Below are 56,922 nucleotides of genomic sequence, written 5' to 3'. Positions count from 1 at the left end.
TTTCCTCTCGATCGAACAGGCGGCGGCGATCTGGATGCAGTATTTGACCGCCTATGCCCTCTACGAAGTGGCTGAGATTGGCCCGGCGGATGCGGTCATCATTCCCGCGGCATCGTCCAGCGTCGGCCTTGCCGCCATTCAGCTGTGCAATTGGGCCGGTGCCATTCCGATTGCCGCCACACGAACCGGTGAAAAGTCAGCCGCGCTCAAGGATTTGGGGGCGGCCCATGTCATCGCGACTGAGGAAGAGGATCTGGTCGCACGGGTCATGCAGATCACCCGCGGCAAGGGCGCGGCCTGCGCCTTCGATCCGGTCGGCGGCCCCTATGTCGACACGCTGGCGCGCGCGCTGGCGGAACGCGGCATCCTGTTCGTCTATGGCGGGCTGAGCGGAGAACCGACGCCCTATCCGCACTGGCCGATGGCGTTCAAGGGCGCGTCAATGCGTGGCTGGGTGGCGAGTGAAATCTGGAACCATCCGCACCGTTTCGCTGCCGCACGCGATACGATCCTCGCGGGCCTTGAAACCGGCAAGCTGCAACCCGTTATAGCCAGAACCTTCAACGGACTGGAATCGCTGGTGGAGGCCAACAGCTTTCTCGAATCCAACCAGCAGATCGGCAAAGTCGTGGTGCGCTTGTGAGCGTATCACCTGCCCGGTTTCGAAAGGTTGCCAGCCACCCGGCGCTTTCCTAAAGGAATGGCGGCGCGCCCGTAGCTCAGCAGGATAGAGCATCGGATTCCTAATCCGGGGGCCACAGGTTCGAATCCTGTCGGGCGCACCAGCCTTTGGCTCAGCCAGTGCTGAACCGCGCGCGCGTGGCATTGGCAAAGGCCACCAGCGACAGCATGACCGGCACCTCCACCAGCACGCCCACCACCGTAGCCAGCGCCGCGCCGCTCGACAGGCCGAACAGGCCAATGGCGACCGCCACCGCCAGCTCAAAGAAGTTTGAAGTGCCAATCATCGCGCAAGGGGCGGCGATATTGTGCGGCACCTTCCACGCCCATGCCCAGGCATAAGCGGCGGCAAAGATGCCGTAGGATTGGATGATGATAGGTATCGCGATCAGCGCAATAAGCAGCGGATTGGCCACGATCGTGCCGGCCTGAAAGGCAAACAGCAGCGCCACGGTTGCCAAAAGGCCGATCACCGACCAGGGCTTCAGCCGGGCGGTAAAGGCGTCAACCGCCTTTGCATCGCCGCCATCAGCCGCAATGATGCGGCGGCGCGTCATTGCCCCGGCCAGCAGCGGAATCACCACATAAAGGACGACCGAGAGCAGCAGGGTCTCCCACGGGACAACAATGTCGGTAACGCCAAGCAACAGCGCGACAATGGGGGCAAAGGCCACGATCATCACCAGATCGTTCACCGACACCTGCACCAGCGTATAGGCGGGATCACCCCGGGTCATCTGCGACCACACGAACACCATCGCCGTGCAGGGCGCCGCACCCAGCAGGATCATGCCCGCGATATATTGCTGCGCGTCCTCTCGCGGCAGAAGTCCGGAATAGAGGTAGTCAAAGAACAGAACCGCAATGGCTGCCATGCTGAAGGGCTTGACCAGCCAGTTGATCACCAGCGTGATGATCAGGCCTTTCGGCTTGCGGCCGATATCGCGGATGCTGGCGAAATCCACGCCGACCATCATCGGGAAGATCATCGCCCATATCAGCACCGCCACGACCAGATTGACCGAAGCGAACTCCAGCGAGGCGAGCGCCCCCACGGCATCGGGGGCAATATTGCCAAGGACGATGCCTGCAGCAATCGCCAGCGCTACCCACAATGACAGCCAGCGTTCAAACAACCCCATGGGTGATAGGGCGGCCCTGTCCCGTGCCATCTGTCAGCCGTTCTTCTTTACACGGCGGCCATCAGCATCGATCACCTGCTCGCCATCTTCCTTGGCAAAGGCGCCCATCTGTCCGGTCGGAAGAAGGTCGAGCACTTCCTCGGATGGCCGGCACAGCTTGACCCCCTTTGGCGAGACAACCAGCGGGCGGTTGATGAGCACCGGATGCGCCATCATCGCATCGATGATTTGCGCATCGGTCAGGGTCGGATCGCTGAGCCCCAGCTCGGCGAACGGCGTGCCCTTTTCGCGCAGCAGATCGCGCGGGGACAGGCCGGCGCGCACGATCAGGCTTTCCAGCAAGGCGCGCGAAGGCGGGGATTTCAGGTATTCCACCACGTGCGGCTCGATCCCCGCATGGCGGATCAGCGCCAGCGTGTTGCGCGACGTGCCGCAGGCGGGGTTGTGATAGATGATGATGTCAGTCACGAGCGAATCCTTCAACCAAGAGGGGTGCAGTTCGCCCCTGCCAACAGGTCGGGGCACATTTCGGGCACGCCTTGGCAGCAATCCTGCATCAGGAACGTCAACAGGCGGCGCATTCCGGCGTAATCGGCGCGATATCGGATCAGGCGGCTTTGCCGCTCGGACAGGATCAGGCCGGCACGTTCAAGCGCGGCAAGATGGTGCGACAGGGTGGAAGGCGGCACGCCCTGTCGTTCCGCGATAGCGCCCGCAATCAGCCCGTCCGGCCCGGCCGTCACAAGGAGGCGAAACACCGACAGGCGGGTGCCATGGGCCAAGGCGCCCAGCGCCTCCACCGCCCAGAGCGACACTGTGGCTTCGGCATATTCCTTTTCGGCCATCGAAACTACCTTTCGAGAAATATCGAAAGATTAGTCTGGCGCCTGCGTCAAGCCTTTTTGCGCCATCCGGGCGGTGAAATCAGTTGATCGCCTTTGGCGGCGCAACAGGAAACGGCAGGGGCACAATTTCCACCCCTTCATCAAGCAGGCGCTTGGCCTCCTCCAAACTCGCCTCGCCATGGATCGGAGCGGGGTCAATCTCGCCGTAATGCATGGCGCGGGCATCGTCCGCGAAGCGTGAGCCGACCCACTTGCTGTTCTTCAGCGCCCTTGCCTGCGCCTCGGCCAGCCTGGCGAGCGCCTGCTGTACCTCAGGCGGAACCGGGGCATTGCTCATCTGCTGCATGGCAGGTGTGGCGTGGCCCCGCATTGGCCCCTCTGCGCGCTGGTTGCCCTTGCGCGGCACGGCGGGGGCCATGGGCGCCTTTTCCACCGCACCATCGCCGCATTGCGGGCACGACAATAAACCACGCTGCTTCTGCGCGACAAAATCGCCTGATGAGCCAAACCAGCCTTCGAACCGGTGGCCCTGGCCGCAGGAAAGATCGAACACAATCATGACGCATCCGATCTAGGGATCGCGCGACGATTGGCAAGGCTGGGCAATTGCCGCCGCACTTCCCCAATGCGGCCCAGATCGAGGTCAGCAAAGCCAAGCCCGGCCTTGTCTCCCCCCAGGTCGAGCAGAACTTCCCCCCACGGATCGACCGCGAGCGAATGGCCATAGGTCTCGCGCCCGTCCTCGTGCCGGCCCACTTGCGCGGCGGACAGGACAAAGGCACTTGCCTCGATTGCTCGCGCCCTTTGCAGCACGTGCCAATGCGCCGCGCCCGTTGGCCGGGTGAAGGCGGCGGGAATGGCGATGATATCGCAGGCGCGCCGGCCCAGTTCGTCGAACAATGCGGGAAAGCGGATGTCATAGCAGATGGCCAGACCCAGCCGCACCAGATCACCGCCTTCGCCCAGCGGCAAATCGACATGGACAACGCTATTGCCGGGGGCATAGGCCGCACTTTCGCGCCAGCTCTCGCCGCTGGCCAAGGCGACATCGAACATATGCATCTTGTCGTAAGTGGCCAAAATTGCACCGTTTCCAGCAATGACGAAGGCGCGATTGGCGTAGCGGCCATCACCCCGCGCCACCGCCAGCGAGCCGAGCGCTACGCACAGTCCGCTTCGCGCCGCTGCTTCGCGCACCGCAGCCAGCACCGGGTCCGCTTCGGCGGCCACGATCTTGCTTGCCGCCCTTGCCCGGTTGCGGTCGACAAGGCCGCTCATTTCCGGCGTGAACAGGATGCGTGCACCACCTGCCGCAGCCTCTTCCACCGCTGCGACCAGCGTGGCCGCGTTGGCGGCAGGATCAATGCCGCTGGTCATCTGAAGCAGGCCGATACGCATGGCGTTACAGGCCCAGCATCGCGTCCAGCCTGCCCGCCCGGTCCAGCGCGGCCAGATCGTCCGAACCGCCGATTGCCACATCGTCAATGAAGATTTGCGGCACGGTCACCGCATCGGGCTTGCGCTCCAGCATGGCGCGCTTTTCGGGCCCACCCATCGTGACATCATATTCGATGTAATCCACCCCCTTGGCATCCAGCAGCGCCTTGGCACGCACGCAATATCCGCAAAACATCTTGGTATAGATTTCAACCTTTGGCTGCGCCACGAAACTACCCTTCTGTTTAAGACCTTTGGCCGCACTTGAAAGCGCAGGTCTTTACCCTATCTCAAAAGCGTCGCCAGCGCGAGGTGCTGGCGCAGCCTGCCGGGTGCCATGACGGGCCCGGTTCGCAAACACAAATTGCTCAAAACAGAGGATTTGCTGAAGATGAATCGTATCGACCTTACACCTTATCGCCGTTCCACCGTGGGCTTTGATCGGCTGTTCGACCTGCTGGAGAAGCAGGCGCAGCGCAATGCCGGGGACAATTACCCGCCCTTCAATATCGAACGGCGCGGGCCGGATTCCTACCGGATCACGATCGCCGTGGCCGGCTTCCGCTTGCAGGATCTGGAAATCACAGCCCAAGCCAATATGCTCGTCGTGCAAGGGCGCAAGCGGGAAGAAGAGTCCGAGGGCGAATTGCTTCATGTCGGCATCGCCAACCGCGGTTTCGAGCGCCGCTTCGAGCTTGCGGACTATGTCCGCGTGCAAGGCGCTGATCTTGCGGATGGCCTGCTCGTCATCGACCTCGTGCGCGAGGTTCCCGAAGCCATGAAGCCGCGCAGGATCGCCATCGGTGGACAGGCCAAGCTGGAAGTGGTGAGCAAGGACGACGACGACGCGGCTTCGCACGTCGCCTGACCCCTCCCCGATTACCCCAATGGGGGCGGTGCCGTTGAACAGCACCGCCCCTCGGCGCAAAGCGCCGACCTGTCGACTTGACACTCACCGGGTCGCAGAAGGGAGTGCCGGGCCAACAAGATTGTGCCGGCAGCGCGCGAACGCTGCCGCCTCGCCGCGAATGCAAGGCCATCGCCCTGCCCGCGCCTGAATGTCATGTTCCACCCCGTCTCCCGCGGCCGATTCTGGCCCCCGGAACGCCCCAAGGCAAGGGAAATATCCTATGAAATTATCGCCAGCTTAACCATCACACCAGGCGGGACTGCTTCACCGCCGCGGCGATGAAACCAGCGAACAGCGGATGCGGATCGAACGGCTTGCTTTTCAATTCCGGATGGAATTGCACACCCACGAACCACGGGTGATCGGGCCGCTCAACAATTTCGGGCAAAAGCCCGTCGGGTGACATTCCCGAGAACACCAGCCCGCCCTTTTCCAGCGGCTCCTTATAGGCGGAGTTCACTTCGTAGCGGTGGCGATGGCGTTCGGAAATCTGCCTTGCGCCGCCATAAATCTGCGAGACATGGCTGTTGCCGGTCAGCACGGCATCATAGGCACCAAGGCGCATTGTGCCGCCCAGATCGGTGTTCGCAGAGCGCTGCTGGAGGCCTTCCTTGCTCATCCATTCGGTGATGATGCCCACCACCGGCTCCTTGGTTTCACCAAATTCGGTAGAAGAGGCATCGGCAATTCCGGCGGTGTTGCGCGCCCCTTCGATACAGGCCATCTGCATCCCCAGACAAATTCCGAAGAACGGCACGCCGCGTTCGCGCGCGAAGCGGACCGCGGCAATCTTGCCCTCCGACCCGCGCTCGCCAAAGCCGCCGGGCACGAGGATGCCGTGCATGGGTTCGAGGTGGGCGGCGATATCGCTGTCGGGCAGTTCGAAAATCTCGGCATCGATCCAGCGTATGCGCACCTTCACCCGGTTTGCCATTCCGCCATGGATCAGCGCTTCGTTGAGCGATTTATAGGCGTCGAGCAGGCCGACATATTTGCCCACAACGCCAATCGTCACTTCGCCTTCGGGGTTTTCGTAGCGATCAACGATGTCGGCCCAGACCGACATATCGGGTTCGCGCGATGCTTCCAGCATCCCGAAATGGCGCAGCACCTCGGCATCCAGCCCTTCGCGGTGATATTGCAGCGGCACGGCGTAGATGCTGGAGGCATCAAGCGCCTGAATCACCGCCTCCTTGCGAACATTGCAGAACAGCGCGATTTTCGCGCGCTCGTTCTCCGGCAGCGGATGTTCGCAGCGGCACAGCAGCAGATTGGGCTGCACGCCCAGGCTGGTCAGTTCGCGCACCGAATGCTGGGTGGGCTTGGTCTTCAGTTCGCCCGCCGCGCTGATATAGGGAACCAGCGTCACATGAACGAGACAGGTCTGGTCAATCGGCAATTCGTTGCGCAGCTGGCGGATAGCCTCGATAAAGGGCAGGCTTTCGATGTCACCCACCGTGCCGCCGATTTCGCACAGTATGAAATCGTGATCTTCCTGATCGGCCAGCGCGAACTGCTTGATCGCATCGGTCACATGGGGAATCACCTGCACCGTTGCGCCAAGATAATCCCCGCGCCGTTCGCGCGTGATGATGTCCCGGTAGACGCGGCCCGACGTTATGTTGTCGCTTTGACGCGCGGAAACGCCCGTAAAACGCTCGTAATGCCCCAGATCAAGGTCGGTCTCTGCCCCGTCATCGGTGACATAGACCTCGCCATGCTGATACGGGCTCATCGTGCCCGGATCGACATTGAGATAGGGATCGAATTTCCGGATGCGGACCTTGTAGCCACGCGCCTGCAAGAGAGCGGCAAGGCTTGCCGCCATCAGTCCCTTGCCAAGCGATGAGACCACGCCGCCGGTGATGAATATGTACCGCGCCATGGGAATGAAGCCGTAGGGTTCAAATCGGATTCGTGGCAAGCCGCGAATTGCCGATATTCACGATTGTTATTTCCGCCCGCCCGGCAAGCGGGACAAAACGGGGCCGAATTGCGATGCCGAGGTGCGCGCGGGCTTATTCCGCCACGCCGGAAAGCGGATCGGTATTGGCCGGCGCGGCTTCGCCTGCCGGGGTTGCATCGCCTGCTGGCTCCAGCCCTTCGATCGGTGCCGCCGCAGGGGCAACGGTGCGCTGCAGACTGTCGTCAATCTCGCGGCCGGAGGTTGCGTTGATGGCGACCGCAGCCAGCGCAATGGAGAGGCCGACAAACAGCACCGCCAGCCACTTGGTCGTGCGGGTGAGGAAATCCGCCGCACCGCGCGCCGACATCAGGCCGCCGGGGCTGCCGCCGCCGCCAATGCCAAGCCCTCCCCCTTCCGAGCGCTGCATCAGCACCACCACGACCAGCGCAAAGGCCACAATGGCCTGCACCACAGTGAGGAAAAGAAAAAGGCTCATGAAAAGGGTTCCGGCAAAATGATGCGTCTATCTAGGGGCGGCAGGCCGCCAGAGCAAGATGGGGCTTTGCAAGCTGGCGTGCGCCGCTTCAGCCTTCCTGCATTTCGGCGGCCACGGCGATGATGCCGAGGAAGCTTTCCGCCGTCAGGCTGGCACCGCCAACCAGCGCCCCGCCCACATCATCAGCGGCCAGCAATTCAGCGGCGTTTTCGGCCTTGACCGATCCGCCATAAAGGATGCGGACCTTGGCGCCAGCTTCGTCGCCATAGAAATCCTTGAGCACCTTGCGAATGGCGCGGTGCATGGCGCTCACATCGTCCGTCGTGGGCGTGCGGCCGGTGCCAATGGCCCAAACGGGTTCGTAGGCGACAGTCACCTTGTCAGCGGCACCATCGGCGGTGGGAAGCGAGCCCTTGAGTTGGCGGGCCACCACGCTTTCGGCCTTGCCGGCGTCGCGCTGCTCTTCGGTTTCGCCCACGCAGACGATCACGGAAAGGCCAACGGCCAGCGCCGATTCGGCCTTGGCCTTTACATCGGCGTCCTTTTCACCGTGATCGGCGCGCCGTTCGGAATGGCCCACGATGACAAAGCCCGCGCCCGCATCTTTCAGCATGGCGGCCGAAATATCGCCCGTATGCGCGCCGCCTTCGGCCGCATGGCAATCCTGCGCGCCAACGCCGATCAGGCCGGCTTCCTTGCGCGTGGCGTGGATCAGCGTGAAAGGCGGCGCCAGCGCCACTTCCACCTTGATCAGGCGTTCTGCCGCGCGATCGATTGCGCGGGCTTCCGACAGCATGGAACGGGTTCCATGCATTTTCCAGTTTCCAACGATATAGGGGCGCACGGCCATCTTGTTACCTTGCAATATCCAACACAGGACTATTCCGTGATCCGCCAGCAGGGACGGCAATGGCCTGCGCGCTAGAGCGCGCTGCCGCGCTTGTCAAAGCCGGTTTTCTGCGCAGGCGGTATGTGCGCATGGCTGTTGCGGGCGCGCCGCAGGGGCGATAAAGCGCGGGGCGCACGGCCCGCCCGCTGTTGTGCCGCAAGCGTTCACAATGCCCCTTTTGCCATACTGCCAGACGAGACCCGCCCCATCATGCTCCAGTTCTTCCGCCGCTTCTTCCAATCGAAGGTAGGCATTGCCGTTACCCTGGGCTTTCTGGCGCTGATCGCGTTTGCCTTTGCCAGTTCGGACGTGGCGAACACCGGCACGTTCGGCGGTGTTGCCGGGGGAGACCGGGTAGCCGTGGTTGGCGACACGCGGATTGATTCCAGCGATCTGGCACAGCGCACCAGCAATGTGCTTGCCCGCATCCGGCAGCAGAACCCCACGCTGTCCATGGAAGCCTTCATCGCCGAAAACGGTCTGCGCGACACGCTGGACGACCTGATCAACCGCACCGCGATTGCCGAATTTGCGCAGCAGATGGGTTTTCGCGCCGGATCGCGGCTGGTTGACAGCGAAATCGTGGGCATGGCGAATATGCGCGCGCTGGACGGCAGTTTCGATACCGAGGCGTTCCGCACCGCGCTGCGCCAGCAGGGCATCAGCGAAGACACGTTCCGCCGCGACCTCGCCATGGGCCTGCTCGCCCGCCAGATGGTCGGCCCGGCCGAACTGGTGCCGCAGATGCCGCTGAAAATGGCGCAGCGTTATGCCCAGCTTCGGCTGGAGACGCGCAGCGGCCTGATCGCGGCCCTGTCGGCCGAAGCCTTTGCGCCCGCCGGTGACCCCACCGACGCCCAATTGCAGACGTTCTATCGGGCCAACAGCACCGATTACATTCGCCCCGAACGACGCGTCATTCGTTATGCGGTTTTCGGTGAAGAAGCCTTTGGCGCCGCCGCCACCCCGACCGAGGCCCAGATTGCGGAGCGTTTCGAACGGGACAGCGCGCTCTATGCGGCAAGCGAAACGCGCAGCTTCACGCAGCTGATTGCCCCCACACAGGCCGCCGCACAGGCGATTGTGGATGAAGTGCGCGGCGGAACCAGTCTGGAAGCATCGGCGCGCAGCAAGGGCCTGGGCACGACCCGCGTGGGCCCGGTTTCCCGCGCCGATTTTGCCGCGCAAACCAGCAATGCCGTGGCAGACGCGGCCTTTGCCGCCGCCAATCGCACCATCACCGCGCCGGCGCAGGGCGGTCTGGGCTGGTATGTGCTGCGCGTCGACAGCATCGAACGGCGTGCCGCCCGCACACTCCCCCAGGTGCGCGGCGAAATTGCCGAGCAGCTTGCCTCCGAATTGCGCCAGATCGCACTCGGCGATGGAACCGCGCGGATCGAGCAGGAGTTTTCCGAAGGCCGCAGCCTTGCCGAAGTGGCGCAGGAACTGGGCGTGGAACTTTCCACCACGCGCCCGGTGACGGCCGCAGGACAAGTCTATGGCACGATGGAATCGGCACCTGCCGCGCTTGCCCCCGTCCTGTCCACCGCTTTCGAGATGGAGCGCGGCAATCCGCAACTTGCCGAGGCCGTGCCGGGCACAAGCTTCATCATTTTCGATGTGGCGGACATCACGCCCTCTGCCGTAGCCCCGCTTGCCGAAATCCGCCCGCGCGTCATCGCCGACTGGAAGCGCAGTGAAGGTATGCGGCTCGCAGGTGGCGCGGTGCAGCGCATCCTGACGCGGGTGGAGGGCGGCACTACGCTCGCTGCCGCGCTTCAGGCCGAACGCGTCAACATCCCCGCGCCGCAGACGCTGCGTTTCAGCCGTCAGGAGGTGGAACGTTCCGGCCAGGTCGGCCGCCCGGTTGCGCTGTTCTTCTCGATGGCGGAAGGCACCACCAAGGGTCTGGAAGCACCCGAAGCCGGTGCCTGGTTCATCGTGCAGCTGAACGACATCAGCGCGCCCGACGTGGAAACCGACAACCCGATCGTGCGCGAAACGGCGCTGCAATTGCTGCCCTTCCAGCCCCGCGAACTGGCCGATCAGTTCATCGCCGCCATTCGCGCAGTGGTGAAGGTGGAAATCAACGAACCGGCGGTCGAAGCCGTCGCGTCGCAATTGACCGGCCGCGGAAACTGAGGAGCGGTCCGCTGAACGCACCTCAAACCCTGTCCGCCGCGCGCCCCGAAAATGCCGCCAATGCCCGTGCCGCGCTGGCCGCTGGCCGCCACGCGCTGATCTGGCGCAAGCTGGTGGCCGACACCGAAACACCGGTGGGCGCAGCGCTCAAGCTGATCGAGCCGGGGCGCGGCGATTTCCTGCTGGAATCGGTGGAAGGCGGCGAAGTGCGCGGGCGTTATTCGCTGCTGGGCCTTGATCCCGATCTGATGTTTCGTGCCACAGGCGCACAATGCGAACTGAACCGGCAATGGCAGCACGAGCGGGATGCCTTTACCCCCCTGCCGGGTGACAGCCTGTCCGAACTTCGCGCGCTGGTGCAATCGTGCCGCATCGAAGTCCCGGCAGAGCTGCCCTCGGCGCTCGCCTGCATCGTGGGCTATTTCGGGTACGAGACCATCGGCCTTGTCGAAAAGCTTCCGCGTGCGCCGCAAAGCGCGCTTGCCTTGCCCGATATGCTGTTTGCCCGGCCAACCCTGGTGCTGGTGTTCGACCGGCTCACCGACAGCCTGTTCTGTATTGCTCCGCTGTGGGCAGATGGCAACGACCCTGATCGCGCGATCGATCTGGCGGGCGAGCGGATTGACGAGGCGCTGCGCAAGCTGGGCCGTGCCGCACCGCATACGCCCCGCGTGCAGGATCTGCCGGAAATGGCGCTGAACGCGGTGCTCGACCCGGCCGATTACGAAACCATGGTGCTGAAAGCCAAGGATTACATCACCGCGGGCGATATCTTCCAGGTGGTGCTGGCGCAGCGTTTTACCTGCCCCTTCCCGCTTCCGCCCTTTGCGCTTTACCGGGCCTTGAGGCGGGTGAACCCCTCGCCTTTCCTCTATTTTCTCGATCTGCCAGGCTTTGCCGTGGTCGGCTCCAGCCCCGAAATTCTGGTGCGCGTACGCCCTGATGCACATGGCGAAGCCGAAGTGACCATTCGGCCCATCGCCGGCACGCGCCCGCGCGGCAAGACACCTGAGGAAGATGCGGCGAACGAGGCAAGCCTGCTGGCCGATCCCAAGGAATGTGCCGAACATCTGATGCTGCTCGATCTGGGCCGCAATGATGTGGGCCGCGTGGCATCGGCGGGCAGCGTCAAAGTGACCGCCAGCTACACCATCGAACGTTACAGCCATGTCATGCACATCGTCAGCAATGTCGTGGGCAAGCTGGCGCCGGGAAAGGACGCGCTGGACGCGCTGTTCGCAGGCTTTCCGGCAGGCACGGTTTCGGGCGCGCCCAAGGTGCGCGCCTGCCAGATCATTGCCGAACTGGAGCCCGAGACGCGCGGGCCTTACGCAGGCGGCGTGGGCTATTTCGCGCCCGATGGTTCGGTGGACAGCTGCATCGTTTTGCGTACCGCCGTGGTGAAGGACGGGGTTATGCACGTGCAGGCAGGCGGCGGGATCGTGGCGGACAGCGATCCTGCCTATGAAGCGGCCGAATGCCGTCACAAGGCCAGCGCCCTGGTAGCGGCCGCGCGCGAAGCGGCGCGCGTGGCAGCCGAGCCGGAGTTCGGGCAGTGACCACGAATACCGCCATCAATACCCTTGCGGCTCACCCCGCTTCGGGCCGATAGGGCGCAGCCATGATCCTCGTCATCGACAATTACGACAGCTTCACCTTCAACCTGGTCCATTACGTGATGGAATTGGGGGCAGAGGTGCAGGTGGTGCGCAACGATGCGCTGAGTGTGGCCGAAGCCCTGGCGCTGAAGCCTGCGGGCGTGCTGCTCTCACCTGGTCCCTGCACCCCGAATGAGGCGGGGATCAGCCTGCCGTTGGTAGGTGCCTGTGCCGATGCCGGTCTGCCGCTGCTTGGCGTGTGCCTTGGGCACCAGTCGATCGGCCAGCATTTTGGCGGCAAAGTGGTGCGCGGCGGGCTGATGCACGGCAAAACCTCTCTCGTCACCCACGACGGCACCGGAGTATTTGCCGGCCTGCCCAGCCCTTACACCGCCACGCGCTATCACTCGCTGATCGTGGAGGACATTCCCGATTGCCTTCTGGTCAACGCGACCAGCGAAACGCCGGGGATTGATGGCACGGCAGTGATGGGCTTCCGTCACCGGGATCTGCCGATTCACGGCGTGCAATTCCACCCTGAAAGCATTGCGACCGAACACGGCCATGCCCTGCTTGCCAATTTCTTGGCGTTGTGCGGGATCGAACCGAAAGCCATCGCGGCATGAGCCTGTCCTTTGCCGAGGCAGAGGCGCTGTTCGGGCGGATGCTCGACGGTAAGATGGCCGATGCCGATATCCGCGAATTGCTGACAGATATGGCTGAACGGGGCGAAACGGCGGAAGAAATTGCCGGCGCGGCCAGCGCCATGCGCGCCCGGATGAAGCGCATCGTCGCCCCGGCCAACGCCATAGACGTCTGCGGCACCGGCGGCGACGGGCAGCACAGCCTCAACATCTCCACCGCTGTCGCGCTGGTGGTGGCGGCTTGCGGCGTGCCCGTGGCCAAGCACGGCAACCGCGCGGCCAGTTCCAAGGCGGGCGCAGCGGATACGCTGGAGGCGCTGGGACTCAACCTGTCGCGTGTGGGCGAAGTGGCGGAACAGACGCTGCCTGATATTGGCATCGCCTTCCTGTTTGCGCAGGCGTATCATCCCGCGCTGAAATGGGTGATGCCCATCCGGCGGGTGATTGGTCGGCGCACGATTTTCAACCTGCTTGGGCCCATTGCCAATCCGGCAGGCGTATCGCGCCAGCTGATCGGCATCGCCAACCCTGCCTATGTACCGATCTACCGCGATGCCATGCAATTGCTTGGCATGGACAAGGTCATGATTGTCGCCGGTATGGAAGGGCTGGATGAGCTTTCCATTGCCGGGCCAAGCCGGGTTGCGACCCTTGGCATTGATGGGATTTCCGACACCGTTTCGCCGGAGGATGCCGGCCTTGCCCGCCACAAGCTCGACGCCATTCGCGGCGGCGATGCAGCCTTTAACGCGGCCGCCTTGCGCCGTCTGCTGGATGGCGAGGAAGGCGCATACCGCGATGCCGTGCTGCTGAACGCGGCGGGCGCGCTGATTGTGGCGGGCGAGGCAGCGGGCTGGCGCGAAGGCGTGGAAGAAGCCGCGGAAGCCATCGACAAGGGGCTTGCCAAGGCGCTGCTCGATTGCTGGATCGCCGCGTGCAGGTGACCGGAACCATGACCAACAAGCTCATCGAAATCTGCGACACCAAGCGCGGCGAGGTGGCGCAGCGCAAGGCGCTCGCCTCGCTTGCCGATCTGGATGCCGCCGCCGCCAGCCAATCCGCACCACGTGGGTTCGAGGCGGCGCTGCGCGCCAAGGCGGTAGAAGAATTCGCGCTGATTGCTGAGATCAAGAAGGCGAGTCCTTCCAAGGGCCTGATCCGGGCGGATTTCGCGCCCGCCGACCATGCCCGCGCCTATCAGGCGGGAGGTGCAGCCTGCCTCTCGGTGCTCACCGACGCGCCCTATTTCCAGGGCCATGAGGATTATCTGATTGCCGCCCGCGCGGCGTGCGACCTGCCGGTGCTGCGCAAGGATTTCATGGTTGATCCCTGGCAGGTTGCCGAAGCCCGCGCGATCGGGGCCGATGCCATCCTGATCATCGTTGCCGCGCTGGACGAAGGCGTCATGGCCGAGATCGAGGCCGCCGCGATCGAGCGCGGTATGGATGTGCTGGTGGAAGTGCATGACGAGGCTGAGATGGAACGCGCCGCGCGCCTGCGCTCACGCCTGATCGGGGTCAACAACCGCGATCTGCGTTCCTTTGTGACCGATCTGGGCACCACTGAACGGCTGGCCCCGCTCGCGCCAGAAGGGACACTCCTGGTGGGAGAAAGCGGGATCAACAGCCATGCGGATTGCCTGCGCCTTGCCGCCGCCGGGGTGCGCACCTTCCTGGTGGGGGAAAGCCTGATGCGCCAGGGCGATGTCGCCGCCGCCACTCGGGCGCTGCTCAACGGCTGACGCTGAAACCAGCAGGCATCTGTGCAAGGCCCGCTCAATCTGGCATGGCCCCGCCATGACGAAACTCACCCATCTCGACGATAGCGGCGCCGCGCGCATGGTGGATGTCGGCGGAAAATCCGCAACCGTCCGCAGCGCCACCGCTGCCGGCTTCATCCGCATGGCGCCGGCAACGCTCGCCGCGGTGCGCGAGGGTTCCGGCCCCAAGGGCGATGTGCTGGCCGCCGCGCGTATCGCCGGGATCATGGCTGCCAAAAGAACGGGCGAACTCATTCCACTCTGCCATCCGCTTGCGCTGGATTCGGTCGCGGTTGATTTCACTTTCGAGGCCGAGGGGATCGCCGTATCCGCCCGCGCCTCCCTCACCGGGAAGACCGGCGTTGAGATGGAGGCGCTTACTGCCGCAGCGATGGCTTTGCTGACGATCTATGACATGGCCAAGGCGTTGGAAAAGGGCATGGTGATCGAGAATGTGCGCCTGATCGAAAAGACGGGCGGCAAAAGCGGGGACTGGCGCGCAGCATGAGCAAGGCGGGCAGCTTGCTAGACTGGCAATTGGCGCAAGACCGGCTGCTTGCCGCGATCGCTCCCGCCGGCACCGAGCAGGTGCCGACCCAAAGCGCAAGCGGGCGTATTCTGGCCCAGGCCGTTATTGCCCGGCGCAACCAGCCTGCGGCCGATCTGTCCGCAATGGATGGCTATGCCGTCGGCGCCGGCGATCCAACAGGCCCCTGGCAACTCGTGGGCGAAAGCGCGGCGGGGCATCCATTTGCCGGCGATCTGACGGCCGGCCGGGCCGTGCGCATCTCCACTGGCGCGCTCGTTCCCGTCGGGGCGAATGCGATACTGCTGCAAGAGAATGCGCGCATTGATGGAAGTCAGCTCAGCACAATCACCGGCAGCAAGGCCGAGGCAAAGCATATCCGCCGCGCTGGTTTCGATTTCGCTGCGGGCGATACGCTGCTGGATGCAGGCACCCCGCTTTCCCCGGCTGCTCTCGCGCTCGCCCTGATGGGCGGGCATGGCGCTGTCGAGGTGTTCCGCCGCCCCTCGCTTGCCATAATCGACAGCGGGGACGAACTGGCGAGCGATCCGGCAGCCGCGCTGCCGCACCAGATCCCCTCCAGCAACGGCCCGATGCTCGCCGCGATGGCTGTTCCCTATGTCTGCGCGGTGGAGCGGATCGGCCCGGTCGCCGACAACAAGGCTGCCCTGCTCGCCGCCCTGGAAACTGCCTCCGCCGCTGACGTCATCGTGACCAGCGGCGGTGCATCGGTGGGCGAACACGATCTTGTTCGGCCGGCGCTGGAGGAATGGGGCGCAACAATCGATTTCTGGCGCATTGCGCTGAAACCCGGAAAGCCGCTGATGGTGGCCCGGCGCGGAAAAACGGTCGTCCTGGGACTTCCCGGCAATCCGGTATCGAGCTTCGTTACCGCATGGCTCTTTCTCCTGCCCTTGCTGCGCCGGATCGGCGGCCATCCAGCACCTGCGCCGCAAACCGTCACGCGGCTCGTTGAAGCCGATCTTCCGGCAACCGGCGACAGGGCTGAATTTTTGCGCGGCGTTGCGAAGGCTGACACGGTTCGGACGTTCGATGAACAGGACAGCAGCGCCTTGCGGGTGCTCAGCCAGGCCAATGCGCTCATCTACCGCCCACCCGGCTCGCCCGCCCTGCAAGCGGGATCACCCGTGCAGGTCTTTCTGCTCCAAAATGGCGGTATCGCTTGACTTGAGTTGGACTGTTTCATAATTGTTCCTCGTTCGTTCCCGTATTGGAACGGAAATTCAGGGAACCAGCCCATGCTTACAGCCAAGCAGCGTGAATTGCTCGTTTTCATCCAGAGGAAGCTGGAGGAGACCGGCATTTCTCCCTCGTTTGAGGAAATGAAGGAAGCGCTCGATCTCAAGTCCAAGTCGGGCGTGCACCGGCTGATTTCTGCGCTGGAAGAACGCGGCTTCATCCGCCGACTGGCCAATCGCGCCCGGGCGCTGGAAGTGCTCAAGCAGCCCGACGATGTATCGGCCTCGCGCGCACCGCAGTTGCGGGCTTCTGCCAATGATGCGGTGGGGGGCAATATTGCCGCGCCGCGCGCGGTTCCGTCCGCAGCGTACGATGTGATCGATGTGCCGCTCCACGGCCGGATCGCGGCTGGCGTTCCGATCGAGGCATTGGAGGGGCAGCAATCACTTCCCGTTCCCGCCGCTTTGCTGGGATCGGGCGAACATTACGCGCTGGAAGTGTCTGGCGATTCCATGATCGAGGCGGGCATTCTCGATGGTGATTACGCACTGGTGAAAAAGACGAATACCGCCCGTGATGGCGAAATCGTCGTGGCACTTATCCGCAACGAGGAGGCAACGCTCAAATATCTGCGGCATGAAGGCGGCAAGATCCGGCTTGATCCGGCCAATGGCGCCTATGATCCGCAGATCTATGACGATCACGACGTGCAGGTTCAGGGCAAACTTGCCGGCTTGCTGCGACGCTACCACTGAGGATTTGCGCAGGGGAATGGCTCCAGAGGCAGCTTAACCCCCGCGCCACCAGCCATGTTCGCCCTGCTCTTGGGCCACGCTGCGCAGTGCGGGGCCGGACAGATTGATCGCAAGGCCGCCCGTTTCGGAAAGGCTCCGCCGGTCTGCCTTGATCCAGCGCGGGCGGCAACTTGCCGGCAGCCAGCGATCAGACACAACGATATCCGCCCTCTCGCACGCCGCCGCCAGTGCCCTTTCGGCTACCTGGTTGCGGCTGCGGCTCATCAGAATATGCCAATCGCGGCCTGCGCGCTTCAGCGTCACAACGCAGAAGTCGCCGTTGCATTCAGCGCCCGGCCATTCCGACAGGGGAACCGGTGTGCCCTTTACCCCCGCAAGCTCCATGAAATTTTCGGTGACGTAGGAACTCCGGCTTGGCCGCAGCACCAGCAGCCCGTCATTCTCTCCGGTGATGCCGACATGGCGCCCATCCCCCGAAATCAGGATATCGGGCACGGGGGTCAGCGCCATTAAGGCACTTGCGATCCCCACAGGCAGCAGTCCCGCAAGCCGGGCCTTCCCTTTCCACAGCGCCAGCCACAGGCCACCGATGACAAACAGCGCAAATGTCGCGCGTTCCATTTGTGGCATCAGCTTGACAGCCCCCGGCTGATCGGCGGTGAACCGGGCTATGGCGAGCAGCAGATCCAGCGTCTTGCCCGCAAGCCACCAGACCGGCGCGCCCAGACCGGCAAGATCGAGGAACAGGGCCAGCGCGATCAGCGGCATCGAAACGAAGGTGACCAGCGGAATCGCAACCACATTCGCCAGCGCGCCATACGTGCCGGCCCGATGAAAATGAAACATCACGATCGGCATCAGCGCGATCTCGATCACGATTCCGGTCAGCAGCAGCACCCATGCGCGGCGCGCATATTTGCGCAGCAGGTTTTCCTCGCGCGGGGCAAGAAAGCGGCGCACAGGTGCTGCGCCGTGGAACGCGACGATAGCGATAACTGCGGCGAAGCTCATCTGGAAGCTCGGCCCCACCAGTGATTCCGGCCAGAGCAGGAGGACCATCGCGGCGGCGGCTGCCACAATCCGCAATGACAGGGCCTCGCGCCCCATGGCCAGCGCGCCCAGCACCAACAACGCGGCGATGCAACTGCGCACGGTGGGAACCTCTGCTCCGGTCAGCAGGGTGTAGAATATGCCTGCCCCCGCGCCCACTCCCGCTGCCAGAAGCGGCAAGCGTACACGCAGCACCAGCCACGGCCACAAGGCAAGCAGCCGCAAAGCGAGCAGATAGGCTCCGCCGATCAACGCCGTGACATGGAGGCCGCTGATGGAAAGCAGATGCGTGAGGCCCGAATCGCGCATGGCTTCCTCGTCCGCCTGGCTGATGGCCCCGCGATCCCCGCTGGCAAAGGCGGCGGCGATAGACCCCGCCGGCCCGGCAATCTGCGCCCGCACATGAGCGGCAAGGCGTCGTTTGGCGGCCGCCAGCAGCGGCTCGTTCCGGCTGGCCTCCAACAGCACTGGCGGCGCGGTCACCGAACCTGTCGCCGCCAGCCCGTCAAACCAGGCGGCGCGGGCAAAATTGTATCCGCCGGGGAGCATGGGCGGTGCAGGCGGCATGAGCCGCGCCTGTAGGCGGATAACCGCGCCGGGGAGGAAGGAGGGATCATCCAGCGCAAGTGGAAGGTTCACGCGCACCTTCATTGGTTCGGTCGTCTCGGGATCGCGGATGGCCAACACCAGCCGGGTGCGCCCTTCTGCCGGCTGCTCGATCCGCTGGAGAATCCGGGCATCGAAGCGGCCAAACATGGCCCGCTCGATGGCGGGCGCGCCAACCAGCGCGGATCGCGCCCAGATCGTGCCCACACCCGCGGCAAAGGTCAGCCCCGCCGCCACACAAGCCATTACCAGGCGCCCCCTGTCCTCCCGCCCGCGCCACGCGGCCCATGCGCCAAGACTGAGGATGATCCCCCCGGCCATGGCAGCCAGCCAGCTGGCCGGTCCGGGCAGAACCAGCCACGCAGCTATTCCCCCCGCAAGGATCGCGGCAAGCCATGGCCCGCGGTCAAATCCGGCGTGTTCGAGAAATCCTTCGGCAACGTCGGCCATGCTGGACAAATTGACGCGCGTGAGCCAAGGCGATTGCCGCATTGCAGCATCGCCGGTCTCCTCCCCCATAGGGACCAGTGGCGTCAGGCGTGTTGCCATCAGCGGATAGGACAGGAAACAACAGCTTATGGCAAGTGGCGGCGCGGCGACACAAGGCACGGACATTCAGGCCGCGCGCCCGGTCGTGACTCGCTTTGCGCCCTCGCCCACCGGATATCTGCACATCGGCGGTGCGCGCACGGCACTGTTCAACTGGCTTTTTGCTCGCCATCACGGGGGCAAGTATCTCCTGCGGATTGAAGATACCGACCGCGCCCGATCGACCGAGCCGGCGATTGCGGCGATTTTCGACGGGCTGGATTGGCTGGGCCTTGGCGGGGATGAGGAACCGGTGTTCCAGTTCGCCCGTTCCGCGCGCCATGCCGAGGTCGCGCACCAGCTGCTCGATGCCGGTCATGCCTATCGCTGCTATCTGACGCAGGAGCAGCTGGCCGAGCGGCGGGAGAAGGCGCAGGCCGAACGCCGACCTTTCCGCATCGACAGCGAATGGCGCGATGCCACGCCCGAAAGCTGGCCCGCCGATGCCCCCTATGTCGTGCGCATCAAGGCCCCAAAGTCTGGCGAGACGACGATTACCGATGCCGTGCAGGGCGATGTGACCGTGCAGAATGCCGAGCTGGACGATTTCATCCTGCTGCGTTCCGATGGCACGCCCACCTATATGCTTGCCGTGGTGGTCGACGACCACGACATGGGCGTGACCCATGTGATCCGGGGCGACGATCACCTCAACAACGCCTTCCGGCAGTTGACCATCATCCGCGCAATGGATTGGCCGGAGCCGGTCTATGCCCATATCCCGCTGATCCACGGCAATGACGGGGCCAAGCTGTCCAAGCGGCATGGTGCCTTGGGTGTGGACGCCTATCGCGACGAGCTGGGCATCCTGCCCGAAGCGCTGTTCAATTACCTGCTGCGGCTTGGCTGGGGCCATGGCGACAAGGAAGAGTTCACCCGCGAAGAAGCTGTTGCGCTGTTCGATCTGGCGGGTGTGGGAAAAAGCCCCTCACGTTTTGACATCAAGAAACTGCTCAACATGAACGGCCACTACATCCGCGCTGCGGATAACGCGCGGCTGGCTGAATTGGCCGCCGCCCGCATTGGCCCACAGGCGGATCTGGAATTGCTGGTTCAGGCCATGCCTGTGCTGAAGCTGCGCGCCAAGGACATGAACGAGCTGGCCGACGGTGCCAAGTTCCTGTTCGTGCGCCATCCCATCCCCATCGATCCTGCCGCCGAGGCACTAATGGATGGGGACGCAAGGGCCCGGCTGACCGTGATTGCAAACCGGTTTCAGGCGGAATCGGACTGGACAATCGAGGCGCTGGAGGCCAATCTCAAATCCTATGCCGAGGAGCTGGGGGTCGGACTTGGCAAGCTCGCGCAGCCTTTGCGCGCGGCGCTGACGGGGCAAACGACTTCGCCGGGTATTTTCGACGTATTGGTTCTGCTTGGCCGGGAAGAAAGCCTGGCGCGGATCACCGCGCAGGCGCAAGCGTAATGGGCAGCAAGCCTGACACAAACATATTTCGTGCAGCTTAGGAGACGTGAATTGACGGACAAGAAAGCGCAGCTGACCGTCGGCGGCCAGACCCATGATTTTCCGGTCATGGCAGGCACAACCGGCCCGGATGTGGTGGATATCCGCAAGCTCTATGCCCAGACAGGGCTGTTCACCTATGATCCGGGCTTCACCTCAACGGCGAGCTGCGAAAGCGCGCTGACCTTTATCGATGGCGAGGAAGGCGTGCTGCTGCACCGGGGCTATCCCATCGGACAACTGGCCGAACATTCCAGCTTCATGGAAGTGGCCTATCTGCTGCTTAACGGCGAATTGCCGGACAAGGACACGCTCGCCACATTCGAGACCACGATCACCCGCCACACGATGCTGCACGAGCAGCTGATGACGTTCTACCGCGGTTTCCGACGTGACGCGCACCCGATGGCGATCATGTGCGGCGTGGTGGGCGCATTGTCAGCCTTCTATCACGACAGCACCGACATTTCCGATCCGATGCAGCGCCGGATTGCCAGCCATCGCCTGATCGCCAAGATGCCCACGATCGCGGCCATGGCTTACAAATATTCAGTGGGTCAGCCGTTCCAGTATCCGGACAACAGCCTGTCCTATACCGGCAATTTCCTGAAGATGACCTTTGGCGTGCCGGCCGAACCCTATGAAGTGATCCCGGCCGTGGAACGGGCCATGGACCGGATTTTCATCCTCCATGCCGATCACGAACAGAACGCCTCGACATCCACCGTGCGTCTGGCCGGTTCATCGGGCGCCAATCCGTTTGCCTGCATCGCGGCGGGTATTGCCTGCCTGTGGGGTCCGGCCCATGGCGGCGCGAACGAAGCGGCGCTCAATATGCTGAAGGAAATCGGCACGCCCGACAAGATTCCGCATTACATCGAGCGGGCGAAGGACAAGAACGACCCGTTCCGCCTGATGGGCTTTGGCCACCGCGTCTACAAGAACTATGACCCGCGCGCCACGGTGATGCAGAAGACCGTGCGCGAGGTGTTCGACGCGCTGAAAGTGACCGATCCGCTGTTCGAAACCGCCTTGCGGCTGGAGGAACTGGCGCTGTCGGATGACTACTTCATCGAAAAGAAGCTGTTCCCCAATGTGGACTTCTATTCGGGCATCATCCTGTCGGCCATCGGCTTCCCCACCACCATGTTCACCGCGCTGTTCGCGCTGGCGCGCACCGTGGGCTGGGTGGCGCAGTGGAACGAGATGATTTCCGATCCCGGCCAGAAGATCGGCCGCCCCCGCCAGCTCTACACCGGGCCGACTCAGCGCGATTACATTCCGCTGGACAAGCGCTGAGCCAAAAGGTTCAGCCGGCGGATGCTTCGGTGTCCGCCGGCAAATCCAGAATGAAGCGCGCGCCCTGGCCGGGTGCGCTTTCCACCGTCAAGCTGCCCTGCATCGCATGGGCCAGACGGCGCGAAATATACAGGCCCAGCCCCGATCCGCCGTCGCCGCTGCGGCCCAGACGTTCGAACTTGCGGAACACGCGTTCCTGCTGTTCAGCATCCAGCCCCTCGCCCTGATCGGCCACGATCACCCGTGCGCGGCCGCCCTCGCTTTCCACACGCAGCCACACGCGGGAACCTTCGGGCGCATAGCGGATCGCATTGCCGAGCAGGTTGAGCAGGATTTGCAGGACACGGCGAAACTCGCCAATGGCCGGCGCGCTTTCGTCCTTCTTGGGCGCGTCCACATTTATGCCGCGGTCCCGCGCGCGGACACCAAGGATGCCCGCTGCGCGCCTCGCCACATCGGCAAGATCGATATGGTCGGGTGCGGGGCTGAAATCCTCGTCCTCCACCATGTCGAGCGTGGTCAGGTCGTCGATCAGTGCCAGCAAATGTTCGCCGGCATTGGCGATATCGGCGGCATAGTTTGCATATTCATCCGCCAACGGCCCCGCCATGCGCGTGCGGATCGTCTCCGCATTGGCGATGATGCGCGAGACAGGCTGGCGCAGGACAGGGGCAATATCGCGCCCGATGCCGGGGCCGCGACTGCGCGGCGCTGTGGCCGGAAGTTTAGGCGGCGCAGGGCCACTTTCAGCCAATGGCTGTTCGGGGCACAGCAGCAGATCGAACCCGCCCAATTCTCCGCTCGCCTCGCCAAGGGGCACCAAGGTTGCGCGCCAATCACGTTGTGACCCCGCAAAACGCAAGCGCGCCCCATCCAGCAGGCGCCAATGTACGGGCTGATGGTGGATCGTCCCTTCCAGCTCGACAAAATCGGTCCAGGCCCGCCCCACGCCGGCGGAAAATGCGTGCTCCAATTCCGCTGTATCTGCTGCCATGCCTTGCCCGGCCAAAACCTGCTGGCGCGGCCCAAGACGGGCGGTGAATTCGGCGATCTGTCGGGCTACGGCGAGGTGATGCGTGCGCTCGGTATGCAGTTCGGGCGTGTCAACCGGGCGCGCCTGCCAGCCTGACAGAACGATGCGGCACCCTTGCCCTTGCGCATCAGGCTCCACTTCGGCCCAGGCGCTGATCTGTTCATCGCCATCCCGGGCCACAATCGGCCGGGCAAGACGAAGGCCAAAGCTGCGCGCCTTGCGCACCAGTTCGAGCAGTGCAGGCGTGATGATCGGGCCGGGAATGGTGCCGCCGCTGCGCCGGTGAAGGCTTGCCAGCGGCTCATCCGCTGCGGTCAGGTAATCCTGCGCATCGGTGCGGGCCTCGGCCTTGGGAAGCGTGTTCTGGCTCATGCCGAGTCGGTCTTCGCAAGGCTGGACGATGCCAACAGAGTCGAGGCGTGGTCAGGCGTAATCCAGTCGAGACCTTCGGGCGGTGTCGCATCGGGGTGAAAATACAGGAAATGCTGCTGCACCTTGTCCTGCCCCAGCCCCGCCGCCCGCAGGGACAGGGCAAACCGCGCCATCTGCCCTTCGCCAAAGGTCTGGACAATCAGGCCCCTGTCCTGCGCGGTTGCCATGGCGAGGGCAGTGGTAAACAGCGCCAGCCCCGCGTGATCCACCGCGAGCGCGCGCGGAGCCTTGCGACCAAGACCCATAACCAGGCGCGTCATCAGGCCAAGCCGGCTCTGCGCCTCGTCAAACTGGCGGCGCAAGGCAGCTTCGGCCAGCGCGCCGCTGGGATCGTCTCCCGCCTGGCTGCGCATCGCCAGCACGGCGCAATGGAACAGATCGCCCGGCAGTTCGCCCAGCGGCAATTCCATGCGGCGATGCGCCTGCATGAACCGCGCCTGCGCCGCTACCATGCGCATTGCCAGCGCAGGCACCCCGTCTTCGGGAGAAGCAGCCAGTTCCTGCAGCAAAGGGGACAGCACCGTGTCGAAATTGCTGCGCTGGTGGAGCAATTCGGTCAGCATTGCCTCCAGCGTGAGGCCGTGAAGATGCGCTAGAAGGCGCGTATCATCCATCAGCCGCGCCGCCAGATCGGCTTCCCACGAATCGGGCATTTCGGACGGATCAGAGGCTGCGCCAGCGGTGGCACGGGCATACAGCAACTGCCGCGCCAGATGAAGCACCGCCCCGCGCACGCGGGCCAGCACCTCATCGCTGAACATCGCGGCATCCCGGCAGGTCAAGAGATGGCGCAACACCGGGCGCGCATCGGCCAGCACCGCATCACCGGCCAACAGCCGTTCGCGCAACTGTGCCTCCACATCCTCGATACGCGGGGCCAACGTGATCTCGTCGCTCATCCTACACCGCATAGCCGCTTGTGGTTAAGCCGGAGTTATCCTTCGCGTGCGGGCCTGCTCTTCCGCAACTGGAGGATGTTGAGCGCCAGAAAGCCCAGCGCGGCGATCATGATTCCGGCCTGCGCAGAATGCACCGCGGCGCCCATCGCCACCACCAACGCTGCCAAACCCCGGTCCCGCAGCACCTGTCCCGGTGCACGGGCATCCGGGAGGCCGGCATGAAAGGCCGCCAGCAGGACAATCGGGGCAAAAATCTGCTCGACCGGATCACCGGCGATGGCCAACATCCCCGCCAAAAGGAGTGCGCCGTCAAGCAAGCCGCGCAACCATCGCCATTCCCTTCGACGGGTCGCCAGCGGGCCGAGGCGCGCACCCTGCGATCGGCGCACCATAAAGGCCGCCTCCAGCAACGGGGCGGCCAGCGCGAGCGCCCCGAAGCCGGCCACCGCAAGCGCATCGGCGCACAGCCAGATGCCCAGTGGCAGGAGCAGCAAAGCCGATGCCAGAACTGCCGGAAATGCCCCCCTACGGGCAATCAGAGGCGCACCCGCCCACCTTACCACCTGGCTGGCAATACGCGCTGACAGCGATGATCCTTGTGGGGGGATGGTCTGCCGCGAAAGCCAGTTCTGTTCGGCTGTCCGAACGGCTGCGGCGTCCGCCGGGATGAACCAGCTGCCGTCTTGCATCCGCGCCGGATCGACCGGGTAGGTCGGGATCCCCGCCTGCAAGGCGATGCGCAGCAAGGCCGAGGCCGCCTCCGCATCCTCGGGCAGATCGCGCAGCCGCGCGATCAGTGCACCGGGTATCAGCAAAGCCCCTGCCCAACTGCGCGCAAAATCTATCCGCTCAAATCCCGCATCGACCCCGATATCGGCCGGGAATGTCAGCACGCCTTCCTTTGCCGTCTGGCCGAATCCGTCCCTGCCCAGTGGCCAGGCAGACAGTTCGGGCATCAGGCCAGTCTCAAACACCAGCACCCGCTCACCCGGCATAGCGACCTCTGCCACGGCGTGCGGCCCGCTCAATTCGCGGAAGCGCAGGCCCAGATCTTCGGCAAGATGGCGCAGGGCAATGGCTTGCCTCCCGCCGCGCGCGCCGATCACCCAAACCTCGCGGCAACCCAGCGCTGCCGCACATTCCACCTGCCGCTCCGCTGCGGTGCGATCAAAAACGCGAAGTTCCGTTTCCCCCGGTGCAGGCGCATCGAGAGTCACCAGCACCGCATGGGCACTGGCTTGATCCAAAGGTGGAGCAAGAGGTGGTTTCAGGCGATTTGTGAACACGCCATCATGGTTACGCGCCTGCCCCCGCGCTGCCAAGCGGGCAGCGTAAAAGGAACCGTCAGACCTGCTCTTTCAGGCTTTGGCTGAACGCGGCCAGCTTGCGCAGCACGACCGGATCACCCGGTGCGCTTTCAAGAGCCTCTGCCGCCAAAGCAATCAATTCATGCGCGTGGAAACTTGCGCCAAGGCTGCGCAGCCGCAAGGCTGATACTTCCCAGTTGCCGTCGCACCGCGCACGCGCCAGCAAATCACGCTGATTGTCGAGGCTGTCGATAAAGCAGGCGCGCAGTTCCGCGGCCAAGGCCGGATCATTGCCTGCTGCGGCGGCCAGATTGGCCTCGAAATCACCCTTGTCGTGGTTCACCTGGCCAGCAGATAGCGACCACGCGTTAAGGCGGCTTTAAAGGCAAGGCCGGGGCTGGTATCCTGCGTGTCATGAACCGACGCAAGAACCTGCTCGCCCTGGATAGCCATTCCGCGGATGAAGGCACACCGGTGGCCACCAGTGATGCGCATGGCGACACGGAGTATTCCGACGCTGGAAGCGCGGATTGGCATGAGGGGCCGGAACCTCCTGTGCCATCTTCACGCTTTGGCTGGGTATTCCCCCTTTTGGCGGCAGGCGCGGTGATCGGCTGGACGGGCTTTTTCATCTGGGCCAACCGCGCCGCGATACTGGCGCCGGCAAGCCCGCAACAATGGGTCGGCTGGATCGGAAGCTGGTCGCTGCCCGTCGTGCTGGTTATCGGGCTGTGGCTTCTGGCCATGCGAAATTCCACGCGTGAGGCAACGCGCTTTGCCCGTGCAGCGCAATTGCTGGCCGCCGAATCGGCCCAGTTGGAAGCGCGCCTCGCAGCAGTGAACCGCGAGCTGAGCCTGGCGCGCGATTTCATCGCTTCCCAGTCGCGCGACCTGGAAGCGCTGGGCCGCGTGGCGAGTGACCGCCTGTCGCAAAATGCCGCCGCCTTGCAGGATCTGATCCGCGACAATGGCGAGCAGGTCACCGCCATCGGGCAGGTCAGCGACAATGCGCTCGCCAATATGAACCGGCTGCGCGACCAATTGCCGGTCATTTCCAATTCGGCGCGCGATGTCGCCAACCAGATCGGCCATGCCGGGAACACAGCCCAGAGTCAGCTCGACGAGATGGTTGCCGCTTTCCAGCGCCTCAACGATTTTGGCGAGGCGAGCGGGCGGCAAGTCGACGCCCTGCGCGCAAGGCTGTCCGATACGCTGACCCGCTTCGAGGAGCATCTGGCAGAACTCGGCCAAAAGGGAGAACAGCTCATCGGCACATTGCTTGAAGGGCAAGAGGAGGCACGCAGCCGCTGGGAACAGGCGGTGGCGCAGTTGCAGCAGGACACCACTTCCGCGATCGAGCAACTTACCGCCCTTGACCAATCGGCCATCGGCAATGCCCGCCAACGCATGGAAGCCCTGACGCAGGCCGGACAACGCGTGGACCGCGCCATTGTGGAAAGCATGGCTGCCTTCGATGCGGAAATCGCGCGCCGCCGCGAACAAGCCGCTCAGGCCGAGGCCGAGGCACTTGCCACGCTGCAAGAGCGGCTTGAACGCTTCGATGCCGAAGCGCGCCGCCGTGACGAGGCGCATATCGCGCATCTGGCCGATGTGGCCCAGCGCAGCGATGAACTTGCCCGCCGCCTCAACGCCTTCGATGCCGATCTTTCCCGGCTGTTCGGCAAGGGTCAAAAGGAAAGCGCACAATTGGGCGAGGCGGCCGAAACGCTGGTTGAACGCCTGTCGCAAAGCCGCGCCATCATGGAAGAAAGCCGCAGCTTTGTCTCACGCCTGACTGATGACAGCGTGCGCCTGCTCGAAATCATCCGGGCCAGTTCCGAACATTCCGAAAGGGATCTGTCGGACGCGATTGCCAAGGCGGAAAGTCGCCTGTGTGCTTTCGAAACCCGCAGCCTCGCTCTGCGCGACACGATTGCCGATGCCGAAGCACGCGGCGCAGCGCTGGCGGGTTATGTGGCAGAGGCACACCAAGGCGCCGGCACATCGCTGGAAATGCTTGGCGTTCTGGAGGACAATCTGGCCCGCATTGCCGGGCAAACGCGCGATCTGGCCGAAGGCGCGCAGGGCGAGCTGCGCGATGCCATCGCCGCGCTGGAGGAGGCCGTTACGCAAAGCGTCCGCCATTTGCAGGAACGCGAGAGGGAAGCCGTCCGCAACCTTGCCCGCCAGATCGGACAGGATGCCGGCGCAACGTTAGAGGAAACGCTGCGAGAGGCAGGCCGCAACGCGCTCAGCGAAATGGACGAGGCCGCGCGCAACGCTGCCGAAAAGGGCCGCGCGGTCGCGGTGCAATTGCGCGATCAGCTCGCCAAGGTGAACCAGCTCGCCGCCAATCTGGAAAGCCGCGTGGCGCAGGCCCGCGCGCAGGCCGAGGAACAGGTTGATACGGACTTCACGCGACGCATGGCGCTGATAACCGAAAGCCTCAATTCCGCCTCGATCGACATCGCTCGCGTGTTCGATGCCGAAGTCGCCGACACCGCCTGGGCCAGCTATCTGCGCGGCGATCGCGGCATCTTCACCCGGCGCGCCGTGCGGCTGCTCGACAATGGCGAGGCGCGCGCGGTGATGGGCGTTTACGAGCAGGATCCGCAGATCCGCGAGACGGTGAACCGATACATTCACGATTTCGAGGCGATGCTGCGCACCGTGCTTTCCACCCGCGACGGCAACGCGCTGGCGGTGACGATGCTTTCGTCCGACATTGGCAAGCTCTACGTGGCGCTGGCGCAGGCGATTGAACGTCTGCGCGACTGACCCACCGGCCCGTCCTGTCAGACGTTTGGGGCGTCAGCTTTCCCCATATCCCGGCGGAGTGCCGAAGATGTTGATGTCATCCACGGTAATCCATCCTTGCGTGTAGTTCGCAATATACAGGCCCGTCAGCACTGCCGACAGCAGCGTGGCGCGCAAGGCCACGCGACCGGGCCGGAAATTGACCGGCGCGCTTTCCGCCTGTCCGGGCACTTTGGCAACGCCTGCTTCGTCGGGCGTCTTGACGCCAAAGGGCAGCAAGACAAAGGCGCTCATCACCCAGAAGAGCAGGTAAATGGCAATGATCGAGGTCAGCTTCATTGCGCCTTTGCCTCCGTTGGCAGGATGACGCGCACCTGCGGTTTCTTGCCCGACCAGCGTTGCGCCGCGCGTCGTGCCGCTAGCCGCGCCGCCTCGCTCACCGCCGCACGATCACGCGCTGCGGCCCCGCGCAGAGCAGTCAGGGCGCGCTTTACATCTTCCACAGCTTCTTCCACGAACGCAGGGTAATCTTCATCCAGCGGCAGGCCGATACCTTCCACCTGCACCGCCCCGCCCTTTTCCAGAACAACCAGAACCACGCCGTCACGCGCCATGCGGCGGCGCATCGTTATGGCCTCGCCATCCGCGGGCACAATGATATCGCCGTCCAGCACCAGGCGGCCATTGGTCACTTCAGCCAGCTTGACCGGGCCATCGGGTGCAAGGCGCACAATATCGCCGTTCTTCTGCACGATCTGGCGCGGAATACCGCAGGATTTGCCCAGGCGCGCCTGTTCCATCATGTGGCGCATCTCGCCATGCACGGGCACCAGAATATCCGGGCGTATCCAGGAGTAGAGTGCCTCCAGCTCCGGCCGCCCCGGATGGCCGGATACATGGATGAAGCTCTGCCGGTCGCTGACCATCACGATGCCGCGTGCGGCAAGCTGGTTCTGGATGCGGCCAATCGCCAGCTCGTTGCCGGGAATGACGCGGCTGGAAAACAGCACCACATCACCTTCTTCCAGCGACAGCGGATGGGCTTCCTCGGCGATGCGGGCCAGAGCCGCGCGCGGCTCCCCCTGGCCGCCGGTTGCCACGATCAGCACTTCGCCCCGGCGCATCTCCATTGCGGTGTCGAAATCCACCAGCGGCGGAAAATCACCGAGATAGCCATTGGCCTGCGCCACCTCGATGATGCGCTCCAGTGAACGTCCCGCAATGCACAGGCTGCGCCCGGTCTCCCGCGCCACATCGCCCAGAGTCTGGAGCCGCGCGACATTGGACGCAAAGGTCGTCACCAGCACGCGGCGCCCCTTGTGCTTGCGCACTTCCTCCAGCAGCCCCTGATACACGGCGCCTTCGGAACCCGATGCGGCGGGATTGAAGACATTGGTGGAATCGCACACCAGCGCCAGTATGCCTTCATCGCCAATGGCGCACAGCTCGTCTTCGCTGGTGGGCACGCCGATGATCGGGTCCTCGTCCAGCTTCCAGTCGCCCGTGTGGAAGATGCGGCCAAAGGGCGTTTCGATGAGCAGCGCATTGCCTTCGGCAATTGAATGGGCGAGCGGAATATAGGTAACGCTGAAGGGGCCGACAGCGAACGCTCCATCCTCCTCCTCGATGATGTTCAGTTCGATGGCATCGGCATTGCCCGCCTCCTCCAGCTTGCGCAGGATAAGGTCCGCAGTGAAGGGCGTGGCGTAAAGCGGCACCCCCAGATCAGCTGCGAAATAGGGGATCGCGCCAATGTGATCCTCGTGCGCATGGGTCAGCACGATGCCGCACAGATCCTTGGCCCGCTCCTCGATGAATTGCAGATCGGCAAACATCAGTTCGGTGCCCGGATATTCCTGCGCCCCAAAGCTCATGCCCAGATCGACCATCAGCCATTGGCCCCGGCAGCCATAGAGATTGACATTCATGCCAATCTCGCCCGACCCGCCCAGCGCCAGGAACAGCAATTCGTCTTCAGGCGTGTAATCTTTTTTCATTCCGGTTCCGATTGGGGTTTCAGTCTGCTGCGCGGGCGGCAAGCATGGCCAGCCCCTGCAAGGTAAGATCGCCGTCAACGGCGTCGAAAATGTCGCTGTGCTGGTCAAACAGCACGGCCAGCCCGCCGGTGGCGATCACCTTGGCCGGGCGGCCGATCTCGGCGCGGATGCGCGCGATCAGCCCTTCCATCATCGCCACATAGCCCCAGAACACGCCGATCAGCATCTGATCTTCGGTATTTGTGCCGATCACGCTGGAACTGCGCGGCTGTTCAATGGCGATCCGCGGCAGCTTGGCCGTGTTGGAAACCAGCGCATCCAGCGACAGATTGATGCCCGGCGCGATGATCCCGCCGCGATAGGCACCGTCTGTGTCCACCACATCAAACGTCGTCGCGGTGCCAAAATCGATCACGATCAGATCGCCTGCATATTTGGCATGGGCTGCCAGAGCGTTAACCGCGCGGTCGGCGCCAAGGCTGCGCGGTTCGTCCACGCGAATCGGAAACGGCCAGGCGGCGGCGCCTTCGCCGGCAAAAAGCGGATCGACGCCGAAATATTTCTGCGCCAGCACTTCCAGATTGTGACGGGCGCGCGGCACCACGCTGCACACGATCATCGCCGAGACATCGCTGCGCGAAAGCCCCTCAATCTGCATCAACTGCAGCAGCCACACGGCATATTCATCGCCGGTGCGGCGCGGATCGGTGGCAATGCGCCAGCGCGTGCGCATCGCCTCGCCTTCAAACATGGCGAAAACGACATTGGTGTTGCCGACATCGACGGCGAGCAGCATCAATCCCTCTCCAGCATGACATCGCCTGCATGGATGACCTGCGTGGTGCCGTCATCCAGAGCGAGGCGCAAGGCACCGTCGGTCGCCAGTCCCATATAGGTGCCGCTCACCTTTTCACCAGTGGCGCAATGCACGCTGAGACGGGTGCCGGGCCGATGGGCCGCTGCTTCCCAGCGGGCGAGCAGAGGCCCTGCCCCATATTCGCGCCAGCGTGCCAGTTCGTCGGCCATGCTGTGCGCCAGATCTGCGGCGAACAGATTGCGATCCGTCGGCGCTCCGATCGCGGCCAATGCCAGAGTTTCGCGCCCGGCAATGCGCGGCGCGGCGGCAAGGTTCACGCCAATGCCGATCACGGCAAATGGCCCTTGCCGCTCGAGCAATATGCCGCAAAACTTGGCGCCCGAAAGCAGCACATCGTTGGGCCATTTCAGCACAAGCGATCCCGGCCGGGCCACGCGCCCCGATGCGGCTGCATAGACCGCCAGCGCTGCGACAAAGGACAGGCTCGGCACAGGTGGGTCACCTTCACGCAGGCGGACAAGTGTCGAGCCCATGAAATTGCCCGGTGCATCCAGCCAGGACCGCCCCTGTCGCCCGCGCCCGGCCGTCTGGCGATTGGCGATCAGCCAATAGCCTTCTTCCAGCGCCTCTCCTTTGCCCAGGCGCGCCAGCAGGTCGGAATTGGTCGAACCCGTCTCGGCAATGATGTCGAGACGCTGGCTCAACTCAACCGGCAAAGAACAGTGTCGCTGCGGCGTTGTCTGCCAGACCGCCCAGCCACCCGGTACCCAGCCAGGCCACGGGCGAGATCACGAGCGTGGCAATTGCCAGCAGCGCCCAATGCGCGACGTCGCTCTTGCCCTTGGCCCGGTCCACCGCCTCGTCAAAGAACATCACCTTGATGAACTTGAGATAATAGAACGCACCGATGACGCTGGCGGCAATGCCGACGGCGGCGAGCGCGATCAGATCAGCCTCCACAGCCGCCTGAAACACCACCAGCTTGCCGTAAAAGCCCATCAGCGGGGGTATGCCTGCAAGGCTGAACATGATCAGCAGCAGGCACCAGGCGAGCGCGGGCTGCGTCGAGGAAAGGCCCCTGATGTCGCCGAAGGTTTCGAGCGGATTGCCCTCTGCATCCTTCAGCATCATCACCGCGACGAAGCTGCCCACCGTCATGGCGGTGTAGAACGCCAGGTAAACCAGCATCGCACTGGCACCGGCCACGCTGGCCGTGGCAAGGCCGATCAGGATGAACCCGACATTGTTGATCGAGGAGAACGCCAGAAGGCGCTTGATATTGTCCTGACCAATCGCACCCAGCGCCCCCACCACGATGGACGCGATCGCCGCAAAGCCGACGATCTGCTGCCAAGCGAAAGGCTGGCTGCCAAAAGCCTCCAGCGACACGCGCGCCAGCAACGCCACCGCCGCCACCTTGGGCGCGCTGGCAAAGAACATGGTGACCGGCGCAGGCGCGCCTTCATAGACATCGGGCGTCCACATATGGAACGGCACCGCACTGATCTTGAAGGCCAGCCCTGCCAGAACGAAAATCACGCCCATCAGCAGACCGCCCGACAGGCCATCTGCCATCGCCACATTGATGCCGCCGAACGAGGTCGTCCCCGCAAAGCCGTAGATCAAGCTGGAGCCGAAGAGCAGGATGCCGGACGCCAACGCACCCAGCACGAAATATTTAAGGCCCGCCTCGGCCGATTTGTCATCATCGCGCAGAAAGGCCGCCAGCACATAGGAGGCAAGGCTGGTGAGTTCGAGGCCGATATAGAGCGAAATCAGATCGGTCGCGGAAACCATGATGCTCATGCCCAGCGCCGAAAACAGCACCAGCACGGCGAATTCGGGCCGCGACGCCTTGATCCGATCGAAATAGGCCGGCGCCACAACCAGCACCGCGCCCGCCGCGGCATAGATCATCAGCTTGGCAAGCCCGGCAAAAGCATCCATGCGCAGCTGGCCGTAAAACGCGATCGTGTCTGCGCCAGACAGGCCCATGCAGACGGATGGCGCCACAAGGAAGAACGCCCCGCCCAGCGCCACGCAGGACGCAATCGAAACCGGGCGCGCGGCGTCATTGCCGCCCCATGCCGCAAACAGCAGCATGATCAGGCCCGACAGGGCGAGGACCAGTTCCGGAATGACCAGTCCGAGGGAAGAGGTGAGATCCATCAGTGCGCTCCCCCGTGCGCTGCATGTTCATCAATTTGGACAGGTGCCGCCTCGCCAATCCACAGGCGCGCATCGCCTTCGGGCTTGACGCGGGCAAGGCGGGCATCAAGCGCGGCGATATCGGCACGCATCGGCGCCAGAAAGCTTTCCGGATAGACGCCCATCCACAGCACCGCCGCCGCAATCGGGCCAAGCATCACCCATTCGCGCAGCGTCAGATCAGGCATAGCGGCCGCATCGGCATTCGTCTGCTCGCCAAAGCAGACCCGGCGGTAGAGGTAGAGCATATAGGCTGCGCCCAGAATGATGCCGGTGGTGCAGACAAAGGCGACCCAGCTCGACACCTGATAGATGCCCGCCAGCGACAGGAACTCGCCCACAAAGCCGCTGGTGCCGGGAAGGCCAATGCTCGCCATGGTGAACAGCAGGAAAAACAGCGCATATTTCGGCATATTGATCGACAAGCCGCCATATCGGGCGATCTCGCGCGTATGCAGCCGGTCGTAGATGATGCCCACGCAAAGAAACAGCGCGCCAGAAACGAGACCGTGCGAAAGCATGACGATCATCGCGCCTTCCAGCCCCTGCACGTTGAAGGCGAACAGGCCCACCGTCACAATCGCCATATGCGCAACCGAGGAATAGGCGATCAGCTTCTTCATGTCGTGCTGCACCAGCGCGATCAGGCTGGTGACGACCACCGCCACCATCGACAAAGCAAATACCAGCCACATGAACTGCACGCTCGCTTCCGGGAACATCGGCAGGCTGAAGCGGATGAACCCGTAACCGCCCAGCTTCAAGAGCACGCCCGCCAGGATCACGGAGCCTGCCGTCGGTGCCTGCACGTGCGCGGCGGGAAGCCAGGTGTGCACCGGCCACATCGGCATCTTCACCGCAAAGCTGGCGAAGAAGGCGAGCCACAGCCAGGTCTGCGCGGACGGCGCAAAATCATACTGCATCAACGTCGGGATATCAGTCGTCCCCGCCTCGCGCGCCATCCACAGCATGGCGATGAACATCAGAACCGAGCCAAGGAGCGTGTAGAGGAAGAACTTGTAGCTGGCGTAAATCCGATCGGTGCCGCCCCAGATGCCGATGATGAGATACATCGGGATCAGACCAGCCTCGAACATGATGTAAAACAGGAACAGATCCTGCGCGGCAAAGGTGCCCACCATCAGCACTTCCATGAACAGGAAGGCCGCCATGTATTCACCCACACGCTTTTCAATCGAATGGCTGGCAAGGATGCAGATCGGCATCAGGAACACGCTGAGCATGATCAGCATCAGCGCAATGCCATCTATGCCCAATGCCCACTGGAACCCGGCGAAGAGGTTTGCCCGCTCCACAAACTGCCACTGGTCGCCGCCAATATCGTAATTGGCCCACAACACGATGCCCAGCGCCAGGTTCACCAGCGTGGCAACCAGCGCGACAGTCCGCGCCATCTGCGCCTGCGCAAAGAAGCAGGCCACCGCGCCCAGCAGCGGCACCAGCAGCATCACGGAAAGAATGGGAAAGCCGCTCATGCGAAAATCACCCAGCTGATCGCGGCGACAAGGCCGAGCAGCATCACCAGAGCATAGGAATTGAGATAGCCCGACTGGACCTTCTTGGCGAGGACAGCGCCCTTCTGAACCACATAGGCAGCACCATCGGGGCCGAAGCGGTCAATCACGCCGATATCACCCTTTTGCCAGAACACCCGGCCCAGCCACTGTGCCGGCACGACAAAAACGTGGTGATACAGCTCGTCGAACATCCACTTGCGGTAGACGAAGCGGTAGATCGGCCCCAGTTGGTCCGCCACCTGACCCGGAAAACTTGTATTGCGAATATAGCCATACCACGCCGTCAGCAGGCCCAGCAGCATCACCACCAGCGCCGAATACTTCACCCAATACGGCACCTCGTGCATCGCGTGCATCAGCGCTTCGTTATAGGCGATGGAGCCGTTCCAGAAGGCCGCACTGTCGAGGAACGCGCCCTTGAACACATAGCCTGCGGCCACTGCACCGATCGAAAGGATGACCAACGGGGTGAGCATGACCCAAGGGCTTTCATGCGGGTGATAGCCGCCTGTCCCTTCGTGATGATCGGGATCGGGCACCGAATGCGCCACATCATGCCCGGCGTGTTCCTGCGCGGGCGCGTTGGCCTCCACCTCGCCGTGACCGTGTGTTTCCTGCGCATCGTCGTGATGGCCGTGGCCGTGCGCGTCGTGGAGAGCGTGCTGGATGTGCTCGCTCTGCGCCCAGCGCGGCTTGCCCCAGAAGGTGAGGAACATCAGGCGCCACGAATAGAAGCTGGTCAGAAGGGCTGCGAACACGCCCACCCAGAAGGCAAACATCGCCACCTCGGTGCCCTTGGCAAAGGCGACTTCGATGATCGCGTCCTTCGAGAAGAAGCCCGCAAAGCCAAGGCCAAGATGGTAGACGCCCACCCCGGTGATCGCCAGCGTGCCAGCCATCATCGCCCAGAAGGTGATCGGTATCTCCTTCCGCAAGGCCCCGTAATAGCGCATATCCTGTTCGTGATGCATGGCGTGGATCACGCTGCCCGCGCCAAGGAACAGCAGCGCCTTGAAGAAGGCGTGGGTGAACAGGTGGAACATCGCCGCGCCATAGGCACCGACACCTGCGGCAAAGAACATATAGCCGAGCTGCGAGCAGGTCGAATAGGCGATAACCCGCTTGATGTCCCACTGCGTGGTGCCAACCGTGGCAGCAAACAGGCAGGTGGCCGCACCAATGAAGGTGACAACGCCCAGCGCAATCGGCGCCGCTTCAAACATGGGTGACAGGCGGCAGACCATGAACACGCCCGCGGTCACCATGGTGGCGGCATGGATCAGCGCGGAAACCGGCGTCGGCCCTTCCATCGCATCCGGCAACCAGGTGTGCAGGCCCAACTGTGCGCTCTTGCCCATCGCACCGATGAACAGCAGCAGGCACAGGATCGTCATCGTATCGAGCCGCATACCAAGGAAGGTGATGTGGCTAACACCCTGCATTGCGGGCGCGGCATCGAGAATGGCAGGAATGCTGGTCGTCTGGAACACCAGGAAAGTGCCGAAAATGCCCAGCATAAAGCCAAGGTCGCCCACGCGGTTGACCACGAAAGCCTTGATCGCGGCGGCATTGGCCGAGGGCTTCTTGAACCAGAAACCGATCAGCAAATAGGAGGCAAGCCCCACCCCTTCCCAACCGAAGAACATCTGCACCAGATTGTCCGCCGTCACCAGCATAAGCATGGCAAAGGTGAACAGCGAGAGATAGGCGAAGAAGCGCGGCTGATCCGGGTCTTCCTCCATATAGCCCCAGCTATACAGGTGCACGAGAGCCGAGACGCTGGTGATCACTACCAGCATCACGGCGGTCAGCGTGTCGACGCGCAGCGCCCAGTCGAACTCCATTGCGCCGGACCGCACCCAGTCGAGCACGGGGACAACGGCCGCCTCGGCATTACCGGCAACGAAACCAAGGAAGATCGGCCAAGACAGCGCACAGGACAGGAACAGCGCGCCGGTGGTGACCAGCTTGGCCGCGGTGTTGCCGATGGCGCGGTTGCCAAGTCCGGCGATAAGCGCAGCCATAAGCGGCGCAAAAACGATGATCAGGATGGAGGACGACACGGCAGGTTATCCCTTCATCCGGCTGATGTCGTCGACCGCAATGGTGCCGCGACGGCGGAAGTAGATGACGAGGATCGCAAGGCCGATCGCCGCTTCGGCAGCGGCCACGGTCAGCACGAACATGGCGAAAATCTGGCCGGTCAGATCACCCAGAAAGGCACTGAAGGCGACCAGATTGATGTTCACGGCCAGCAGGATGAGCTCGATCGCCATCAGGATGACGATCACATTCTTGCGGTTGAGGAAAATCCCCAGCACGCCCAGCACGAACAGCAGCGAGCTGACCACGATGTAATGTTCGACGCCGATCACAGCTCGCGCCCCCCAATGTCCACACCTTTGCCGATCTCAGGCTGCTTCAGCTCGGTCGCGTCTTCCGGCCGGCGCATATTCTGCTTGGTGATGTTCTGATGCGCGCGGGTTGCGCGGCTTTCGCGGTGAGTCAGCACGATTGCGCCGATCATTGCCACCAGCAGGATGATGCCCGCCACTTCAAACAGGAAGACATACCGGGTGTAGAGCAGCGCGCCGATATTCTCGGTATTGCCCTCGCCCAGCAACGGCGCGGCGCTGCCGTCGGGCGTCCCCAGCGTCACCGCGCCGCCGGCGTTGGCGGCGATAATGGCGACGAACAACTCCACGAACAGCACCACCGCCACCAGAGCGGCCAGGGGTGCGTTCTTGATGAAGCCTGCGCGCAGTTCGGCAAAGTCGATGTTCAGCATCATTACGACGAACAGGAACAGCACCGCGACCGCACCGACATAAACGATGATCAGCAGCATGGCGATGAACTCTGCCCCCACCAGCACCATCAGGCCGGCAGCGTTGAAGAAGGCCAGAATCAGCCACAGGACGGAATGCACCGGGTTGCGGGCCAGCACGACCAGCGCGCCGGAGGTGAGAACCATCACCGCAAACAGGTAAAAGGCGAGAGTGTGGATCATGAGTCCCCGTGTGAGTTGCCCGCGCGCTTAACGATAGGGCGCGTCGGCTTCAAGGTTTGCGGCAATCGCGCGCTCCCACTTGTCCCCGTTCGCCAGCAGCTTTGCCTTGTCGTAAAGCAGTTCTTCGCGCGTTTCGGTCGCGTATTCGAAGTTCGGCCCTTCGACGATGGCATCCACCGGGCAGGCTTCCTGGCAGAAACCGCAGTAGATGCACTTGGTCATGTCGATGTCATAGCGCGTGGTGCGGCGGCTGCCGTCCTCGCGCGGTTCCGCCTCGATCGTGATCGCCTGCGCCGGGCACACCGCCTCGCACAGCTTGCACGCAATGCAGCGTTCTTCCCCGTTGGGATAACGGCGCAGGGCGTGCTCCCCCCGGAAACGGGGCGAGAGCGGGTTCTTCTCGAACGGATAGTTGATCGTCACCTTGGGCTTGAACAGATACTTGAGCGTGAGGGCGTGCGCCTTCACGAACTCCCACAGGGTGAACGACTTGATGAGGTGAGCGACAGTGGTCATGAATAATGCCCCGTGGCCATCAGATAGCCGCTGACGACAAAGACGAATATCAGGGAGAGCGGCAGGAACACCTTCCAGCCAAGGCGCATCAGCTGGTCATAGCGATAGCGCGGAACGGTGGCCATCACCCAGCTGAACATGAAGAAGAAGAACAGGATCTTCAGCAGCAGCCACACAATCCCCGGCACGGCATAGAGCGGTTCCCAATCCACCGGCGGCAACCAGCCTCCGAAGAACAGGATGGCGGACAACGCGCACATCAGCAGGATGTTGGCATATTCGCCCAGCCAGAACAGCGCGAAGGACATGGAGGAATATTCGGTCTGATATCCCGCCACCAGCTCGCTCTCCGCCTCGGTCAGGTCGAAGGGCACGCGCTGCGTTTCGGCCAGTGCCGAGATGAAGAACATCACCCAGATCGGGAACAGCAGCGGGTTGAACACGAAGCCGTTGATGAAGCCCAGGCCATGGCCGCGCTGCGCCTCGATAATGGTGTTGAGGTTGAAGCTGTCCGCCCACAGCACCACGCACACGATGATGAAGCCGATTGAAACTTCATAGGAAATCATCTGCGCGGACGCGCGCATGGCGGAAAAGAAGGGATATTTGGAGTTCGACGCCCAGCCCGAAATCACCACGCCATACACGCCCAGCGAGGACACGGCGAAGATATACAGCAGGCCGACATTGATATCCGCCAGCACCATATCCGGCCCAAACGGAATCACCGCCCAGCTGAGCAGCGCCACGGTAAAGGTCAGGATCGGCGCGATCAGGAAAAGCCCCTTGTTCGCCGCTGAAGGAATGATGGTTTCCTGCAAGAACACCTTCAGGCCGTCGGCAAAGCTCTGCAACAGGCCGAAAGGCCCGACCACGTTGGGCCCGCGCCGCAAATTGATTGCCGCCCACACCTTGCGGTCCATGTAGATGATCATGGCAACGCCCAGCATCAGCGGCAGCGCGATCAGCAGGATGCCCGCCATGGTCGCAAGGAACCAGGCCCATTCGTAGCTCATGCCCAGCGATTGGAAGAAAGCGGTCATTCCGCGGCCTCCTTCAGATCGGCCCCGTGGAGCAGTTCATCCGAACAGCGCTGCATCACCGCGCTGGCCCGCGCGATGGCATTGGTGAGGTAGAAGTCCTTGATCGGGTAGCGGATTTCGCCCTGCGGCTTGTCCGGCCCGGCAACGCTGGCAGGCAGCGGGCCATAAGCAGCGAGTTCACCTTCATTGGCCAGCGCCGGCACGGCGGCGACCATGGCGGCGCGCAGTTCGTGGAAGCTGTCAAAGCCCACATTCACGCCCAGCGCATCGGCCAGCGCGCGCAGGATCGTCCAGTCCTCACGCGCCTCGCCGGGCGCAAACACCGCCTTGTCACTGCGCTGGACGCGGCCTTCCGTGTTCACATAGGTGCCGGGCTTCTCGGTATAGGCGCTGCCGGGCAGAACGATGTCCGCCGCGTGTGCGCCCTTGTCGCCGTGATGGCCGATATAGACCTTGAGGCTGTCCGCGAACTTGGCAAAGTCCACCTCGTCTGCGCCCAGCGCCAGCAGCACCCTGGGCTTGGCCGCAGCCAGATCGGCAATGCCGCCCTTGCTCACAAAGCCCAGCATCACCGCACCCATGCGGGCCGCCGCCATGTGCAGCGCGTTGAAGCCGTTCCAGCCATCCTTGATGACGCCCAGATCATGCGCCAGCTTCACCGCGGCGGCATGGGCACCGGCGGCAAAACCCGCCCCGCCCAGAATGATTGCCGGACGCGCGGCATTCTTAAGCGCATCGGTCACTTCGGAAGGCAGATTGGCCAGCACGGAAACATCCGCGCCAAGGAAGGTTGCCTGGTAAGTCGTTTCCCATTCCGGCCCGACAACAAAGACCTTTGCGCCATTCTTGGCCGCCTTGCGCAGGCGGACATTCACCAATGGCGCTTCCCAGCGCACATGGCTGCCGATGATCAGCACCGCGTCGGCGTTTTCGATCCCGGCGAAGGTCGAATTAAAATTGATCGCGGAAAGGCTGGAGCAGTCGTAATCCATACCCGTCTGGCGGCTTTCCACCAGCGCCGATCCGCTTGCCGCCAGCAGCGCCTTGGCGGCAAACATCGTCTCGCAATCGAGCAGATCGCCCGCAACAGCAGCAATCGAATTGCCCGGTTTAGCCGCAGCGATCTTCCTGAACGCCTCGTCCCAGTCTGCCTCGGCCAGCTTGCCACCCTTGCGGATCCACACCTTGTCGAGGCGGCGGCGCGTCAGCCCGTCAATCTGGTAGCGCGCCTTGTCCGAAATCCACTCCTCGTTCACATCATCATTGATGCGCGGCAGCACGCGAAGCACTTCGCGGCCCCGGCTGTCGATGCGGATGTTCGCGCCGACCGCATCGGACACATCGATGCCGAGCGTCTTCTTCAATTCCCACGGACGGGCTTCGAAGGCGTAAGGGTTACTGGTGAGCGCACCCACCGGGCACAGATCGATCACATTGGCCGAAAGCTCGTGCTTGGCGGCCTTTTCCAGATAGGTGGTGATCTGCATATCCTCGCCGCGATAGAGCGCGCCGATCTCATCCACGCCCGCAATCTCTTCGGAGAAGCGCACGCAGCGGGTGCAGTGGATGCAGCGCGTCATCGTGGTCTTGATGAGCGGCCCCATATATTTCTCGGTAACCGCGCGCTTGTTCTCGTCAAAGCGGCTGACCCCGCGTCCATAGGCCACGGCCTGGTCCTGCAAATCGCACTCGCCACCCTGGTCGCAGATCGGGCAATCGAGCGGGTGGTTGATGAGGAGGAACTCCATCACCCCTTCGCGCGCCTTCTTGACCATCTCGCTGTCGGTGCGGATTTCCTGCCCCTCGGTAGCGGGCAGCGCGCAAGAGGCCTGCGGCTTGGGAGGCCCCGGCTTCACTTCGACCAGGCACATCCGGCAATTGCCCGCGATGCTGAGGCGCTCATGATAGCAGAAGCGCGGGATTTCCTTGCCCGCCAGCTCGCACGCCTGCAGCACGGTTGCCCCAGCGGGAACTTCCACTTCCTGTCCGTCTACGGTGACCTTGGGCATTATTCGGCAGCCTCTGCAAACTTGGCGGCGCGCTCATGGATGCGGCGCTCGATTTCCGGGCGGAAGTGGCGGATCAGGCCCTGGATCGGCCACGCCGCGGCATCGCCCAGCGCGCAGATCGTGTGGCCTTCCACCTGCTTGGTCACCTGATGCAGCATATCGATTTCCTCCACGCTCGCATCGCCGGTTTCAAGCCGCGTCATCACGCGCCACATCCAGCCCGTGCCTTCGCGGCAGGGGGTGCACTGGCCGCAGCTTTCATGCTTGTAGAAATAGGACAGGCGGCTGATCGCGCGCACGATATCGGTGCTCTTGTCCATCACGATGACACCTGCTGTGCCAAGGCCGGAACCGAGTTCGCGAAGGCCGTCGAAATCCATATGCGCGTGGCGGATCTGTTCGGCAGGCACCAGCGGCACCGAGGAGCCGCCGGGGATCACTGCGAGCAGATTGTCCCACCCGCCGCGAATGCCGCCGCAATGCTTCTCGATCAGCTCCTCGAACGTGATGCTCATCGCTTCTTCGACCACGCAGGGCTTGTTCACGTGGCCGCTGATCTGGAACAGCTTGGTGCCCTTGTTGTTGTCGCGGCCAAAGCTGCTGAACCACGACGCGCCGCGCCGCAGGATGGTGGGCACCACCGCGATCGATTCGACATTGTTCACCGTAGTGGGGCAGCCATAAAGACCCGCGCCTGCCGGGAATGGCGGCTTGAGGCGTGGCTGGCCTTTCTTGCCTTCCAGGCTTTCGATCATCGCGGTTTCTTCGCCGCAGATATACGCGCCCGCGCCCCGGTGGACGAAGACATCGAAATCATAGCCGGAATCGGCCGCATTCTTGCCCAGCAGGCCCGCCGCATAGGCTTCCGCCACGGCGGCGAACAGCGTTTCCGCCTCGCGGATATATTCGCCGCGGATGTAAATATAGGCGGCGCGCGCGCGCATCGCGTAACCGGCAATAAGCGCGCCTTCGATCAGCTTGTGCGGATCGTGGCGGATGATTTCGCGGTCCTTGCAGCTACCCGGCTCGGATTCGTCGGCGTTGATGACGAGGAAACTGGGCCGCCCGTCCTTGCTTTCCTTGGGCATGAAGGACCATTTCATGCCGGTGGGGAAGCCCGCCCCGCCGCGCCCGCGCAGGCCGCTCGCCTTGATTTCGTCGATGATGGCGTCCTGCCCGACTTCCATCAGCTTTTTCGTGTTGTCCCAATCGCCGCGCTTTTGCGCAGCGTTCAGGTTCCACGGCTGGAAGCCATAGACATTGGTGAAGATGCGATCCTTGTCGGACAGGCTCATGCCATGCCTCCATTAGCGAACACATAGGCCCCGGCCAGCAGGACGATGCCCACCAGCGCGGCGGTCTTTACCAGACCCATCAGCACCTTCCAGGCGATGAAAACCAGCAGCAAGGCGACGAGGATGGGAAGCAGCAATTCCATCACCACTCGCCCCGGTAATCGTGGTTTTCGGTCACCATCGCGTGCAGCGTGGAAAGGGCATTTGCCGGCTCGCTCGTATGGCGGCCGGGTTCCTGCGTTCCGGTCTTGGGCTGCTGGCCCGCCGCCAGCGCATCGAGCACGGCGTCGAGACGTTCCGGCGTCAGATCCTCGTAATTGTCGTCGTTGATCTGCACCATCGGCGCGGTGGCGCAATTGCCCATGCACTCCACCTCGGTCAGCGTCCACATACCGTCATCAGTGGTGTGGCCCTTCTTCATCCCGCGTTTCTTGCAAGCAGCCATGATGTCGTCAGACCCGCGCAGCATACAGGGCGTGGTGCCGCAGACCTGCACATGGAATTTGCCAACCGGAACAAGGTTATACATGAAATAGAAGCTGGCGACCTCGACCACGCGGATGATGGGCATATCGAGCTCTGCCGCGACATATTCCATCACCGGCAAGGGCAGCCAGCCCTGCGTGCCGGTTTCCGCGCCAACCTGCCGCTGCGCCAGATCGAGCAGCGGCATCACCGCGCTGCGCTGCCGCCCTTCGGGATAGCGGGCGATGATGTCCTTCACCTTTTCCGCGTTTTCAGGCGTCCAGGCGAAATTGCCCCAGCGCGCGCGCAGTTCGGGCGTATCGGGTGCAAGGTGACGATTAGCCACGGGTCAGCCTCCGTTCGAGGTAGCGGCCCAGATACAGGCCGATCACGGCGGCAAAGGCCGTGGAGAGAATGTCCTTTACGCTTGCCGCGCCGTGAAACACGGCAAGATAAGCCGCAACGGCCGAAGCGAACATCGCCAGCGCGGCGATGAAGATGAAGATTTCGCGCAGGATCACCGGATGAACTCCACGCGGGCGCACTTGTCGCCTTCGAAAGTGTAGACCGCGATCACATCGAACGGTTCGACCAGCGGCGAGCCATCGGTGGCCGGCCCGCGCGTCACGTGTTCGCGGAACAGGACGTAATTGCCGATGGCTTGGCGTTCGACGATCTCGGCGCGGTTCTGCGGCCATTTCGCAAAAGCGGCAGCGAGGCCCGCACGCGTGCCTTCCTTGCCTTCACGCACGACTGGCCCACGATAATTCGCCTCGCAGGCGTCATCGGTCATGTAGGAGACGTAGAGGTCTGCGTCCTGCGCGTTGTAGGCCGCGATCATGGCTTCGGCGGTGGCGAGGTAATCGGAACTCACCGGTCACACTCCCCGAACACCACGTCGATCGCGCCGAGGATGGCGGTCGCATCCGGCAGCATATGGCCCTTGGACATGAAATCCATCGCCTGCAAATGGCTGAACGCCGTGGGGCGGATCTTGCAGCGGTAGGGCTTGTTTGTCCCGTCGCTCACCAGATAGACGCCGAATTCGCCCTTGGGGCTTTCGGTCGCCACATAGACCTCGCCCGCGGGCACGCGGAAGCCTTCGGTGTAGAGCTTGAAGTGGTGGATCAGCGCTTCCATGCTCTGCTTCATCTCGGCGCGCTTGGGCGGCACTACCTTGCGGTCCAGGCTCGCCACCGGGCCTTCGGGCATTTCGGCAAGACACTGCTTGATGATGCGGGCGGACTGATACACTTCCTGCACGCGCACCATGAACCGGTCATAGCAGTCCGAATTGGTGCCCACCGGAATGTCGAAATCCATCCGGTCATACACTTCGTAAGGCTGGCTCTTGCGGATATCCCACGGAATACCCGCCGCGCGGATCATCGGGCCGGAAAAGCCCCAGGCGACCGCGTCTTCCTTGCTCACCACCGCAATATCGACATTGCGTTGCTTGAAGATGCGGTTGTCCATGACGAGGGACATGGCATCGCCAAACAATTCAGGCAGGCGGGTATCGACCCAGTCGCCAATATCGGTCAGAAGTTTCAGCGGCACATCCTGATGCACGCCGCCGGGGCGCAGATAGGCATGGTGCATCCGCGCGCCGCTCATCCGCTCGAAGAAGTTCATGCAGTCTTCGCGCAGTTCGAACACCCACAGGTTGGGCGTCATCGCGCCCACATCCATCACGTGCGCGCCGATATTGAGCATATGGTTGCAGATGCGCGTCAGCTCAGCAAACAGCACGCGCAGATATTGCGCGCGGATCGGCACTTCGATGTTCAGCAGCTTCTCGATGGCGAGGACATAGGAATGTTCCATCGCCAGCGGGGAGCAGTAATCGAGCCGGTCGAAATAGGGCAGCGCCTGCAGATAGGTCTTGTGCTCAATCAGCTTTTCGGTGCCGCGGTGGAGCAGGCCGACATGGCAATCGATCCGCTCGATAATCTCGCCGTCCAGCTCCATCACCATGCGCAGCACGCCGTGCGCCGCCGGGTGCTGGGGACCGAAATTGATCGTGTAATTGCTGATCTTCTCGCCGGAAGTGGTCGGCGATTCTTCGAGCATCATGCCGCTCATTCACCGGACTCCTTCTTCTTCGCAGCAGACTTCTTCGCGGCGGGCTTTTTCGCGGCGGGCTTTTTCGCGGCGGGCTTTTTCGCAGCCGCCTTCTTTTCCACCTTGGCAGGCGCGACAGCTTCGGACTTCTCGGCAGCCTTGGCATCAGCCTTGGCGCCAGCGCCGGTGTCCTTCGGGCTGTCGGTCGTCTTGGGCGTCGGCGGTGCAGCGGGCGAAGGTGGCGGCGTGGCGGCCTTCTCGTCGCCCGGCAGGACATAATCCGCGCCTTCCCACGGACTGAGGAAATCGAACTGGCGCATATCCTGCGCCAGCTTCACCGGCTCGTAAACCACGCGCTTTTCCTCTTCGGAATAGCGCAGTTCCTGATAGCCGGTGAGCGGGAAGTCCTTGCGGAACGGATGCCCTTCAAAGCCGTAATCGGTGAGGATGCGGCGCAGGTCGGTATTGCCGGCAAACAGTACGCCAAACATATCGAACACTTCGCGTTCCAGCCAGCCCGCATTGGGCCAAAGCGTGGTGACGGTGGGAACAGGCGTCGCCTCGTCCGTGCTCACCTTCACCATCACCCGGTGATTGCGCGTCAGGCTGAGGAGCATATAGACCACCTCGAACCGTTCGGCCCGGTCGGGGAAATCGACCCCCGCCATTTCCATCAACTGCTGGTAATCGTGGGAATCGCGGAGCAGGCGCAGGGCATCCTCGATGCTCTCGCGCTTTACGGTCAGCACGATTTCGCCATGTTCTTCCTTCGCGGCAACGAGCATTGCGCCAAGCGCGGCAGAGAGCGTTTCCAGCGCACCTTCAAACGGCGCGTAACGCGGTGCGGAGTGGAGCACAGCCATCAGCGTTCAATCGTCCCAGCGCGGCGGATTTTCCGCTGCAATTGCATCACGCCATAGAGCAGCGCCTCGGCCGTGGGCGGGCAGCCGGGGACATAGATGTCCACCGGCACGATGCGGTCGCAGCCGCGCACCACCGAATAGCTGTAATGGTAATAACCGCCGCCATTGGCGCAGCTGCCCATCGAGATGACATATTTCGGCTCGCTCATCTGGTCATAGACCTTGCGCAGGGCCGGAGCCATCTTGTTGCACAGCGTGCCCGCCACGATCATCACGTCCGACTGGCGCGGGGATGCGCGCGGGGCAACGCCGAAGCGCTCCATGTCGTAACGCGGCATATTGACGTGGATCATCTCCACCGCGCAGCAGGCAAGGCCGAAGGTCATCCACCACAACGAACCGGTGCGCGCCCACTGGAACAGATCCTCGGTGCTGGTCACAAGGAAGCCCTTGTCGTTCACCTCGGTCTGGAGAGCGTTGAAGTAATCGGCGTCAGGCTGGCGCACCTGCCCGCCCTGGGCAGTCGGCAAGCCGGCAACGGCAGGAGTCATGGTGTTCATTCCCAATCCAACGCTCCCTTTTTCCATTCATAGGCAAGGCCCACGGCCAGGATGGCGAGGAAGATCATCATGCTGCCCCAGCCTACCCAGCCCGTCTGATCGAGGCTGACCGCCCAAGGAAACAGGAAGCTGGCTTCCAGATCGAACAGGATGAAGCTGATCGCCACGAGGTAGAAGCGCACATCGAAACGGTCGCGCGCGTCCTCGAAAGCGGGGAAGCCGCATTCATACTCGCTCATCTTCTGCGCGTCGGGCTTGTGTGCGCCAGTCAGGCGGGCCACGCCCATCGGCAGGAACACGAACAGCGTCGAAAGGCCGAGCGCCACGCCGAGGAACAGCAGGATCGGCAGATATTGTGTCAGATCGACCAAGGCAGACTCGCTGGCTTTGAGGGTTGCATCTATGACTGATGCGGCGGCGTCTAGGCAATGGCCCGCCATACTGCAAGGCCGATGGCGGCAGAAATCCGGGAGATTTCGCAAGAGCGCGTATATCCGGCAGTTCAATACCGCCAAGAGGCTGTAAATGGGGCAAATCCCGCGCAGCCCCGGCTGCGGATGCCGCTTGCGGATGCCGGCGCCCAAAGATTTGCTGCAATGCACAAACTTGCATGCGTCACATTCGGGCTTTAGATCGGGCCCAACCGGCACAACCTGCCGCCTTCCATTCGAAAGGCCCCCTGCCATGACTTCCCTGCATCCCCGCGATCCGATCGTCATCCTCTCCTATGCACGCACACCGATGGGTGCGATGCAGGGCGCGCTGGCGGATGTGGCAGCGACCGATCTTGGCGCAACCGCGATCAAGGCAGCGGTGGAACGGGCTGGCATTGCGGGAGAGGATGTGGAGCGCGTCTATATGGGCTGCGTGCTTCCCGCTGGCCTTGGCCAGGCGCCTGCCCGCCAGGCCGCGCTGAAGGCGGGCCTGCCTTTGAGCGCGCAAGCCACCACGGTCAACAAGGTGTGCGGATCGGGAATGCAGACAATCATCATGGCATCCGAGGCGCTGGCCGCAGGCGGCGCGGACGTGATCGTGGCCGGCGGCATGGAAAGCATGACCAACGCGCCTTATCTTCTGAAAAAGCACCGTTCGGGCGCGCGGTTGGGGCATGATACCGCCTATGACCATATGTTCCTTGACGGGCTGGAAGATGCCTACAAGCCCGGCACCGCGATGGGTCTGTATGCCCAGCAGATGGCTGATGCCTATCAACTGACCCGCGAGGAAATGGACGCCTATTCGCTTGCCTCGCTCGCGCGCGCCAATGAAGCGGTTGCGAGCGGTGCCTTTGCCGATGAAATCGTGCCCGTCACAATCACCACCCGCGCGGGCGAAGTCGTTGTCGATACCGACGAAGCGCCCGGCAAGGGCCGCCCGGAAAAGATCCCCGGCCTGCGCCCGGCCTTCACCAAGGACGGCACCATTACCGCGGCCACCTCCTCCTCAATCAGTGACGGGGCTGCGGCCATAGTCCTGTCGCGCAAGAGCGTGGCGGAAGCCAAGGGCCTGTCGCCGGTGGCAACGATCATTGCCAGCACCGCCCATGCTCAGGACCCCGCCGCCTTCACCACCGCCCCGGTGGGGGCCATCCAGAAGCTCCTCGAAAAGACCGGCTGGAGCGTGGACGATGTCGATTTGTGGGAAGTGAACGAGGCCTTCGCCTGCGTCACCATGTTCGCCATGAAAGACATCGGCATCCCGCATGAAAAGATCAATGTGAACGGCGGCGGCACGGCGCTGGGCCATCCCATCGGCGCCAGCGGCACACGAATCGTCGTGACACTGATCGCAGCGCTGAAGGCCCGCGGGCTGAAGCGCGGTATTGCAAGCCTTTGCATTGGCGGAGGCGAGGCAACCGCTCTGGCGGTGGAGATCGCCTGATCACATCCACCTCCGGCGGCGCAATCCCGCGACAATTGGGACACAATTAACCAGTTAAGCGTCTGAATTGGGGCTTATCCGCCGTTCAGCCGGTTGCAGAATTGATTTCCTGTGTTACCTCAGGTCACTTTTGGGCCTTGGGGGACGTCTTGCATGAAGAAGCTTGTTGTAATTGTTGCTGCAACCCTGCTTTCCGCCTGCGGCAGCGGTGACAATGGCTCCGCTGATGCAGTCACCCCGACACCTTCGCCCGCCGCACCGAACAGCCCGCTGATCGGCGTCTATGGCGGAACCGACATGGATGGGAACAGCTGGACATCGCAAATCAATGCGGATGGCACCTATACCGATACGGTTGGGGGCGAAGTTTCCGAAACCGGAGTCTGGACACATTCAGGGGATCAGGTGTGCTTCACCGCGCAAAGTGCGGAAGGGCCTTCACCCGCGCCCACCTGCCTGACGCTGGTCAATGTCAATGATGACGGCTCGCTGCTGATGGCCGATCCGGAAGGCAACGAAACCACCGTTCCGCGTTTGCGATAAAGGCAGCCGGCCGGCCTCAGGGCTCGCCTGCGCCCCACAGCCTGTCGCGCGGAACCCATCCGCGCCGCGGACCGACGGCAAATTCACACCAATCAGCTTCGCAAGCACCCAGATTGCCGGTCACGCCCTGCTCCACATTCCAGCGCAGCGCGGCATCGTGCGCGGGCATATCGCGCATGGGGGCAGGTGCACCTTGGGTGACGATGGCCGTGCGCCGCAGGGAAAGAAGCTGGTTGAACACCCACCCACGTGTGCCGTCCACCTCCTCGATCAGCCGCCAACCCTGCTGCAGCCGCAGCACCTTCACCGGCAAACCTTCGCGGCGGTAAACCCACGCAATGCGGTACCTTTCGCTTGGGCCGACACGCAGGTTTACCTCCTCGGATGAAAGGCTGGCCCAATAGGGCACCGCGCGATCCTGCGCCGATGCCGCGGCAGGCTGCATCAGACCAGTGGCCAAACAGAGAAGAAGAAGCAGCAGGCGCAGCACATTGCGTTTCATGCCCGTTACCTAGAGCACGCAAGGGATTCGCATCAAGCCGCTGCATCGCCCACTTGCCGGAAAGCTGCGCTCTGGCATAACACGCCCCGCTTACGACACGGGGCGCCGGGGAAACGCGGCGGGGATAGAGGGGGATACCGATGAATCGCAGGATTGCCGCGCTTGGCGCGTTTGCTGTCTGGTCGCTGCTGGCTCCGGGAGCCGCCATGGCGCAGGGCGGGCAGGAAATTGTCGAGGTGGTGGAAAATTCCGGCGATACCGCCTGGATCCTCGCTTCGGCCGCGCTCGTTCTGCTGATGACGCTGCCGGGCCTGGGCCTGTTTTACGGCGGGCTGGTTCGCGCCAAGAACTTCCTTTCGGTGTTCCTGCAAGTGGGCGCGATCGCGGCAATTGCCTCCACCTTGTGGATCGTGGTCGGCTACACGCTGGCTTTCGGGGACAGCAGCCTGGGCGGATGGCTGGGCGGCGGACAGCACTGGATGCTCTACAACCTCGACGCGGTCTATTCCGGCCTTGCAATTCCGGAGAGCACTTTCGTGCTGTTCCAGATGACCTTTGCCGCCATCACCCCGGCGCTGATGGTGGGCGCATGGGTCGAACGCGCGCGGTTCGCCTTCATCATCGCCTTCTGCGCGATCTGGGGCCTCGTGGTTTACGCGCCGGTCGCGCACTGGATCTGGGGCGGCGGCTGGCTGGCGGGCATGGGCGCGCTGGATTTTGCGGGCGGTATGGTGGTGCACACCACGGCCGGGATTTCCGCGCTGGTGATTGCGGTGCTGCTTGGCAAGCGGCAGGGCTTTCCCAAAAGCGCGCTTCTTCCCCATGCGCCGGGCATCACCATGCTGGGCGCGGTGCTGCTGTGGGTCGGCTGGTTCGGCTTCAATGGCGGATCGGCGCTGGGGGCAACCGCCTCGGCAAGCGATGCGATAATCAACACGCACGTTGCCGCCAGTGTCGCGGCGCTGGTGTGGATCGGGATTGAGCGGGTCATGTTCGGCAAGCCGACGACGGTCGGTTTTGCCACGGGCGCGATTGCAGGCCTTGCCACCATCACCCCGGCGGCAGGCTTTGTCTCGCCCGGCGCGGCGATCCTGATCGGCGCGGCAGCTTCGATCGTCTGCTATTACGCCATCCAGCTCATCAAGATGCGGCTGCATATTGACGATTCGCTTGATGTGTTCGCGGTGCACGGGGTGGGCGGCATGATCGGTTCGCTGCTGCTGGGGCTGTTCCTTTCCGCCGGTCTTGGCGGTGCGGGCTATGACAGCGTGGGCGCAGGCAGCATGGGTGCGCAACTGGGTGTGCAGGCGCTGGGCGTGGCTGTTGTGGCCGGCTATTCCGCCGTTGCCACCGCGCTGATAGCTCTTGCCATCAACCTGTTCGTGCCGATGCGCGTGACCGAGGATGACGAGGTGCAGGGCCTCGACATTTCCAGCCACGGCGAACGCGGCTGGGAGTTTGATTGAATGCAGAGGCGTGAGCGGTAGGCGGGCCACCATCAAGGGCGGCCCGCCTTGACCAGGCTCAATCCCCGGTCAGGATCCGGTCGACCAGTTCCTTTACCGTGGGCGTGTAGTTGTTCGAATAGAAGGGATCGGTCTTGAAGCGGTAGGCCGCGTGACCGGCAAAGACGAGGTTCTTGTCCAGCGGCTCGCCATGGATCGCGCCTTGCAGTGCCTTCTGGATGCAGAAGCTGCGCGGATCGGCCAGGCGTCCGGTCGTGTAATCGTCATGGTCCTTCCACGACGAGAAACCGCAATGCGACAGGCACCCCATGCAATCGGTCTGGTCCTGCCGGATCACGTTGCGTTCTTCGGGTGTCACAAACACCACGGTGTCATCCGGCGTTTTCAGCGCTTCGGTAAAGCCCTGCGCCGCCCAACCGCGTGCGCGTTCCAGATCGCGCGGGGCGACCCAGAAATTGCGGCCCTTCACGCCCACATCCAGTTGCACCGTGTGCTCGCCCGCTTCGACCCGGCTGTAGGGAATCTGCCGGTGGCTGCGTTCTTCCAGGCTACGCAGGAACGGATTGCGCACGGCCGAGCTGTAAAACCCTGTGGGGGAAAAGCGGTGCAGCAGCACATCGCCCGGCTCGATCGTGCGCAGCAGGTCTTTCCACGCCTGCGGGATCGGGCTTTCCTGCGTCAGCAGCGGCCGCGTGCCGAACTGAAAGGCGACAAGGCCCAGTTCCGGATTGTCGATCCAGTCGTTCCATTCACGCAGCGCCCATACGCCGCCCGCCATCACGATCGGCACATCTTCCGAAACACCTTCGGTGCGCATTGTCTCGCGCAGAGCCTTGACGCGGGGATAGGGATCTTCGGGCTTGGTCGGGTCTTCGGCATTGGACAAGCCATTATGTCCCCCCGCAAGCCAGGGATCTTCGTAAACCACCGCGCCGAGCAGTTCGGCCACCTTGTGATAGCTGCGCTTCCACAGCGCGCGGAATGCACGGGCGGAGCTGACGATGGGGAGATAATGCACATTGTAACGCTGGGCGATCTCGGCCAGCTTATACGGCATACCTGCCCCGCAGGTGACGCCTGACACCATGCCGCGCGTCTTTTCCAGAACGCCCTCAAGCACCGCCTGCGCGCCGCCCATTTCCCACAGGACGTTGATATTGATCGCGCCTTTTCCGCCGGAAATTTCCCAGGCGCGGCGCACCTGTTCCACCCCGCCGGCAATGCCATATTCGATCAATTCCTGATGCCGATCCTTGCGTGTGGCGCCGTGATAGACCTGCGGAATAACATTGCCATCCGCGTCATAGCTGTCGGCATTCACCGCGCTGACCGTGCCGATTCCCCCCGCAGCCGCCCATGCGCCCGAACTGGCATGGTTGGTGGCGGCAACGCCCTTGCCCCCTTCGATCAGCGGCCACACTTCGCGGCCAGCATAAACAATCGGCTTCAATCCCTTGAAATTCATCTATTCCTCAAACAGCCCCGACCTAACCAGACGGAACCTTTCCATTGCTGCCGGGCGCGCTGCACGGCTTGATATCTTTTGGCTGCGGGCGCGCTGCAGCCACTTCGAACTGCGCATAGTAGCCTGCGATTTCCGGCTTAAGGTCAAAATCGACAAGGCGAAAGCCCAAGCGACCAAATTCGCAGAACAGCAATTGCGGGGCAATCCCATGCTGATCGGTGGGCCGGTCGATATCGACCACGATCACCTGCCCGCCCGGCCGCAACGCTTCGCGCATACGCCACAGGAAAGCATAGGGCTCGGCAATCTCGTGATACATATGCACCATGAAGATGCGGTCGAAACTGGCGGGCGGCAGACGCGGATCATCAGCTGCGCCCAGCACGATAGACACATTGTCGAGCCGTTCGGCCTCCACCCGGGCGCCCAAGCGGCGCAGCGCATCCTCGTCGATATCGTTGGCGACGACGCGGCCCTGTTCCCCCACGCGGGCAGCAAGCCGCACGGTGTAATATCCCTCACCCGCGCCGATATCGGCCACGGTCATGCCCGGAACGATCGCCGCCTTGTCCATCACCCGCTCGGCCTCGCGCCGGTCGTCACGCGCTTCCTCGGTGGAAAAAGCTGTCGCGCCGAGCCCCGAAACCGGCCGGTGCGGCAGGGGAAACTCACGCGCCGTTTCCGGACGCGCGCCGTCCTGCGCCTGCTGGCAAGCCGACAGCGCCAAAGGCAGGCCTAGCGGCAAGGCGGCAGCGATAATCACTGACTTTGACAGGCGATCCTTCACACCGCCGCCTTTAGCGAGAGTGGAGGCGGTTGGCAAAGTGCACTGCCCTAGTCCACGTCCTCGACCGCGACCTTCTCGCCCGTCACCCGCTGCGCCAGCGCGGCAGCAATAAAGGGATCGAGCGCCCCGTCGAGCACATCGCCGGGCGCGGTGGAAACCACGCCGGTGCGCAGATCCTTCACCATCTGATAGGGCTGGAGAACGTAGGAGCGGATCTGGTGGCCCCAGCCAATTTCGGTCTTGGCCTCATACTCGCTGCCCGCCGCAGCCTCGCGCTTGGCCAGTTCGGCTTCGTACAGGCGCGCCTTCAGCATATTCATCGCGGTGGCACGGTTCTTGTGCTGGCTGCGGTCATTCTGGCTTGCCACCACGATGCCTGTGGGCAAGTGGGTGATGCGCACCGCGGAATCGGTGGTGTTGATGTGCTGCCCGCCGGCACCGCTGGCGCGATAGGTGTCGATGCGCAGATCGCCTTCATTGATCTCGATCTCGATATTGTCGTCGATCACCGGATAGACCCATACGCTGGAAAAGCTCGTATGGCGCCGCGCGCTGCTGTCATAGGGGCTGATGCGGACAAGGCGGTGCACGCCGCTTTCGGTCTTGGCATAGCCATAGGCGTTTTCGCCTTTCACCAGCAGCGTCGCGCTCTTGATCCCGGCCTGTTCACCCGCCTGATATTCGACCGTTTCAACCTTGTAACCGCGCTTTTCAGCCCAGCGGGCATACATACGCAGCAACATTTCGGCCCAATCCTGGCTTTCCGTTCCGCCCGCCCCGGCATGGATCTCGATATAGGTATCGTTAGCATCCGCCTCGCCCGAGAGAAGCGCCTGCACCTTGTCGGCATCGGCGCGTTCCGCAAGCCCTGCAAGAGAGGCGAGACCATCAGCCACCACGCTGTCGTCGCCCTCGGCCTCGCCCAGTTCGACGAATTCGACCGCGTCGGCCATCTGGCTTTCGATTTCGCGCACCGTGCCGATCGCCGCATCAAGCCGGCGGCGTTCGCGCATCACCTCTTCGGCCTGTTTGGGATTGTCCCACAGCGTGGGATCCTCCACGCGCGCATTAAGTTCGTCGAGGCGCCGCACCGCGCGTTCCCAGTCAAGCGCCTTGCGCACCAATGCCAGCGCGGCTGTGATCCGGTCAATATGGGCCTGCCCCTCGGCACGCATGGTCTGCTCTCCGCGAAAGATGAGGCGCGCCGTTAGCGCAAGGCGCGTCAAAACGAAAGGGCCGGACCACAAGGCCCGGCCCTTTCCGGCAAAACCGCTTTTCCTTTAACGCGAAAGCGCCCGAACCGCGGCCAGCGTACGGGTGACATGCTCGCGCCAGTCAAGGTCGGAATGGACCATCACGATGCGCCCGTCCGGAGCGATGACATAGGATGTGCGGTTGGTCAGCCCGTTGCCGAAAGCGACATCATATTGCTGGATGATATTGGGGCTGGCGCGGCCCACGGGGAAGGCATCCCGGCATTCCTCGCGGCTGAAACGCTGGAGCGTGGGGATATCATCCGCCGAAAGGCCGATTACCTGTGCACCCGCGGCGCGAAAATCGCCCATTGCCTCGGCAAAGGCGTTGGCTTCCAGCGTACACCCCTGCGTGAAGGCGCGCGGGAAGAAATAGAGCACGACCGGCCCCTTGCGCAGTTCCGCCGCCAGATCAAAGGCGAAGGTTTCTCCTGCCAGGGCGCCAGTAGTGGTGAAGGCGGGCGCACGTGTGCCGCTGGACAAGGCCGCAGCAGCAGGCGTCGCATGACCTGCCAGCGCAAACGCGGCCAGAAGGGGGAGGATGAACTTACGCATATTCATGGCCGTGAATCCTCTTTCTCTCCAAAGGAAGGCATCTCCTAGGCCAGATCGTCGATTGGCCCAAGCCCTCCCAAAGGCGGTGCATCAATAGATGCCGCCCTGCTCCTCCACGAAATTGCCCGGCGTCTCGGACGGACGCTCACTACTTGCACCAGTCGGGCCTTCCTCGCGCCGCCGCAACTGGGCAAGGATCAGTTCGCGCATGGCGTCGATCTCGTCCTGCCGCTGGCTGCGGCGCGGTTCGGTATCGGGCTTGAACGCTTCCCAGATCACCGCGCTTTGCGGTTCATTTGTGGGCCAGCCATCGAACACGCGCCGGCCCGTGCGGCGGTCAATGCGCACCATGCGCACCCCTTCGGGCGCAAGAAATGGCCGGCCGTCCCACCGATCGCGGCTGGCACGCACAAAATCGCCGAAGATCGGCGCCCCGGTATTCCCGCCCTGGATCCAGCCACCCAGATTGCGCGGCTGGTCGAACCCGACATAGGCACCCGCCACGATATCGGGCGATCCGCCCACGAACCAGGCATTGGTGGGGCCGGTCGACGTGCCCGTCTTGCCGAAAAGCGGGATGTTCAAATCGCGCAAGCGCGTCGCTGTGCCGCGTTCGATAACCCCTGTCAGCATATTGACGACCTGAAACGCGGTGCGCGCATCCATCACCTGCCGACCGCGCGGGGCAAGGCGCGGCATGGGCGAGCCATCCCATTCGTCCATGTTGCAGCCGGTGCATTCGCGCGTGTCGGATTTGTAAATCACCTTGCCATCGCGGTCCTGCACGTAATCGATCACGGTGGGTGCATTCAGTCGCCCGTGATTGACCAGCGTCGAATAGGCATTGACCATGCGCAGCACGGTGGTGTCACCTGCCCCCAGCGCAAAGGCGGGATAAGGCTGATAGGCACCCTTATCGGCAATGCCCACCGCCTCGAAGGTCTTGATCACCTGCTCCATCCCGGTGTCCATCGCGATGTGCACGGTCATCAGGTTCTTCGACTGTTCCAGGCCATAGCGCATGGGATATTCGCCGCCGCCCCGGCTGCCGCCGAAATTGGTGAAGCATTTTTCACCGAGATTGGCGCCCTGATAATAACAATACTGGCTGTCAGGGACCATGGTCGCGGGTGTCATCCCGGCATCGAGTCCGGCGGCATAGACGAAGGGTTTGATGGTGGAACCGGGCTGGCGGTTCGCCTGCGTCGCGCGGTTGAAATCGCTCAGCCGGGAATCGAAGCCGCCCTGCATCGCCAGCACCCGCCCCGTATGCGGATCCTGCGCCACAAAGCCTCCCGACACCTCCGGCACGGCGCGCAGGCGCCAGCCATTGCCCTGCGGAGAGACCGCGATCACATCGCCCGCCTTCATCGCATCGGGCACCCCGCCTGTCAGGCTGGCTTCACGGCCATCGGCAAAGGCAATTGCCGCCGATTGCCCGGAGCGCCCCGTCACCACGGCGATACGCCAGTCCTCATAGCTGATCGAGAGGTTGGAACTTGCCAGTTGCGAGGCCATATTGCCGTTATCGGGATTGAGCGTCGCTACCGGTCCTGTCCACCCGCGATTGCCGTGATAACGCAGCAATGCTGCGCGCAGCGCATCGCGCGCCGCGTCCTGCAATTCGGTATCGAGCGATGTGCGCACCCAGAGGCCACCAGCATAGACGCTGTTCCGGCCGTCTTCCGCCGTTTCGCCAAAACGCTCGATCAACTGGCGGCG

At 63.2% G+C, this 56,922-nt stretch carries 57 protein-coding genes and 1 tRNA gene (2 of these 58 only partly in view); 17 read left to right on the top strand and 41 right to left on the bottom strand.

Annotated elements, in window-relative coordinates; translation table 11 throughout:
- Nucleotides 1-643, top strand: partial view of a zinc-dependent alcohol dehydrogenase family protein gene (locus WFP44_RS03385; RefSeq protein ID WP_336924943.1) — the 3' portion only. It extends 347 nt beyond the left edge of the window; only the last 643 of its 990 coding nucleotides appear in the window; the start codon falls outside the window, past its left edge; it ends in the stop codon at nt 641-643.
- 65 nt (nt 644-708) lie between these two features.
- Nucleotides 709-785, top strand: a tRNA-Arg gene (locus WFP44_RS03380).
- 9 nt (nt 786-794) lie between these two features.
- On the opposite strand, the gene arsB is transcribed toward WFP44_RS03380, so the two are convergent.
- The 6 genes from arsB to grxC form a co-directional block, all read right to left on the bottom strand.
- On the bottom strand, nt 795-1,823 hold the full coding sequence (arsB, locus tag WFP44_RS03375; RefSeq protein ID WP_336924942.1) for an ACR3 family arsenite efflux transporter: 1,029 nt from the start codon (nt 1,821-1,823) through the stop codon (nt 795-797).
- 33 nt (nt 1,824-1,856) lie between these two features.
- A complete protein-coding gene (gene arsC, locus WFP44_RS03370; RefSeq protein WP_336924941.1) occupies nt 1,857-2,291 on the bottom strand; it encodes an arsenate reductase (glutaredoxin) in 435 nt (144 codons plus the stop codon).
- A gap of 11 nt (nt 2,292-2,302) precedes the next feature.
- Nucleotides 2,303-2,668 (bottom strand): ArsR/SmtB family transcription factor, encoded by a 366-nt coding sequence (locus WFP44_RS03365; RefSeq protein ID WP_336924940.1) that lies wholly within the window; start codon nt 2,666-2,668, stop codon nt 2,303-2,305.
- Nucleotides 2,669-2,747: 79 nt separating this feature from the next.
- Entirely contained in the window at nt 2,748-3,227 is a 480-nt protein-coding gene (locus tag WFP44_RS03360; protein WP_336924939.1) for a DUF1178 family protein, read from the bottom strand.
- Nucleotides 3,224-4,066, bottom strand: a complete 843-nt coding sequence (locus tag WFP44_RS03355; RefSeq protein ID WP_336924938.1) for a carbon-nitrogen hydrolase family protein — start codon at nt 4,064-4,066, stop codon at nt 3,224-3,226. Before WFP44_RS03355 ends, WFP44_RS03360 begins: the two co-directional genes overlap by 4 nt.
- 4 nt (nt 4,067-4,070) lie before the next feature.
- The gene (gene grxC / locus WFP44_RS03350) at nt 4,071-4,334 is read right to left on the bottom strand and encodes a glutaredoxin 3 (RefSeq protein ID WP_336924937.1); all 264 of its coding nucleotides are present in this window, start codon (nt 4,332-4,334) and stop codon (nt 4,071-4,073) included.
- Nucleotides 4,335-4,496: 162 nt separating this feature from the next.
- Between grxC and WFP44_RS03345 the strand changes: the two genes are divergently transcribed.
- Nucleotides 4,497-4,973, top strand: a complete 477-nt coding sequence (locus WFP44_RS03345) for an Hsp20 family protein (protein WP_336924935.1) — start codon at nt 4,497-4,499, stop codon at nt 4,971-4,973.
- Nucleotides 4,974-5,259: 286 nt separating this feature from the next.
- On the opposite strand, the gene WFP44_RS03340 is transcribed toward WFP44_RS03345, so the two are convergent.
- From WFP44_RS03340 to tpiA, 3 genes are all read right to left on the bottom strand, one after another.
- Nucleotides 5,260-6,900, bottom strand: coding sequence for a CTP synthase (locus WFP44_RS03340; protein ID WP_336924934.1), 1,641 nt, complete (start codon nt 6,898-6,900; stop codon nt 5,260-5,262).
- Between the two features lie 133 nt (nt 6,901-7,033).
- Nucleotides 7,034-7,417 carry a preprotein translocase subunit SecG gene (gene secG / locus WFP44_RS03335; protein WP_336924933.1) on the bottom strand — a complete coding sequence of 128 codons (384 nt, stop codon included), beginning with the start codon at nt 7,415-7,417 and terminating at the stop codon, nt 7,034-7,036.
- Between the two features lie 88 nt (nt 7,418-7,505).
- Nucleotides 7,506-8,267, bottom strand: a complete 762-nt coding sequence (gene tpiA, locus WFP44_RS03330; protein WP_336924932.1) for a triose-phosphate isomerase — start codon at nt 8,265-8,267, stop codon at nt 7,506-7,508.
- Nucleotides 8,268-8,516: 249 nt separating this feature from the next.
- On the opposite strand from tpiA, the gene WFP44_RS03325 reads away from it, so the two are divergent.
- The 8 genes from WFP44_RS03325 to lexA all read left to right on the top strand — a co-directional run bounded on the left by WFP44_RS03325 (nt 8,517) and on the right by lexA (nt 16,930).
- Entirely contained in the window at nt 8,517-10,448 is a 1,932-nt protein-coding gene (locus WFP44_RS03325) for a peptidylprolyl isomerase (RefSeq protein WP_336924931.1), read from the top strand.
- Between the two features lie 29 nt (nt 10,449-10,477).
- Nucleotides 10,478-12,007, top strand: coding sequence for an anthranilate synthase component I (gene trpE, locus WFP44_RS03320; protein ID WP_377922583.1), 1,530 nt, complete (start codon nt 10,478-10,480; stop codon nt 12,005-12,007).
- A 62-nt stretch (nt 12,008-12,069) separates the two neighbouring features.
- A complete protein-coding gene (locus WFP44_RS03315; RefSeq protein ID WP_336924930.1) occupies nt 12,070-12,672 on the top strand; it encodes an anthranilate synthase component II in 603 nt (200 codons plus the stop codon).
- On the top strand, nt 12,669-13,634 hold the full coding sequence (gene trpD / locus WFP44_RS03310) for an anthranilate phosphoribosyltransferase (protein WP_336924929.1): 966 nt from the start codon (nt 12,669-12,671) through the stop codon (nt 13,632-13,634). The genes WFP44_RS03315 and trpD overlap by 4 nt, the downstream gene beginning before the upstream one ends.
- An 8-nt stretch (nt 13,635-13,642) precedes the next feature.
- Nucleotides 13,643-14,431, top strand: a complete 789-nt coding sequence (gene trpC, locus WFP44_RS03305) for an indole-3-glycerol phosphate synthase TrpC (RefSeq protein WP_336924928.1) — start codon at nt 13,643-13,645, stop codon at nt 14,429-14,431.
- Between the two features lie 55 nt (nt 14,432-14,486).
- The gene (gene moaC / locus WFP44_RS03300; RefSeq protein ID WP_336924927.1) at nt 14,487-14,957 is read left to right on the top strand and encodes a cyclic pyranopterin monophosphate synthase MoaC; all 471 of its coding nucleotides are present in this window, start codon (nt 14,487-14,489) and stop codon (nt 14,955-14,957) included.
- Nucleotides 14,954-16,162, top strand: a complete 1,209-nt coding sequence (locus WFP44_RS03295) for a molybdopterin molybdotransferase MoeA (protein WP_336924926.1) — start codon at nt 14,954-14,956, stop codon at nt 16,160-16,162. The genes moaC and WFP44_RS03295 overlap by 4 nt, the downstream gene beginning before the upstream one ends.
- 72 nt (nt 16,163-16,234) lie before the next feature.
- Complete coding sequence (gene lexA / locus WFP44_RS03290) at nt 16,235-16,930, top strand: transcriptional repressor LexA (protein ID WP_336924925.1); 696 nt, start codon at nt 16,235-16,237, stop codon at nt 16,928-16,930.
- Between the two features lie 33 nt (nt 16,931-16,963).
- Here lexA and WFP44_RS03285 read toward each other — a convergent pair whose 3' ends face one another.
- Nucleotides 16,964-19,135 carry a ComEC/Rec2 family competence protein gene (locus WFP44_RS03285; protein WP_336924924.1) on the bottom strand — a complete coding sequence of 724 codons (2,172 nt, stop codon included), beginning with the start codon at nt 19,133-19,135 and terminating at the stop codon, nt 16,964-16,966.
- A gap of 28 nt (nt 19,136-19,163) precedes the next feature.
- Between WFP44_RS03285 and gltX the strand changes: the two genes are divergently transcribed.
- Complete coding sequence (gltX, locus tag WFP44_RS03280) at nt 19,164-20,597, top strand: glutamate--tRNA ligase (protein ID WP_336924923.1); 1,434 nt, start codon at nt 19,164-19,166, stop codon at nt 20,595-20,597.
- 51 nt (nt 20,598-20,648) lie between these two features.
- Nucleotides 20,649-21,935 carry a citrate synthase gene (locus tag WFP44_RS03275; RefSeq protein ID WP_336924922.1) on the top strand — a complete coding sequence of 429 codons (1,287 nt, stop codon included), beginning with the start codon at nt 20,649-20,651 and terminating at the stop codon, nt 21,933-21,935.
- Between the two features lie 10 nt (nt 21,936-21,945).
- On the opposite strand, the gene WFP44_RS03270 is transcribed toward WFP44_RS03275, so the two are convergent.
- The 4 genes from WFP44_RS03270 to WFP44_RS03255 all read right to left on the bottom strand — a co-directional run bounded on the left by WFP44_RS03270 (nt 21,946) and on the right by WFP44_RS03255 (nt 25,949).
- On the bottom strand, nt 21,946-23,340 hold the full coding sequence (locus WFP44_RS03270) for a sensor histidine kinase (RefSeq protein ID WP_336924921.1): 1,395 nt from the start codon (nt 23,338-23,340) through the stop codon (nt 21,946-21,948).
- Entirely contained in the window at nt 23,337-24,299 is a 963-nt protein-coding gene (locus WFP44_RS03265; RefSeq protein ID WP_336924920.1) for a hypothetical protein, read from the bottom strand. Before WFP44_RS03265 ends, WFP44_RS03270 begins: the two co-directional genes overlap by 4 nt.
- 35 nt (nt 24,300-24,334) lie before the next feature.
- On the bottom strand, nt 24,335-25,546 hold the full coding sequence (locus WFP44_RS03260) for a hypothetical protein (protein ID WP_336924919.1): 1,212 nt from the start codon (nt 25,544-25,546) through the stop codon (nt 24,335-24,337).
- A gap of 97 nt (nt 25,547-25,643) precedes the next feature.
- Entirely contained in the window at nt 25,644-25,949 is a 306-nt protein-coding gene (locus WFP44_RS03255; protein WP_336924918.1) for an Hpt domain-containing protein, read from the bottom strand.
- 71 nt (nt 25,950-26,020) lie between these two features.
- Between WFP44_RS03255 and WFP44_RS03250 the strand changes: the two genes are divergently transcribed.
- On the top strand, nt 26,021-28,384 hold the full coding sequence (locus tag WFP44_RS03250; protein ID WP_336924917.1) for a coiled-coil domain-containing protein: 2,364 nt from the start codon (nt 26,021-26,023) through the stop codon (nt 28,382-28,384).
- A gap of 33 nt (nt 28,385-28,417) precedes the next feature.
- Here WFP44_RS03250 and WFP44_RS03245 read toward each other — a convergent pair whose 3' ends face one another.
- From WFP44_RS03245 to ndhC, 21 genes are read right to left on the bottom strand one after another with little or no spacing between them, the layout of a single operon-like run.
- Nucleotides 28,418-28,702, bottom strand: a complete 285-nt coding sequence (locus tag WFP44_RS03245) for a DUF1467 family protein (RefSeq protein ID WP_336924915.1) — start codon at nt 28,700-28,702, stop codon at nt 28,418-28,420.
- The gene (locus WFP44_RS03240; protein ID WP_336924914.1) at nt 28,699-30,360 is read right to left on the bottom strand and encodes a ribonuclease J; all 1,662 of its coding nucleotides are present in this window, start codon (nt 30,358-30,360) and stop codon (nt 28,699-28,701) included. The genes WFP44_RS03245 and WFP44_RS03240 overlap by 4 nt, the downstream gene beginning before the upstream one ends.
- 19 nt (nt 30,361-30,379) lie before the next feature.
- Nucleotides 30,380-31,156 carry a type III pantothenate kinase gene (locus WFP44_RS03235; protein ID WP_336924912.1) on the bottom strand — a complete coding sequence of 259 codons (777 nt, stop codon included), beginning with the start codon at nt 31,154-31,156 and terminating at the stop codon, nt 30,380-30,382.
- Nucleotides 31,156-31,881: a biotin--[acetyl-CoA-carboxylase] ligase gene (locus WFP44_RS03230; protein WP_336924911.1), complete on the bottom strand. Its 726-nt coding sequence runs from the start codon at nt 31,879-31,881 to the stop codon at nt 31,156-31,158. The genes WFP44_RS03235 and WFP44_RS03230 overlap by 1 nt, the downstream gene beginning before the upstream one ends.
- A gap of 1 nt (nt 31,882) precedes the next feature.
- Nucleotides 31,883-33,346: an NADH-quinone oxidoreductase subunit NuoN gene (gene nuoN / locus WFP44_RS03225; RefSeq protein ID WP_336924910.1), complete on the bottom strand. Its 1,464-nt coding sequence runs from the start codon at nt 33,344-33,346 to the stop codon at nt 31,883-31,885.
- Entirely contained in the window at nt 33,346-34,881 is a 1,536-nt protein-coding gene (locus WFP44_RS03220; protein ID WP_336924909.1) for an NADH-quinone oxidoreductase subunit M, read from the bottom strand. Before WFP44_RS03220 ends, nuoN begins: the two co-directional genes overlap by 1 nt.
- A complete protein-coding gene (gene nuoL, locus WFP44_RS03215; protein WP_336924908.1) occupies nt 34,878-36,986 on the bottom strand; it encodes an NADH-quinone oxidoreductase subunit L in 2,109 nt (702 codons plus the stop codon). Before nuoL ends, WFP44_RS03220 begins: the two co-directional genes overlap by 4 nt.
- 6 nt (nt 36,987-36,992) lie before the next feature.
- On the bottom strand, nt 36,993-37,298 hold the full coding sequence (gene nuoK / locus WFP44_RS03210; RefSeq protein ID WP_336924907.1) for an NADH-quinone oxidoreductase subunit NuoK: 306 nt from the start codon (nt 37,296-37,298) through the stop codon (nt 36,993-36,995).
- Nucleotides 37,295-37,933 carry an NADH-quinone oxidoreductase subunit J gene (locus tag WFP44_RS03205; protein ID WP_336924906.1) on the bottom strand — a complete coding sequence of 213 codons (639 nt, stop codon included), beginning with the start codon at nt 37,931-37,933 and terminating at the stop codon, nt 37,295-37,297. Before WFP44_RS03205 ends, nuoK begins: the two co-directional genes overlap by 4 nt.
- 27 nt (nt 37,934-37,960) lie before the next feature.
- On the bottom strand, nt 37,961-38,449 hold the full coding sequence (nuoI, locus tag WFP44_RS03200; RefSeq protein ID WP_336917232.1) for an NADH-quinone oxidoreductase subunit NuoI: 489 nt from the start codon (nt 38,447-38,449) through the stop codon (nt 37,961-37,963).
- The gene (gene nuoH, locus WFP44_RS03195) at nt 38,446-39,492 is read right to left on the bottom strand and encodes an NADH-quinone oxidoreductase subunit NuoH (RefSeq protein WP_336924905.1); all 1,047 of its coding nucleotides are present in this window, start codon (nt 39,490-39,492) and stop codon (nt 38,446-38,448) included. Before nuoH ends, nuoI begins: the two co-directional genes overlap by 4 nt.
- Nucleotides 39,489-41,501 (bottom strand): NADH-quinone oxidoreductase subunit NuoG, encoded by a 2,013-nt coding sequence (gene nuoG / locus WFP44_RS03190; protein ID WP_336924904.1) that lies wholly within the window; start codon nt 41,499-41,501, stop codon nt 39,489-39,491. Before nuoG ends, nuoH begins: the two co-directional genes overlap by 4 nt.
- Complete coding sequence (gene nuoF, locus WFP44_RS03185) at nt 41,501-42,796, bottom strand: NADH-quinone oxidoreductase subunit NuoF (RefSeq protein ID WP_336924903.1); 1,296 nt, start codon at nt 42,794-42,796, stop codon at nt 41,501-41,503. The genes nuoG and nuoF overlap by 1 nt, the downstream gene beginning before the upstream one ends.
- Nucleotides 42,793-42,939 (bottom strand): hypothetical protein, encoded by a 147-nt coding sequence (locus WFP44_RS03180; protein WP_336924902.1) that lies wholly within the window; start codon nt 42,937-42,939, stop codon nt 42,793-42,795. Before WFP44_RS03180 ends, nuoF begins: the two co-directional genes overlap by 4 nt.
- Complete coding sequence (locus WFP44_RS03175; RefSeq protein ID WP_336924901.1) at nt 42,939-43,607, bottom strand: complex I 24 kDa subunit family protein; 669 nt, start codon at nt 43,605-43,607, stop codon at nt 42,939-42,941. The genes WFP44_RS03180 and WFP44_RS03175 overlap by 1 nt, the downstream gene beginning before the upstream one ends.
- Nucleotides 43,600-43,782 carry a hypothetical protein gene (locus WFP44_RS03170; RefSeq protein WP_336924900.1) on the bottom strand — a complete coding sequence of 61 codons (183 nt, stop codon included), beginning with the start codon at nt 43,780-43,782 and terminating at the stop codon, nt 43,600-43,602. Before WFP44_RS03170 ends, WFP44_RS03175 begins: the two co-directional genes overlap by 8 nt.
- On the bottom strand, nt 43,779-44,102 hold the full coding sequence (locus WFP44_RS03165) for a nuclear transport factor 2 family protein (protein ID WP_336925042.1): 324 nt from the start codon (nt 44,100-44,102) through the stop codon (nt 43,779-43,781). The genes WFP44_RS03170 and WFP44_RS03165 overlap by 4 nt, the downstream gene beginning before the upstream one ends.
- A 29-nt stretch (nt 44,103-44,131) precedes the next feature.
- Complete coding sequence (locus WFP44_RS03160; RefSeq protein WP_377922582.1) at nt 44,132-45,337, bottom strand: NADH-quinone oxidoreductase subunit D; 1,206 nt, start codon at nt 45,335-45,337, stop codon at nt 44,132-44,134.
- A 5-nt stretch (nt 45,338-45,342) separates the two neighbouring features.
- Complete coding sequence (locus tag WFP44_RS03155; protein ID WP_336924898.1) at nt 45,343-46,188, bottom strand: NADH-quinone oxidoreductase subunit C; 846 nt, start codon at nt 46,186-46,188, stop codon at nt 45,343-45,345.
- Nucleotides 46,188-46,748, bottom strand: a complete 561-nt coding sequence (locus tag WFP44_RS03150; protein ID WP_336924897.1) for a NuoB/complex I 20 kDa subunit family protein — start codon at nt 46,746-46,748, stop codon at nt 46,188-46,190. Before WFP44_RS03150 ends, WFP44_RS03155 begins: the two co-directional genes overlap by 1 nt.
- Nucleotides 46,745-47,119, bottom strand: coding sequence for an NADH-quinone oxidoreductase subunit A (gene ndhC, locus WFP44_RS03145; protein WP_336924896.1), 375 nt, complete (start codon nt 47,117-47,119; stop codon nt 46,745-46,747). The genes WFP44_RS03150 and ndhC overlap by 4 nt, the downstream gene beginning before the upstream one ends.
- 313 nt (nt 47,120-47,432) lie before the next feature.
- Here ndhC and WFP44_RS03140 point away from each other — a divergent pair, with 313 nt between their 5' ends.
- Complete coding sequence (locus tag WFP44_RS03140) at nt 47,433-48,629, top strand: thiolase family protein (protein ID WP_336924895.1); 1,197 nt, start codon at nt 47,433-47,435, stop codon at nt 48,627-48,629.
- A gap of 153 nt (nt 48,630-48,782) precedes the next feature.
- Nucleotides 48,783-49,172, top strand: coding sequence for a hypothetical protein (locus WFP44_RS03135; RefSeq protein ID WP_336924894.1), 390 nt, complete (start codon nt 48,783-48,785; stop codon nt 49,170-49,172).
- A gap of 16 nt (nt 49,173-49,188) precedes the next feature.
- Here WFP44_RS03135 and WFP44_RS03130 read toward each other — a convergent pair whose 3' ends face one another.
- Nucleotides 49,189-49,674, bottom strand: coding sequence for an SH3 domain-containing protein (locus tag WFP44_RS03130; RefSeq protein WP_336924893.1), 486 nt, complete (start codon nt 49,672-49,674; stop codon nt 49,189-49,191).
- Nucleotides 49,675-49,814: 140 nt separating this feature from the next.
- On the opposite strand from WFP44_RS03130, the gene WFP44_RS03125 reads away from it, so the two are divergent.
- Nucleotides 49,815-51,140: an ammonium transporter gene (locus WFP44_RS03125; protein WP_336924892.1), complete on the top strand. Its 1,326-nt coding sequence runs from the start codon at nt 49,815-49,817 to the stop codon at nt 51,138-51,140.
- A 58-nt stretch (nt 51,141-51,198) separates the two neighbouring features.
- Here the strand turns inward: WFP44_RS03125 and WFP44_RS03120 are convergent, their stop codons facing one another.
- The 5 genes from WFP44_RS03120 to WFP44_RS03100 all read right to left on the bottom strand — a co-directional run.
- Nucleotides 51,199-52,605: an NAD(P)H-dependent flavin oxidoreductase gene (locus WFP44_RS03120; RefSeq protein WP_336924891.1), complete on the bottom strand. Its 1,407-nt coding sequence runs from the start codon at nt 52,603-52,605 to the stop codon at nt 51,199-51,201.
- A gap of 22 nt (nt 52,606-52,627) precedes the next feature.
- The gene (locus WFP44_RS03115; RefSeq protein ID WP_377922531.1) at nt 52,628-53,392 is read right to left on the bottom strand and encodes a class I SAM-dependent methyltransferase; all 765 of its coding nucleotides are present in this window, start codon (nt 53,390-53,392) and stop codon (nt 52,628-52,630) included.
- A 47-nt stretch (nt 53,393-53,439) separates the two neighbouring features.
- Nucleotides 53,440-54,567, bottom strand: a complete 1,128-nt coding sequence (gene prfB / locus WFP44_RS03110) for a peptide chain release factor 2 (protein WP_336924890.1) — start codon at nt 54,565-54,567, stop codon at nt 53,440-53,442.
- 105 nt (nt 54,568-54,672) lie between these two features.
- Complete coding sequence (locus tag WFP44_RS03105; RefSeq protein WP_336925039.1) at nt 54,673-55,200, bottom strand: peroxiredoxin; 528 nt, start codon at nt 55,198-55,200, stop codon at nt 54,673-54,675.
- 90 nt (nt 55,201-55,290) lie between these two features.
- A protein-coding gene (locus WFP44_RS03100) for a penicillin-binding protein 1A (RefSeq protein WP_336924889.1) crosses the window boundary here: on the bottom strand, nt 55,291-56,922 show its 3' portion. It continues 918 nt past the right edge of the window; only the last 1,632 of its 2,550 coding nucleotides appear in the window; the start codon falls outside the window, past its right edge — the gene reads right to left on this strand; it ends in the stop codon at nt 55,291-55,293.

It is taken from the genome of Alteraurantiacibacter palmitatis (genome assembly GCF_037154115.1).
Classification (GTDB): domain Bacteria; phylum Pseudomonadota; class Alphaproteobacteria; order Sphingomonadales; family Sphingomonadaceae; genus Alteraurantiacibacter; species Alteraurantiacibacter palmitatis.
Note: the sequence above shows the minus strand (reverse complement) of the source record. Positions and strands in the feature narration are given on the sequence as shown.

Coding starts and splice junctions, on each gene's coding strand:
- arsB (WP_336924942.1), bottom strand. CDS start 1,823: ATGGGGTTGTTTGAACGCTGGCTGTCATTGTGGGTAGCGCTGGCGATT.
- WFP44_RS03365 (WP_336924940.1), bottom strand. CDS start 2,668: ATGGCCGAAAAGGAATATGCCGAAGCCACAGTGTCGCTCTGGGCGGTG.
- WFP44_RS03360 (WP_336924939.1), bottom strand. CDS start 3,227: ATGATTGTGTTCGATCTTTCCTGCGGCCAGGGCCACCGGTTCGAAGGC.
- WFP44_RS03355 (WP_336924938.1), bottom strand. CDS start 4,066: ATGCGTATCGGCCTGCTTCAGATGACCAGCGGCATTGATCCTGCCGCC.
- WFP44_RS03345 (WP_336924935.1), top strand. CDS start 4,497: ATGAATCGTATCGACCTTACACCTTATCGCCGTTCCACCGTGGGCTTT.
- WFP44_RS03340 (WP_336924934.1), bottom strand. CDS start 6,900: ATGGCGCGGTACATATTCATCACCGGCGGCGTGGTCTCATCGCTTGGC.
- secG (WP_336924933.1), bottom strand. CDS start 7,417: ATGAGCCTTTTTCTTTTCCTCACTGTGGTGCAGGCCATTGTGGCCTTT.
- tpiA (WP_336924932.1), bottom strand. CDS start 8,267: ATGGCCGTGCGCCCCTATATCGTTGGAAACTGGAAAATGCATGGAACC.
- WFP44_RS03325 (WP_336924931.1), top strand. CDS start 8,517: ATGCTCCAGTTCTTCCGCCGCTTCTTCCAATCGAAGGTAGGCATTGCC.
- WFP44_RS03315 (WP_336924930.1), top strand. CDS start 12,070: ATGATCCTCGTCATCGACAATTACGACAGCTTCACCTTCAACCTGGTC.
- trpD (WP_336924929.1), top strand. CDS start 12,669: ATGAGCCTGTCCTTTGCCGAGGCAGAGGCGCTGTTCGGGCGGATGCTC.
- trpC (WP_336924928.1), top strand. CDS start 13,643: ATGACCAACAAGCTCATCGAAATCTGCGACACCAAGCGCGGCGAGGTG.
- moaC (WP_336924927.1), top strand. CDS start 14,487: ATGACGAAACTCACCCATCTCGACGATAGCGGCGCCGCGCGCATGGTG.
- WFP44_RS03295 (WP_336924926.1), top strand. CDS start 14,954: ATGAGCAAGGCGGGCAGCTTGCTAGACTGGCAATTGGCGCAAGACCGG.
- lexA (WP_336924925.1), top strand. CDS start 16,235: ATGCTTACAGCCAAGCAGCGTGAATTGCTCGTTTTCATCCAGAGGAAG.
- WFP44_RS03285 (WP_336924924.1), bottom strand. CDS start 19,135: ATGGCAACACGCCTGACGCCACTGGTCCCTATGGGGGAGGAGACCGGC.
- gltX (WP_336924923.1), top strand. CDS start 19,164: ATGGCAAGTGGCGGCGCGGCGACACAAGGCACGGACATTCAGGCCGCG.
- WFP44_RS03270 (WP_336924921.1), bottom strand. CDS start 23,340: ATGAGCCAGAACACGCTTCCCAAGGCCGAGGCCCGCACCGATGCGCAG.
- WFP44_RS03265 (WP_336924920.1), bottom strand. CDS start 24,299: ATGAGCGACGAGATCACGTTGGCCCCGCGTATCGAGGATGTGGAGGCA.
- WFP44_RS03250 (WP_336924917.1), top strand. CDS start 26,021: ATGAACCGACGCAAGAACCTGCTCGCCCTGGATAGCCATTCCGCGGAT.
- WFP44_RS03245 (WP_336924915.1), bottom strand. CDS start 28,702: ATGAAGCTGACCTCGATCATTGCCATTTACCTGCTCTTCTGGGTGATG.
- WFP44_RS03240 (WP_336924914.1), bottom strand. CDS start 30,360: ATGAAAAAAGATTACACGCCTGAAGACGAATTGCTGTTCCTGGCGCTG.
- WFP44_RS03235 (WP_336924912.1), bottom strand. CDS start 31,156: ATGCTGCTCGCCGTCGATGTCGGCAACACCAATGTCGTTTTCGCCATG.
- nuoN (WP_336924910.1), bottom strand. CDS start 33,346: ATGGATCTCACCTCTTCCCTCGGACTGGTCATTCCGGAACTGGTCCTC.
- WFP44_RS03220 (WP_336924909.1), bottom strand. CDS start 34,881: ATGAGCGGCTTTCCCATTCTTTCCGTGATGCTGCTGGTGCCGCTGCTG.
- WFP44_RS03205 (WP_336924906.1), bottom strand. CDS start 37,933: ATGATCCACACTCTCGCCTTTTACCTGTTTGCGGTGATGGTTCTCACC.
- nuoI (WP_336917232.1), bottom strand. CDS start 38,449: ATGACCACTGTCGCTCACCTCATCAAGTCGTTCACCCTGTGGGAGTTC.
- nuoH (WP_336924905.1), bottom strand. CDS start 39,492: ATGACCGCTTTCTTCCAATCGCTGGGCATGAGCTACGAATGGGCCTGG.
- nuoG (WP_336924904.1), bottom strand. CDS start 41,501: ATGCCCAAGGTCACCGTAGACGGACAGGAAGTGGAAGTTCCCGCTGGG.
- nuoF (WP_336924903.1), bottom strand. CDS start 42,796: ATGAGCCTGTCCGACAAGGATCGCATCTTCACCAATGTCTATGGCTTC.
- WFP44_RS03180 (WP_336924902.1), bottom strand. CDS start 42,939: ATGGAATTGCTGCTTCCCATCCTCGTCGCCTTGCTGCTGGTTTTCATC.
- WFP44_RS03165 (WP_336925042.1), bottom strand. CDS start 44,102: ATGATCGCGGCCTACAACGCGCAGGACGCAGACCTCTACGTCTCCTAC.
- WFP44_RS03160 (WP_377922582.1), bottom strand. CDS start 45,337: ATGATGCTCGAAGAATCGCCGACCACTTCCGGCGAGAAGATCAGCAAT.
- WFP44_RS03155 (WP_336924898.1), bottom strand. CDS start 46,188: ATGGCTGTGCTCCACTCCGCACCGCGTTACGCGCCGTTTGAAGGTGCG.
- WFP44_RS03150 (WP_336924897.1), bottom strand. CDS start 46,748: ATGAACACCATGACTCCTGCCGTTGCCGGCTTGCCGACTGCCCAGGGC.
- WFP44_RS03140 (WP_336924895.1), top strand. CDS start 47,433: ATGACTTCCCTGCATCCCCGCGATCCGATCGTCATCCTCTCCTATGCA.
- WFP44_RS03135 (WP_336924894.1), top strand. CDS start 48,783: ATGAAGAAGCTTGTTGTAATTGTTGCTGCAACCCTGCTTTCCGCCTGC.
- WFP44_RS03130 (WP_336924893.1), bottom strand. CDS start 49,674: ATGAAACGCAATGTGCTGCGCCTGCTGCTTCTTCTTCTCTGTTTGGCC.
- WFP44_RS03125 (WP_336924892.1), top strand. CDS start 49,815: ATGAATCGCAGGATTGCCGCGCTTGGCGCGTTTGCTGTCTGGTCGCTG.
- WFP44_RS03120 (WP_336924891.1), bottom strand. CDS start 52,605: ATGAATTTCAAGGGATTGAAGCCGATTGTTTATGCTGGCCGCGAAGTG.
- prfB (WP_336924890.1), bottom strand. CDS start 54,567: ATGCGTGCCGAGGGGCAGGCCCATATTGACCGGATCACAGCCGCGCTG.
- WFP44_RS03105 (WP_336925039.1), bottom strand. CDS start 55,200: ATGCGTAAGTTCATCCTCCCCCTTCTGGCCGCGTTTGCGCTGGCAGGT.